53 protein-coding genes, 2 tRNA genes and 7 pseudogenes (2 of these 62 only partly in view) are annotated in these 57,671 nt (G+C 40.0%); 4 read left to right on the plus strand and 58 right to left on the minus strand.

Features of this window, described 5'->3' with window-relative positions; genetic code table 11:
* Positions 1-359, minus strand: partial view of an outer membrane protein assembly factor BamB gene (gene bamB / locus QUE24_RS04075; protein WP_286305377.1) — the 5' portion only. The gene continues 814 nt to the left of window position 1, outside the view; 359 of the gene's 1,173 nt are visible here — the first part of the coding sequence; the start codon lies at positions 357-359; its stop codon lies beyond the left edge, outside the window.
* Positions 349-990 carry a YfgM family protein gene (locus tag QUE24_RS04080; protein WP_286305378.1) on the minus strand — a complete coding sequence of 214 codons (642 nt, stop codon included), beginning with the start codon at positions 988-990 and terminating at the stop codon, positions 349-351. Before QUE24_RS04080 ends, bamB begins: the two co-directional genes overlap by 11 nt.
* A gap of 288 nt (positions 991-1,278) precedes the next feature.
* Between QUE24_RS04080 and QUE24_RS04085 the strand changes: the two genes are divergently transcribed.
* On the plus strand, positions 1,279-2,463 hold the full coding sequence (locus tag QUE24_RS04085; RefSeq protein WP_286305379.1) for an ammonium transporter: 1,185 nt from the start codon (positions 1,279-1,281) through the stop codon (positions 2,461-2,463).
* Positions 2,464-2,493: 30 nt separating this feature from the next.
* Here QUE24_RS04085 and lpxA read toward each other — a convergent pair whose 3' ends face one another.
* From lpxA to rpsB, 13 genes and pseudogenes are all read right to left on the minus strand, one after another.
* A complete protein-coding gene (gene lpxA, locus QUE24_RS04090; protein ID WP_286305380.1) occupies positions 2,494-3,264 on the minus strand; it encodes an acyl-ACP--UDP-N-acetylglucosamine O-acyltransferase in 771 nt (256 codons plus the stop codon).
* Positions 3,261-3,710, minus strand: coding sequence for a 3-hydroxyacyl-ACP dehydratase FabZ (gene fabZ / locus QUE24_RS04095; protein WP_286305381.1), 450 nt, complete (start codon positions 3,708-3,710; stop codon positions 3,261-3,263). The genes lpxA and fabZ overlap by 4 nt, the downstream gene beginning before the upstream one ends.
* 87 nt (positions 3,711-3,797) lie before the next feature.
* Complete coding sequence (lpxD, locus tag QUE24_RS04100; protein WP_286305382.1) at positions 3,798-4,814, minus strand: UDP-3-O-(3-hydroxymyristoyl)glucosamine N-acyltransferase; 1,017 nt, start codon at positions 4,812-4,814, stop codon at positions 3,798-3,800.
* A 9-nt stretch (positions 4,815-4,823) separates the two neighbouring features.
* Positions 4,824-5,330, minus strand: coding sequence for an OmpH/Skp family outer membrane protein (locus tag QUE24_RS04105; protein WP_286305383.1), 507 nt, complete (start codon positions 5,328-5,330; stop codon positions 4,824-4,826).
* Between the two features lie 19 nt (positions 5,331-5,349).
* Positions 5,350-7,626: an outer membrane protein assembly factor BamA gene (gene bamA, locus QUE24_RS04110; protein WP_286305384.1), complete on the minus strand. Its 2,277-nt coding sequence runs from the start codon at positions 7,624-7,626 to the stop codon at positions 5,350-5,352.
* A 58-nt stretch (positions 7,627-7,684) separates the two neighbouring features.
* Positions 7,685-9,022, minus strand: coding sequence for an RIP metalloprotease RseP (gene rseP, locus QUE24_RS04115; RefSeq protein WP_286305385.1), 1,338 nt, complete (start codon positions 9,020-9,022; stop codon positions 7,685-7,687).
* Positions 9,010-10,197, minus strand: coding sequence for a 1-deoxy-D-xylulose-5-phosphate reductoisomerase (ispC, locus tag QUE24_RS04120; protein WP_286305386.1), 1,188 nt, complete (start codon positions 10,195-10,197; stop codon positions 9,010-9,012). Before ispC ends, rseP begins: the two co-directional genes overlap by 13 nt.
* Positions 10,198-11,025 carry a phosphatidate cytidylyltransferase gene (locus QUE24_RS04125; protein ID WP_286305387.1) on the minus strand — a complete coding sequence of 276 codons (828 nt, stop codon included), beginning with the start codon at positions 11,023-11,025 and terminating at the stop codon, positions 10,198-10,200. It lies immediately after the preceding gene.
* Entirely contained in the window at positions 11,018-11,761 is a 744-nt protein-coding gene (uppS, locus tag QUE24_RS04130) for an undecaprenyl pyrophosphate synthase (protein ID WP_286305388.1), read from the minus strand. The genes QUE24_RS04125 and uppS overlap by 8 nt, the downstream gene beginning before the upstream one ends.
* Positions 11,762-11,794: 33 nt before the next feature.
* Positions 11,795-12,351, minus strand: a pseudogene (gene frr, locus QUE24_RS04135) (ribosome recycling factor).
* A gap of 8 nt (positions 12,352-12,359) precedes the next feature.
* Entirely contained in the window at positions 12,360-13,085 is a 726-nt protein-coding gene (pyrH, locus tag QUE24_RS04140; protein WP_286305389.1) for a UMP kinase, read from the minus strand.
* 3 nt (positions 13,086-13,088) lie between these two features.
* The gene (tsf, locus tag QUE24_RS04145; RefSeq protein ID WP_286305390.1) at positions 13,089-13,970 is read right to left on the minus strand and encodes a translation elongation factor Ts; all 882 of its coding nucleotides are present in this window, start codon (positions 13,968-13,970) and stop codon (positions 13,089-13,091) included.
* A gap of 105 nt (positions 13,971-14,075) precedes the next feature.
* A pseudogene (gene rpsB / locus QUE24_RS04150) lies at positions 14,076-14,827 on the minus strand (30S ribosomal protein S2).
* 271 nt (positions 14,828-15,098) lie between these two features.
* Between rpsB and map the strand changes: the two are divergent.
* Both map and glnD read left to right on the plus strand, forming a co-directional pair.
* Positions 15,099-15,866: a type I methionyl aminopeptidase gene (map, locus tag QUE24_RS04155; protein WP_286305391.1), complete on the plus strand. Its 768-nt coding sequence runs from the start codon at positions 15,099-15,101 to the stop codon at positions 15,864-15,866.
* 15 nt (positions 15,867-15,881) lie between these two features.
* Positions 15,882-18,500: a [protein-PII] uridylyltransferase gene (glnD, locus tag QUE24_RS04160; protein ID WP_286305392.1), complete on the plus strand. Its 2,619-nt coding sequence runs from the start codon at positions 15,882-15,884 to the stop codon at positions 18,498-18,500.
* Between the two features lie 42 nt (positions 18,501-18,542).
* On the opposite strand, the gene QUE24_RS04165 is transcribed toward glnD, so the two are convergent.
* The 41 genes and pseudogenes from QUE24_RS04165 to QUE24_RS04360 all read right to left on the minus strand — a co-directional run bounded on the left by QUE24_RS04165 (position 18,543) and on the right by QUE24_RS04360 (position 53,870).
* A complete protein-coding gene (locus QUE24_RS04165) occupies positions 18,543-18,812 on the minus strand; it encodes a ComEA family DNA-binding protein (RefSeq protein ID WP_286305393.1) in 270 nt (89 codons plus the stop codon).
* Between the two features lie 124 nt (positions 18,813-18,936).
* Entirely contained in the window at positions 18,937-19,488 is a 552-nt protein-coding gene (locus QUE24_RS04170) for a sugar transferase (RefSeq protein WP_286305394.1), read from the minus strand.
* Positions 19,485-20,435 carry an NAD-dependent epimerase/dehydratase family protein gene (locus QUE24_RS04175; protein ID WP_286305395.1) on the minus strand — a complete coding sequence of 317 codons (951 nt, stop codon included), beginning with the start codon at positions 20,433-20,435 and terminating at the stop codon, positions 19,485-19,487. Before QUE24_RS04175 ends, QUE24_RS04170 begins: the two co-directional genes overlap by 4 nt.
* 21 nt (positions 20,436-20,456) lie before the next feature.
* The gene (locus QUE24_RS04180) at positions 20,457-21,488 is read right to left on the minus strand and encodes an EpsG family protein (protein ID WP_286305396.1); all 1,032 of its coding nucleotides are present in this window, start codon (positions 21,486-21,488) and stop codon (positions 20,457-20,459) included.
* 1 nt (position 21,489) lies between these two features.
* On the minus strand, positions 21,490-22,752 hold the full coding sequence (locus QUE24_RS04185; protein WP_286305397.1) for an oligosaccharide flippase family protein: 1,263 nt from the start codon (positions 22,750-22,752) through the stop codon (positions 21,490-21,492).
* The gene (locus QUE24_RS04190; protein ID WP_286305398.1) at positions 22,752-23,672 is read right to left on the minus strand and encodes a glycosyltransferase; all 921 of its coding nucleotides are present in this window, start codon (positions 23,670-23,672) and stop codon (positions 22,752-22,754) included. Before QUE24_RS04190 ends, QUE24_RS04185 begins: the two co-directional genes overlap by 1 nt.
* Entirely contained in the window at positions 23,656-24,273 is a 618-nt protein-coding gene (locus QUE24_RS04195) for a DapH/DapD/GlmU-related protein (protein ID WP_286305399.1), read from the minus strand. The genes QUE24_RS04190 and QUE24_RS04195 overlap by 17 nt, the downstream gene beginning before the upstream one ends.
* A complete protein-coding gene (locus QUE24_RS04200; protein WP_286305400.1) occupies positions 24,270-25,019 on the minus strand; it encodes a glycosyltransferase family 2 protein in 750 nt (249 codons plus the stop codon). The genes QUE24_RS04195 and QUE24_RS04200 overlap by 4 nt, the downstream gene beginning before the upstream one ends.
* Positions 25,016-26,266, minus strand: a complete 1,251-nt coding sequence (locus QUE24_RS04205; RefSeq protein ID WP_286305401.1) for a glycosyltransferase — start codon at positions 26,264-26,266, stop codon at positions 25,016-25,018. The genes QUE24_RS04200 and QUE24_RS04205 overlap by 4 nt, the downstream gene beginning before the upstream one ends.
* A gap of 17 nt (positions 26,267-26,283) precedes the next feature.
* A complete protein-coding gene (locus QUE24_RS04210; RefSeq protein WP_286305402.1) occupies positions 26,284-27,330 on the minus strand; it encodes a glycosyltransferase in 1,047 nt (348 codons plus the stop codon).
* A gap of 104 nt (positions 27,331-27,434) precedes the next feature.
* Positions 27,435-28,250, minus strand: a complete 816-nt coding sequence (locus QUE24_RS04215; protein ID WP_286305403.1) for an acyltransferase family protein — start codon at positions 28,248-28,250, stop codon at positions 27,435-27,437.
* On the minus strand, positions 28,237-29,013 hold the full coding sequence (locus QUE24_RS04220; protein WP_286305404.1) for a glycosyltransferase family 2 protein: 777 nt from the start codon (positions 29,011-29,013) through the stop codon (positions 28,237-28,239). Before QUE24_RS04220 ends, QUE24_RS04215 begins: the two co-directional genes overlap by 14 nt.
* A gap of 3 nt (positions 29,014-29,016) precedes the next feature.
* The gene (locus QUE24_RS04225; RefSeq protein ID WP_286305405.1) at positions 29,017-30,099 is read right to left on the minus strand and encodes a DegT/DnrJ/EryC1/StrS family aminotransferase; all 1,083 of its coding nucleotides are present in this window, start codon (positions 30,097-30,099) and stop codon (positions 29,017-29,019) included.
* The gene (locus tag QUE24_RS04230; RefSeq protein ID WP_286305406.1) at positions 30,099-30,458 is read right to left on the minus strand and encodes a sugar 3,4-ketoisomerase; all 360 of its coding nucleotides are present in this window, start codon (positions 30,456-30,458) and stop codon (positions 30,099-30,101) included. Before QUE24_RS04230 ends, QUE24_RS04225 begins: the two co-directional genes overlap by 1 nt.
* A gap of 1 nt (position 30,459) precedes the next feature.
* Positions 30,460-31,356, minus strand: a complete 897-nt coding sequence (locus QUE24_RS04235) for a glycosyl transferase (protein ID WP_286305407.1) — start codon at positions 31,354-31,356, stop codon at positions 30,460-30,462.
* 74 nt (positions 31,357-31,430) lie between these two features.
* On the minus strand, positions 31,431-32,234 hold the full coding sequence (locus QUE24_RS04240) for a TIGR04325 family methyltransferase (protein ID WP_286305408.1): 804 nt from the start codon (positions 32,232-32,234) through the stop codon (positions 31,431-31,433).
* A complete protein-coding gene (locus QUE24_RS04245; protein WP_286305409.1) occupies positions 32,231-32,614 on the minus strand; it encodes a hypothetical protein in 384 nt (127 codons plus the stop codon). The genes QUE24_RS04240 and QUE24_RS04245 overlap by 4 nt, the downstream gene beginning before the upstream one ends.
* Entirely contained in the window at positions 32,602-33,126 is a 525-nt protein-coding gene (locus tag QUE24_RS04250) for a glycosyltransferase (protein ID WP_286305410.1), read from the minus strand. The genes QUE24_RS04245 and QUE24_RS04250 overlap by 13 nt, the downstream gene beginning before the upstream one ends.
* Before the next feature lie 112 nt (positions 33,127-33,238).
* Positions 33,239-33,991, minus strand: coding sequence for an alpha-1,2-fucosyltransferase (locus QUE24_RS04255; protein WP_286305411.1), 753 nt, complete (start codon positions 33,989-33,991; stop codon positions 33,239-33,241).
* 160 nt (positions 33,992-34,151) lie between these two features.
* A complete protein-coding gene (locus QUE24_RS04260; protein ID WP_350226609.1) occupies positions 34,152-34,568 on the minus strand; it encodes an FkbM family methyltransferase in 417 nt (138 codons plus the stop codon).
* Positions 34,535-34,780, minus strand: coding sequence for a hypothetical protein (locus QUE24_RS04265; RefSeq protein ID WP_286305412.1), 246 nt, complete (start codon positions 34,778-34,780; stop codon positions 34,535-34,537). The genes QUE24_RS04260 and QUE24_RS04265 overlap by 34 nt, the downstream gene beginning before the upstream one ends.
* Complete coding sequence (locus QUE24_RS04270) at positions 34,767-35,231, minus strand: DUF268 domain-containing protein (RefSeq protein WP_286305413.1); 465 nt, start codon at positions 35,229-35,231, stop codon at positions 34,767-34,769. The genes QUE24_RS04265 and QUE24_RS04270 overlap by 14 nt, the downstream gene beginning before the upstream one ends.
* 318 nt (positions 35,232-35,549) lie before the next feature.
* Complete coding sequence (locus QUE24_RS04275; RefSeq protein WP_286305414.1) at positions 35,550-36,185, minus strand: hypothetical protein; 636 nt, start codon at positions 36,183-36,185, stop codon at positions 35,550-35,552.
* Positions 36,186-36,187: 2 nt separating this feature from the next.
* Positions 36,188-37,507, minus strand: coding sequence for a flippase (locus QUE24_RS04280; protein ID WP_286305415.1), 1,320 nt, complete (start codon positions 37,505-37,507; stop codon positions 36,188-36,190).
* Between the two features lie 16 nt (positions 37,508-37,523).
* Positions 37,524-38,416: pseudogene (locus QUE24_RS04285) on the minus strand (GDP-L-fucose synthase family protein); the annotation flags it as partial.
* A 72-nt stretch (positions 38,417-38,488) separates the two neighbouring features.
* Positions 38,489-39,607, minus strand: coding sequence for a GDP-mannose 4,6-dehydratase (gmd, locus tag QUE24_RS04290; RefSeq protein WP_286305416.1), 1,119 nt, complete (start codon positions 39,605-39,607; stop codon positions 38,489-38,491).
* A gap of 462 nt (positions 39,608-40,069) precedes the next feature.
* Positions 40,070-41,238: pseudogene (locus tag QUE24_RS04295) on the minus strand (nucleotide sugar dehydrogenase).
* A gap of 4 nt (positions 41,239-41,242) precedes the next feature.
* Complete coding sequence (gene glmS, locus QUE24_RS04300) at positions 41,243-43,108, minus strand: glutamine--fructose-6-phosphate transaminase (isomerizing) (RefSeq protein ID WP_286305417.1); 1,866 nt, start codon at positions 43,106-43,108, stop codon at positions 41,243-41,245.
* Between the two features lie 72 nt (positions 43,109-43,180).
* Positions 43,181-44,710, minus strand: coding sequence for a polysaccharide biosynthesis protein (locus QUE24_RS04305; protein ID WP_286305418.1), 1,530 nt, complete (start codon positions 44,708-44,710; stop codon positions 43,181-43,183).
* A complete protein-coding gene (locus QUE24_RS04310; RefSeq protein ID WP_286305419.1) occupies positions 44,707-45,093 on the minus strand; it encodes a hypothetical protein in 387 nt (128 codons plus the stop codon). The genes QUE24_RS04305 and QUE24_RS04310 overlap by 4 nt, the downstream gene beginning before the upstream one ends.
* 80 nt (positions 45,094-45,173) lie before the next feature.
* A complete protein-coding gene (gene rfbD / locus QUE24_RS04315) occupies positions 45,174-46,052 on the minus strand; it encodes a dTDP-4-dehydrorhamnose reductase (protein WP_286305420.1) in 879 nt (292 codons plus the stop codon).
* Entirely contained in the window at positions 46,052-46,600 is a 549-nt protein-coding gene (gene rfbC / locus QUE24_RS04320; RefSeq protein WP_286305421.1) for a dTDP-4-dehydrorhamnose 3,5-epimerase, read from the minus strand. Before rfbC ends, rfbD begins: the two co-directional genes overlap by 1 nt.
* A pseudogene (rfbA, locus tag QUE24_RS04325) lies at positions 46,601-47,484 on the minus strand (glucose-1-phosphate thymidylyltransferase RfbA). It lies immediately after the preceding gene.
* On the minus strand, positions 47,481-48,500 hold the full coding sequence (gene rfbB, locus QUE24_RS04330; RefSeq protein WP_286305422.1) for a dTDP-glucose 4,6-dehydratase: 1,020 nt from the start codon (positions 48,498-48,500) through the stop codon (positions 47,481-47,483). Before rfbB ends, rfbA begins: the two are co-directional and overlap by 4 nt.
* A 257-nt stretch (positions 48,501-48,757) precedes the next feature.
* A complete protein-coding gene (locus tag QUE24_RS04335; RefSeq protein ID WP_286305423.1) occupies positions 48,758-49,864 on the minus strand; it encodes an alpha-hydroxy acid oxidase in 1,107 nt (368 codons plus the stop codon).
* 2 nt (positions 49,865-49,866) lie between these two features.
* Complete coding sequence (locus QUE24_RS04340; RefSeq protein ID WP_286305424.1) at positions 49,867-50,016, minus strand: 2OG-Fe(II) oxygenase family protein; 150 nt, start codon at positions 50,014-50,016, stop codon at positions 49,867-49,869.
* Between the two features lie 66 nt (positions 50,017-50,082).
* A pseudogene (locus QUE24_RS15770) lies at positions 50,083-50,151 on the minus strand (PKHD-type hydroxylase); the annotation flags it as partial.
* The gene (locus QUE24_RS04345) at positions 50,121-50,549 is read right to left on the minus strand and encodes a Fe2+-dependent dioxygenase (RefSeq protein ID WP_286305425.1); all 429 of its coding nucleotides are present in this window, start codon (positions 50,547-50,549) and stop codon (positions 50,121-50,123) included. The pseudogene QUE24_RS15770 and the gene QUE24_RS04345, both read right to left, overlap by 31 nt.
* A gap of 49 nt (positions 50,550-50,598) precedes the next feature.
* Complete coding sequence (locus tag QUE24_RS04350) at positions 50,599-52,830, minus strand: TonB-dependent receptor (RefSeq protein WP_286305426.1); 2,232 nt, start codon at positions 52,828-52,830, stop codon at positions 50,599-50,601.
* Positions 52,831-53,679: 849 nt separating this feature from the next.
* Positions 53,680-53,756, minus strand: a tRNA-Arg gene (locus tag QUE24_RS04355).
* Between the two features lie 37 nt (positions 53,757-53,793).
* A tRNA-Pro gene (locus QUE24_RS04360) sits at positions 53,794-53,870 on the minus strand.
* A 140-nt stretch (positions 53,871-54,010) separates the two neighbouring features.
* On the opposite strand from QUE24_RS04360, the gene folD reads away from it, so the two are divergent.
* Positions 54,011-54,868 (plus strand): bifunctional methylenetetrahydrofolate dehydrogenase/methenyltetrahydrofolate cyclohydrolase FolD, encoded by an 858-nt coding sequence (gene folD / locus QUE24_RS04365; protein ID WP_286305427.1) that lies wholly within the window; start codon positions 54,011-54,013, stop codon positions 54,866-54,868.
* 40 nt (positions 54,869-54,908) lie between these two features.
* On the opposite strand, the gene cysS is transcribed toward folD, so the two are convergent.
* Together cysS and QUE24_RS04375 are read right to left on the minus strand one after the other, a co-directional pair.
* Positions 54,909-56,300 (minus strand): cysteine--tRNA ligase, encoded by a 1,392-nt coding sequence (gene cysS / locus QUE24_RS04370; protein ID WP_286305428.1) that lies wholly within the window; start codon positions 56,298-56,300, stop codon positions 54,909-54,911.
* Between the two features lies 1 nt (position 56,301).
* Positions 56,302-57,671, minus strand: a pseudogene (locus QUE24_RS04375) (glutamine--tRNA ligase/YqeY domain fusion protein) (it continues 303 nt past the right edge of the window).

A 57,671-nucleotide genomic window follows, 5' to 3' on the forward strand; every position in this document is an offset into this window, starting at 1 on the left:
GAGCCGACATAGACTGCTTCCATACCACCACCAATGCCGGTCACAACATTAAAATCCAGATCGGCATCCCAGATTTCACGTCCCGTTTCAGCATTAAGTGCGCTCACCTCACCTTCATGATCAACAGCAAAAATTTTATTATTTTGCCACCATGATGCCAGATCGAGTTTCTTTTCACCTGCACCATCATTAACACCTTTATCCCATAGGACTTTGGCATTGAACTCACTGGCAAACTCAGTTAACGGCTCTGGTGGTTCCTCATAGGATTCTTCTGCGAACCAATCGCCTACGGTGCTACATGCAGTAAGTACGGTGAGTGAGAGACCAATGGTTAATAAGCGCAAATTAACTTTCATGTGCTACGGCCACATCATCTAATTTCATTTCAATCAGGGTATGTCTAGGTTCACCAGAATTGAGCCCTTTCAAGGCATTCTGATACGCTGTTTGCGCTTGTTGCTGCTCTCCCTGAGCAGATTTAATATCACCTTCCAGCTCAGCAAAAAGTGAGTCAAAGGCCTCCACATCATTGGATGCTACTTGCTCTAAAGCCTGTTCTAATTGCCCATGATCAAACTCAACTTTTGCTAAACGTAGTTTTGCTAACGCTTGGTGACTTGATAACTCTGCATTCGTTATCACCCAACGCAGGTAATCTTTCGCTTTCTCATACTCACCTGCTTCACTCGCTTTTTGTGCCATTTGGAGCGCGGCGAAAACGGCGTAAGCACTATTTTTGTTATCCTGCATCAATTTTTCTGTGCTGGCTTGAGCAGCTTCAGAATCTTGATTGCTTACTGAAACAATCGCTTGCTGGTAGATCATAGCCGCTTGCTGAGTTTGAACTTGCTGATAGTTCATCCAGTAACGTACACCAAAAATGCTTGCGATACCCAGTATCACACCAATAAAGACAGAGCGGCCATTTTCACGCCACCATTGTTTTATTGCTTCTGCTTTTTCTTCATCAGATGCATAGATATCCATGCGGTCTCCTCAACATCGGTTTACTGATCAACTTTATATAAAGCCGTTGATTATACGTTTTTATATGCTGCTTGTGGATCAACAATTCGTATAATCACATGCACCATGAGATATCGCGAAGCACCAATGTAGTGCCAAAGCTAACAATATTGCACCAATTTAAATCAATAAAACCCAACACTGGTAGATTTATTATAACCATCCAATTGATTTATATTGTTTTTTCTAATTTGGTGCGACTCTTGCTATTTCGGTGCTTTATATCTAAACCAACGAGGGGATAGGATAGTGAATAACGCAAATGATGTTTTGTTTATACTGCTTGGCGCCATAATGGTGCTAGCCATGCACGCTGGCTTTGCTTTTCTAGAAGTCGGGACAGTTAGAAAGAAAAATCAGGTCAACGCACTGGTAAAAATTATTGTCGATTTTGCCATATCCACTATCGCTTATTTCTTTATTGGTTACGGTATAGCCTACAATTTACATTTTTTTGATGCGGCTCCAACATTGAATGAAAATTATGGTTATGGGCTGGTTAAATTCTTTTTCCTACTTACCTTTGCTGCTGCGATACCGGCTATTGTGTCTGGTGGCATTGCCGAGCGTGCTAAGTTTTACCCTCAACTCATAGCGACATTTTTTATTGCTGGTTTTATTTATCCTTTCTTCGAAGGCATTTCATGGAACGGTGCATATGGTATTCAAGAGTGGTTGAGTAACACATATGGTGCCGGCTTTCATGATTTCGCTGGTTCAATTGTTGTTCATGCTGTGGGCGGCTGGATTGCATTAGCAGCAGTCTTGCACCTCGGTCCACGCCATGGACGCTATGGTAAAAAAGGTGAAATATTTGCACACCCACCTTCAAATATCCCTTTTCTGGCACTGGGTGCATGGATTCTTACTGTAGGCTGGTTTGGGTTTAATGTCATGTCAGCTCAGGCTATTGATGGAATAAGTGGATTGGTTGCTATCAATTCACTTATGGCAATGGTTGGCGGCATACTTGCTTCGTGCCTAGTGGGTAAAAACGACCCGGGCTTTGTGCACAATGGACCTCTTGCAGGTTTAGTAGCCATATGTGCAGGTTCAGATATCATGCATCCATTAGGAGCCCTGGTGACAGGTTTGGTTGCGGGTTCACTATTCGTCTTCACATTCACACTCACACAAAACAAATGGAAAATTGATGATGTCCTTGGGGTGTGGCCTTTACATGGTCTTTGTGGTGTTTGGGGTGGTATTGCAGCTGGTATCTTCGGTCAAGTCGCTTTAGGTGGTATGGGCGGCGTTAGTTTGATGTCACAGCTTATTGGCACTGGATTAGGTGTACTTATCGCATTTGTTGGTGGATTTACCGTTTATGGTGTGCTTAAACTCGTCTTGGGGTTAAGGCTATCTCAAGAACAAGAATATGAAGGTGCAGATTTAAGTATCCACAAAATCACAGCAACGCCGAATAATGACTAAGTAAGAATGGAATAAAGCATAATCCGATTGTTATCGGATTATGCCACCCTCCTGGTTCTTGAGAAAATCAGATAATAGAGAAATTTCATCTGATTCTTGTTTGATGTTTTCGATGCGTATCTCAGCTTCTTCTAACTTCAAGCCTGAACGATATAAAAATTTATACGCTTGTCGAATATTTTTAATTTGTAGATCAGTAAAATTACGTCTGCGTAATCCTTCAACATTAATGCCAAAGGGTTTCGCCATGTGACCAGAGACCAGCACATACGGGGGTACATGTCTTGAAATCACACTGCCCATAGCACTGAAGGAATGTGATCCCATGTAATTAAATTGACTGATTAAAGTAAAACCACCCAGAATCACAAAATCATCGATAATCACATGACCGGCAAGTGATGCATTATTCGCAAAGATATTATCGTTACCAATAATACAGTCATGAGCGATATGGACATAAGCCATAATCCAGTTGTTACTGCCAAGACGAGTTACGCCTCCGCCTTGCACAGTGCCACGGTTGATTGTGACGGACTCACGTATAAGATTGTTATCACCAATCTCTAATGTGGTGTCTTCACCATGAAATTTTTTATCTTGAGGTTCTTCACCAATAGAAGCAAATTGAAAGATGCGGTTATTCTTACCAATCTTCGTTGGTCCATTTATAACGACATGTGAAGCAATTTCAGTCCCTTCGCCAATCTCTACCTTTGGGCCGATAACAGAAAAAGGACCAATTTTGACGTTATCAGCGATAACGGCGCTTGGGTCAATGATAGCTGTTTGATGTATCACTTTGGCATTTCTTGGTTAACACACATGATATCGGCGCTGACAACAACTTCGCCATCAACACTCGCTTCGCCCGTAAATTTCCACAGGTTACGTTTATTCTTTTCTAACTTAACTTCAAGTCTAAGTTGATCACCGGGTTCAACAGGTCGTTTAAACCGAGCATTATCTATACCAGCCAGATAGTATAATGCTTCATCAGAACGGATTTGATCCGCTGTCTTGAACGCTAATAACCCTGTCGCTTGCGCAAGGGATTCAAGGATTAATACACCAGGCATAATGACGCGCTGAGGGAAATGACCTGTAAAATGCGGCTCATTAAATGTCACATTTTTAATGCCGACCAAACGCTCACCCGGGGTAAACTCTATAACCCTGTCAATCAACAAGAAAGGGTATCGATGAGGTAACAGGCGTTGAATTTCATGTATATCAATCGTGTTCAAGCTAATATCCCTTGACTATCATTGTATTTAAAAGACCGACAATGTTACTGTGAGAGCAGACTTTGGTAAAGCAAAACAACATTGCAATCAGTCTTTATCTTGCTCTTCAAGCTGTTTCACACGATCAAATAATTTATCCATCTGACGGTATCTAATCACGTTTTTATGCCATTGCTTCGTTGGCTCAACCGGTATACCTGACGAATAGACACCTGCTTCATTGATGGACTTTGTCACCATACTCATGCCAGTCAACTGCACTCCATTGGCGATATTGATATGTCCAGCCATGCCGGTGCCACCACCTATCGCACAATATTCACCAATAGATGTACTACCCGCTATTCCTGTACAGCCCGCTATGACCGAATGTTTTCCAATAGTCACGTTATGGCCAATTTGTATTTGATTATCGAGTTTTACACCGTCTGCTATTACGGTATCTTCGATAGCGCCTCTGTCAATCGTAGTGTTAGCGCCGATTTCAACGTCGCTGCCTATTTTAACTGACCCAACCTGAGGCACCTTAATCCAGTGCCCATTATCATTGGCAATACCAAAACCGTCTGCACCAATCACAACGCCTGGATGGATGATAGTACGTTCACCGATATCCACACCAAAACATAATGTCACATTAGGACGGAGTGTTACGCCTTTTCGAAGAATGACGTCATGCTCAATAACACAGCCTGGGCCTATAGTTACGTTATCCTTGATGATAACGCCTGGCTCAATGACAACATGTGCACCAATGCTGACATTGCTACCTATCTCGGCTGAAGGATCAATGGCTGCAGATGGATGGATGGCAGCAGAGTGCTTTTTTACCGGATGTAAAAGACTAGCTGCTTTGGCATAGGCAACATAAGGATCATCAACCTCAATGGCATTTGTCACGACATATTCGGACATGTCTTTTGAGACGATGATGGCCCCAGCCTGGGATTGTTTTAAAAACTTTTTATATTTCGAATTAGATAAAAAGCTTAGTTGAGATGATTCAGCATTTGATAGAGTACCGACGCTGCTAACTTCGTAAGTAGCATCGCCGATAACTCTACCATTGATTTCTTCTGCTATTTGAGCAAGTGTCAAACCCACAACTGTACTCTATTTTTTAGCTTTCAACATTTCCAAGACTTTATTTGTCAGGTCAACTTTATCACTGGCAAAAATGACACCTTGATACAACACCATGTCATACGATTCTTTTTTTGCCAGATCGACAATGGTTTCTGCAATGTCTTTTTCAAGCTTTCTTAACTCTTCATTACGACGGATCGATAAGTCTTCACTGTACTCATCTTGAAGGCGTTGCAGTTCACGTTGATCGCTTAATAAATCACGTTCTTTGTCACGACGTTGATCTGCACTGAGGATAGCCCCGTCTTTATTTAATTTTTCTTGTGCAGCACGAAGTGCTTTGTGTTTTGCTTCTAATGATTTACTTCTTGCGGAGAATTCTTTTTCCAAACGCGCGAGTGCTGCTGCTTTTTGTGGTGATTTATCAAGCACCACGCCTGCATTTACAACACCAATTTTTAAATCTGCTGCATAACTAGCAGGGGCGGCGATGAACAATGCAAATAATAGCCAAATAAACTTCAAATTCTTCACACTCAACTCCAATAATTAATTAAAACGTCGAACCCAATGAGAACTGGAATGCTTCAGTCTCATCACCGTCTTCTTTCTTCAACGGTGCCGCTATACTAAACGACATTGCACCAAATGGGGAAATCCAGATAGCGGACAAACCTGCTGAATACCTCAGTAAACCAGCATCAAAATCTTGATCCACATCATAAACGTTACCAAAGTCAGTAAAGGCGCTAAGACGGAAAGATTTTAACGTTTTTTTCATAAATGGCACGGGGAAAATAACTTCCGCACCACCGCTAACCAGTAAATTACCACCTAACGGTTCATCGTCCTCTTTGACACCCAAGGTATTAGCCTGGAAGCCGCGGACACTTCTGATACCACCAGCGTAGAAGTTCTGGAAGAAAGGAAACTCCTCAGTATCACCATAGGATTCACCATATCCGAACTCACCTCTTAACGCGAAAGTGAAGGTGTCGTTGATCGGATGGTAAGCATTCGCTTTGTATTTGAGCTTGTAGTACTGCAATGATGGTCCTGGTATAGCAAACTCACCTGTCAATGTTTGCGACACACCACTTGTTGGTAATAATGCGTTATTACGGTCATCACTGGACCAGCCAAGATTTAATGTAACGGTATCAAAGGTGTCACCTTCACGATCGATAAAATCAGAATAGCGCGAAATAGTGTTATCTGAAGGAAGATCAATTTGAGTACGTTCATAACCCACCCCAAGATTGATACGATTCTCTTCTGAAATTGGAATACCGAAAGTGATATCCCCACCGAATGCGTCAAGAGTATATGTTGCTATGTTTGCTTCATCAGCATCTGTTTCACGATAGAAAGCATTAAAGCCCTGACTAATACCATCGACTGTGACAAATGGATTGGTGTAACCAAAGCTATATATCGTGTTAATGCTACTATTATTGAAGCCAAATCGAATGTGCTTACCACTACCCAAGAAGTTTTTCTGCGTCACATTGGCATTGAAAATCAGACCATCTGATTGGGAGAAGCCGATACCGGCAGATAAACTACCTGATGGTGTTTCTGTGACTCCAAAATCTAAATCAACCTGATCCTGTACACCAGCCACCGGAATAGTTTCGACATTCACATTTTCAAAGTAACCAAGACGTGACACCCTGGCCTTAGACTGCTCTACCTTTTCTGTGGAGATCCATGCAGATTCTTGTTGGCGGAATTCACGACGTAAAACCTCGTCACGTGTTTTACTGTTACCTGAAATATTGATACGTCTGACGTAGGCTCTACGACCTGGATCGACGAAGAACGTCAAATCTACTTCACGCTTTTCACGGTCAATCTCAGGCACCGCGTTGACGTTTGCAAAGGCATAGCCATCATTACCTAAGCGATTAGTTAAATTTTCAGTACTCTTAGTGATGGCTTTACGTGAAAACACCGAGTTTTCTCGAATCGTAACCAGCTTAAATAATTCTTCTTCAGGTACGATCAAATTACCGGCTAATCGCACTTCGTTAATTTTATATTTCTCGCCTTCACTGATATTGATTGTGATGAACATGTGTTTCTTATCATCACTGATAGAGACTTGAGTTGACTCAACCGTAAAATCCACAAAACCACGATCTAAGTAAAAAGAACGTAAGGTTTCTAAATCCGCGGATAATTTTTGACGAGAATATTGATTGTCCTTCGTCAGGAATGAGAGTAATGAACCGGTTGTGGTCTGAAAATCTGTCATCAGCTCTTCATCATCAAAAGCATGATTACCAACAATGTTAATATCATTGATAGTCGCCACCACGCCTTCTGCCATCGTGATACGAATAGCTACACGATTTCGTGATAACGGTGTTACCTCAGAACTAATCGCCACACCGTATTTGCCTCGACTGAAATATTGACGCTCAAGTTCAAGCTCTACACGCTCTAGCATGGCTTGCTCAAAAACCTGGCCTTCACCAAAACCGATTTCCCGAAGCGACTTCAGCAACTCTGCTGAGTCCATGTCTTTATTGCCGACAAGTTCGATACTGGATATGGCTGGACGTTCTTTGACTTTGATAACTAATACACCGTCTTGTCTTTCTACTTCAACATCATTGAAATATTTAGACTTAAACAATGAGCGAATAATGCCTTTTGCATCATTATCCGTCATCGTATCCCCTACTTTCACAGGGAGATAGTTAAAGACTGTACCAGCAGAAATCCGCTGCAATCCTTCTATACGAATATCTTCGATGGTAAAGGACTCAGCCTTTGCGACTGAGATAAAAGACAAAAACAGGAGTATAGGCAGTAATTTATTCATTGTTATCAGCAATAACTATCCGTCGACGAAAGAGTAAGTGTACCTGCAATTAATCTGATTATCCAAACACTCTTGTGAGATCATTAAAAAAGGCAATAAACATCACCATAATCAAAATCAAAAAGCCCACTTTTTGTATCTGCATCTGAGTTATTTCAGAGATTGGTTTACCTCTGACAGCCTCCACTGCAAACATGGCGAGATGTCCACCATCAAGCATTGGGATAGGTAAAAGGTTCAATATGCCAAGTGTAATACTTATCATGGCAAGAAAACTGATAAATGAGGTCACACCCTGCTCGGCCGAGCTACCTGCAATTTGTGCAATACTAATCGGCCCGCCAAGATTATCGGTTGAGACTTTCCCGGTGATCATTCCCCATAAACTTTTCAGCGTCGAAGAAGAAAAATCCCAAGTTTGTATCACCGCTTGCCAAACCGCTTCAACAGGGCCATAACTTAATTCCGCTTGAAGCTCCTGAGGTATCGTGCTCTGACTTGCATCGACCGCGGCACCGATTCGTCCTTTTCCATCATCACCAGCTTGTGGTGTTAATGTGAGAGTTAAGCGTTGCTCATTACGTTGAATTTCAATATTCCACTCTTTACCAGCACTTGCTTGGATCAATTCAACCCATTTCGACCAGTTATCAATGGTTTGTTGCTGTGAGGACAGGAGAACATCCCCCACTTTTAACCCGGCTTTTTGGGCTGGTGAGTCAGGCACAATTTCACCCAGTACCGGTTTAATAGCTGGACGCAAAGGCTCAATACCTATTTTGTCCAAAATACTACTTGCTTGATCAATACTGACTTGAGGTATGACTAAAGCATATTGCTGCTCAATGCCTGACGTCAGTACTAAAATCTCAGTTCGTTCACCATATTCTGCTTTTTGAATGAGTGCCTTATAAACACTATTCCAGGTTGGAGTTCGTTTACCATCCACCTGTAAAATTTCATCACTCGGATTGAGACCCGCCTGAGCGGCGATTGAGGCTGGATGCACATCATCAATGATGGGTTTAATTCCAGATACACCAACGACAAACAACATCCAATAAGCCAGTATGGCAAAAATGAGGTTGGCTATAGGGCCAGCAGAGACGATAGCCACTCTTTTTGCCAAAGACTGACGGTTAAATGCAAATTGAGCTTGCTCTTCACTTACCGGCATTTCCCGTTCATCTAGCATTTTGACATAACCGCCCATCGGAATAGGCGCTAACACATACTCAGTGCCATCTTTACCCACTTTTTGCCAGATAGGTTTACCAAAGCCCACCGAAAACCGTAGCACTTTGACGCCGCAGCGTCTTGCTACCCAGAAATGACCATATTCATGAATGATAATCAGGATGGCTAAAGCGATTAAAAAGAAGATTAGTGAGTGCATAAACCTATCTTGCTCATAGCCAAGTCTCTTGCGGCAGCGTCATCTGCCAGGATTTGTTCGAGTGATGAAGCCTCATGAATAGGTAGCTCGGTTAAAACGTCTTCAATAATTTTCGCAATCTCAGTAAACCGTATCTGCTCATCCAAAAAGGCTTGCACTGCTACTTCATTGGCAGCATTCAAAATAGCTGTAGCCGTACCACCATCGTTTAATGCTTTATAGGCTAAACGTAAACAAGGAAAACGTGAAAAATCAGCTTCACTAAAATCAAGCCGGCCTACTTTCACTAAGTCTAATGGTGCCACACCAGAGGCGATTCGCTCTGGCCACGATAAGGTATTCGTAATAGGAGTCCGCATATCCGGATTGCCCATCTGAGCTAAAACCGAGCCATCCTCATAATCCACCATTGAGTGGATAACACTCTGTCTGTGTAACACGACTTCGATTTGTTGGCTTTGTAAGCCAAATAACCAATGGGCCTCAATCACCTCAAGACCTTTATTCATCATAGTCGCTGAGTCGACGGAAATTTTTTGCCCCATGGACCAATTAGGATGAGCAACAGCTTGTTCTGGTGTCACCTCTTCTAATTTATCCAGCTCATAGTCTCTGAAAGGCCCACCTGAAGCCGTAAGAATTATCTTCCTTACCCCTTTGCCGTTGAAATCATGATGCTGCGTGTTTGCTACGGGCAGGCATTGCCAGATGGCATTATGTTCACTATCAACGGGGAGAAGAGTTGCGCCGTTTTCTGCCACAGTTTTCATAAACAAGGCACCACTCATGACCAATGCTTCTTTGTTGGCCAGTAAGATTCGCTTGCCCGCTTTGGCAGCGGCAAGAGTGGGTAATAAGCCAGCAGCACCCACGATTGCCGCAACGACGATATCGGTTCTGGATGATGACGAAACATCTTCCAGTGACTGGGTGCCACTTTTTACAACTGTATTACAGCCTTCTTTACGAAGCGCTTCAGCCAGTTTGTCTGCAGCTTTGGCATCTAACATCACAGCAATTTCAGGTTGAAACTGCAGACATTGCTGCAACATAGTTTCAACAGATTGATTGGCTGTTAATGCATAGACTTTGAATTTTTCAGGATGAAGACTCAACACGTCCAATGTGCTCAAACCAATGGAACCAGTAGAACCAAGAATCGTCACTGATTTCATCTAGACACTACCCATGATTAATATCAGGAAAGTGAAGATAGGCACTGCAGCTAAAAGACTATCAATTCTGTCTAATATACCACCATGTCCTGGTAGTAAATTCCCGCTATCTTTAACAGAAAAGGCACGTTTGTAGAGGCTTTCAAATAAGTCACCGATAATGGATGAAGCCACCGTGGCGATAGAAATTAACATCCATTCAAACCACGTGATTGTCGAAGGTGATGTTACTGAATAAAAGGCAGCTGCCCATATTGAAGCAAGCACAATGGCACCCGCGACACCTTCCCATGTTTTGTTCGGACTAACGGATCGTGCCAACGCATGTTGACCAAAGCGTTTACCAGCAAAATAACCACCGGTATCTGCTAACCACACTGTCACCATGACAAAAAAGAAGAGAAAAGCACCGGTTTCACTAAAGGTTTTCAATGTGACAGCAGAGACAACAAATACAGTGAGTATCAGAATACTGCTAATCGCACCAAAAATTTTATTCTTGAATAAATAGGATAACCGTTCAGACAGAGAGTTATTTGAATAGGCGAGTATGGTTAATGTCGCTAAAAGCCAAATAATAATGCCAATGCTGATCACAAAATATGGATTAATTTGTGTAATGGCCAAATACAATACAACAATCAGGTCTATCACCAGCATCACACGCATTGTCGGGCTTTTTATCCCTATCATTTGATGCCACTCCCAAGCAGCCAGTATGGCTACGGCAGCGATAAGTGTAGTAAATGTCACTAAGGAACTGGCAAAAATAGCCCAAACGACCAGGGGAATTAAAATGGCTGCTGTGATTAAACGTTGTTTAAGCATCCGATTGACCTTGCAACTGTTCAGAAGTACGACCAAAACGTCTTTCACGCTGACTAAATGAGCTGATAGCCACATCTAATTGTTTTTTATCGAACTCGGGCCACAATACATCTGTGAAGAAAAACTCTGTATAGGCCATTTGCCATAACAGGAAATTACTGACGCGCTGTTCTCCGCCAGTGCGGATAAATAAATCTGGTTCGGGGAGTTCAGCGGTTGATAGTGATGAACTGATATCGTCTTCGTTAATATCGTCAGGGTCTAATTCACCAGCAGCCACCTTTTTTGCAAGCTGACGAACGGATTGTGTGATATCCCAACGCCCACCATAGTTTGCAGCGATGTTGACTATCAGTCCCGTATTATTTTGTGTGAGTGACTGTGCATCGACTATTTTCTGCTGTAATACGGGAGAAAATTTATCGACGTCGCCAATAATGCACAATCTAATATTATTCTCGTGTAACTTTTTGACTTGATTGTCGAGGGCGTGACTAAATAATTCCATAAGCAGTGACACTTCTTTACCTGGTCTACGCCAGTTTTCACTGCTAAAGGCAAATAAACTGAGCACTTCGACACCAAGTTCGGCACAGCGTTTCACTATTTCAGCCACCGTTTTCACACCTGCCCGGTGCCCCATAAAACGTGGTTGTAAACGGCGTTTTGCCCAACGACCATTACCATCCATGATAATGGCGATATGCTTAGGAATATTCTCTTTCTGAGGGTTCATTCAGAGGTGGTCAATGAGAGCATAACCAGCCGGTTACACTTCCATTAAGTCCGTTTCTTTTTCTGCAAGCACATCATCAATTTGCTTGATGGTTGCATCAGTGAGCTTCTGAATATCTTCTTCAGCGCCACGTTGCTCGTCTTCAGAAATCTCTTTTTCTTTCAGTAGATCTTTTAGCGTGCTGTTAGCATCACGGCGAATGTTACGAACAGCGATACGTGCATTTTCAGCTTCATTTTTTGCCACTTTAACTAGGTCACGACGGCGTTCTTCCGTTAAAGGAGGAATGGGAATCCTAATAGTCATGCCGGCACTGTTTGGATTAACACCCAGATCAGATGTCATGATGGCCTTTTCAACGACAGACACCATATCTTTCTCCCATGGAGTTACCGTTAATGTTCTTGAGTCTTCAACACCCACATTCGCCACTTGGCTCAATGGCACATCAGAACCATAATAAGAGACATGCAAATGGTCCAACAAGCTAGTGTGAGCACGTCCTGCACGAATTTTTGCCATTGCTGTATTCAGTGCAGCAACACTTTTTTCATACGATCAGCAGCATCTTTCTTGATATCTTCAATCATATTCAATCCTATTTGACTAATGTTCCAACTTCTTCGCCGTAGATAATTTTTGTCAGATTACCTTCTTTGTGTACGTCAAAAACACGTAAAGGTATTTTTTGCTCCTGACACATCACAACAGCTGTCGTATCCATCACAGCAAGACGGTTATTGATGACTTCATCATAACTGAGTTCATCATAACGAACGGCATTTGGGTCTTTATTCGGATCAGCATTATAAACACCATCAACCTGCGTCGCTTTTAACATCAGTTCAGCACCGATCTCCACAGCACGTAAACTCGCTGCTGAATCAGTCGTGAAAAAAGGATTGCCCGTTCCGGCAGCGAAAATAACTACACGCCCTTTCTCAAGATGTCTGATGGCACGACGGCGTAAATAATCTTCGCAGACCTCATGAATTCTGATAGCTGACATGACACGACAGAAAGTACCGTTTCGCTCCAAAGCATCTTGTAATGCCAAGGCATTCATCACTGTCGCTAACATGCCCATGTGATCGGCACTGACACGGTCCATACCACTAGCGGCGAGACCAGCACCACGGAATATATTTCCGCCACCGATGACGACACCGAGCTGAACGCCTTGCGCGCTCAGCTCAGATATCTCTTTGGCAAAACGGGAAATCACTTCTGGCTGGATGCCATACTCCGCATCCCCCATCAATGCCTCGCCACTCAGTTTGAGCAAGACACGCTTAAAAACTGGCTGACTTCCCGTTTGTGTCATAAATTACTTCCCTCTGGCTTGAGCCATAACTTCTTCAGCAAAATTATCTTCTGCTTTTTCAATACCTTCACCCACTTCAAAGAACTCAAAAGCATCAATTGAAGCGCCTGCTTGTTTGATCAGTTTTTCAACTGTCACGTCTGGATCTTTAACAAATGGTTGGCCAACCAGGCTAATTTCGTTAACAAACTTCGCCATACGGCCTTCAATCATTTTTTCTATGATGTTTTCAGGTTTACCGCTATCACGTGCTTGAGTTGCCACGATATCACGTTCTTTATCCAGCAGTTCTTGAGATAACTCATCTGGAGAAATGGCTTGTGGACGATTCGCTGCAACGTGCATAGCTAAATCTTTAGCTAATTCTTCGTTGCCACCAGTTAACTGAACCATAGTACCGATGCGGTCACCATGACGATAGAAACCAATGATGCCATCTTCAGTGTTTAATGCAGTGAAACGACGAACTTGAATGTTTTCGCCAATTTTAGCTACCAGTGCCTGACGCACAGTTTCAACAGTTTCACCAGAATCCAGTGTTAATTGTTTTAACGCGTCCAGATCGGCAGGTTGTGCTTCCAGCGCTTTTTTCGCTACTGCAGAAACGAAGTTAACAAAATCGTCTGCTTTGGCTACGAAGTCAGTTTCTGAATTCACTTCCAGCATAATGGCATGTTTGTTATCAGCACTTGTCTCGATAGCAATGATACCTTCAGCGGTAATGCGATCTGCTTTTTTATCCGCTTTTGCCAAACCTGATTTACGCATTTCTTCGATAGCGACTTCGATGTCACCGTTTGCTTCGACGAGTGCTTTTTTGCACTCCATCATGCCTGAGCCTGTACGCTCACGTAGTTCTTTTACTAAAGCTGCAGTAATTGCCATTGCTCTAACCCTTTTAATCTGATTGTTTTATGAATGCTCATCACTGAGCTCATATACAACACAGGCCCACCCACGGGCGAGCCTGCTGAATTAAACTAGTAGAAATTATTCGCTGGCTGATTCAGCACTTTCTTCAGCAACTTCTACGAATTCTTCTTTTGCATCTGCTGTTGTCACAGAAGCACGGCCTTCCAGAATGGCATCAGCAATGTTTGCAGTGTATAGACGGATTGCACGCATTGAGTCATCGTTACCAGGGATAACGTAATCAACGCCATCTGGATTACTGTTACTATCGACGATAGCGATAACAGGAATGCCTAATTTTTTGGCTTCTTGAATAGCAATACGTTCATGTTCAACGTCAATAACAAACATTGCATCAGGTAAACCACCCATTTTGCGGATACCACCAATGCTTTTTTCTAATTTTTCTTGTTCACGAGCCAGATCTAAGACTTCTTTTTCTTCAGACCTTCAGTTTTGCCAGACTCGATCATGTCCTGGATAGCATCCAGACGTTTAATTGATTGGCGAACGGTTTGGAAGTTAGTCAACATACCACCTAACCAACGGCGGTTGACGTATGGCATACCTGCACGTTCAGCATCTTCACGAATCGCATCTTGTGCAGCACGTTTGGTACCGACAAACATGATACGACCTTTTTTAGAAGCCAGTTTGCTGACAAAATTCAACGCATCGTTGAACATTGGCAAGCTATGTTCTAAGTTGATGATATGGATATTGTTACGTTTACCAAAGATGTATGGGCCCATTTTTGGGTTCCAGTAACGGGTTTGGTGCCCGAAATGTACGCCTGCTTCAAGCATTTGGCGCATTGTTGTTTTAGCCATGATTATACCTTTAATAGTATGGGGTTGAACCTCCACGTACCCCAGTTGTCGACTAATTAGGTCAGACCTAATAGCACCCCGACACCTGTGACGGCACATGTGTGATTTTGCCTTCTTTCGGCGCGCATATTATTCCACACTTAAGCAACAAAACAAAGCGAAAAGAACAATTACCAGCTTGGCCTAGAATGATCACTGGTGACCAAAGCCGATTTACGGCAAACTATGTCTGATATCTGAAACTTCATTTCAAAATTAGCAGGGAATTTAAATGGCTGTCAGTATAAAAACTGCCGAAGAAATTGAAAAAATGCGTGTAGCGGGAAAACTTGCCGCTGACGTTTTGACCATGATTGAACCGCATGTCCAAGCCGGTATCACTACTGAAGAACTCAATCAGATTTGTCATGACTACATTGTCAACGAACAACAAGCCATTCCTGCCCCGTTAAATTATCATGGTTTTCCTCGCTCCATCTGTACCTCTGTTAATCATGTCATCTGCCATGGCATACCCAGTGAGAAAAAACTCAAAGACGGCGACATTATCAACATCGACATCACCGTTATCAAAGATGGTTACCACGGTGATACCAGCAAAATGTTTCAGATTGGTAAGCCTTCTATCTTGGCCCAACGTCTTTGTCGTGTTGCCCGTGAATCCATGTTTGTCGGTATTGAAATGGTTAAACCAGGCATCCGTCTGGGTGATATTGGTCATGCCATTCAGACTTATGCCGAGAAAGAAAACTTTTCCGTTGTTCGTGAGTACTGTGGTCATGGTATCGGCCAGGTCTTTCACGAAGATCCTCAAGTCCTTCACTACGGTACTCCGGGCACAGGACTCGAACTCAAGGCAGGCATGACATTCACTATTGAGCCAATGATTAATGCAGGCAAACGTCATGTTCGGCAACTGCCTGATGGCTGGACCGTCGTAACCAAAGATCGTTCTTTATCAGCACAGTGGGAACACACCATTTTAGTGACTGATAGCGGATATGACATTCTGACCTTACGTGAAGAAGAAACCGTTTAATCTATAAGGTGTTGTATGCCTCAGCAGACTCTATCTATCTGGGAAGTTGGAAACTTAGTGATTCCTTCTGATGCAGAGGTCACCAATGAAATTTGTCGACAAGCTTTAAAGCAAGGCCAGCTATATCTCCAGCAACAATTCGATGCTGGGAGTTCTATTGAAGACTTGGTGTATCAACGCGCCTCGTTTGTTGATGAGATTCTGACGCAAATCTGGCAGCAACATATCAGTGATGACACACCTGTCAGTCTGATTGCCGTAGGTGGTTATGGACGCGGAGAGCTCCATCCTTATTCTGACATTGATGTATTAATTTTACTTGATGAATCCATCTCAGACACGCCACCAGATTCTTTATCCAGTTTTCTGACTCAACTCTGGGATGTGGGCTTGGAAATTGGTCACAGCGTCAGAACGATACAGGAATGTCGTCAGCAAGCAGAAGATGACATCACTATCGCCACTAACTTATTAGAGGCACGATTATTGTGTGGCCACAGTGCGTTGTTTGAATCACTGCAACAACTGACAGTCACCAATAAAACCTGGGACACTAGACGCTTTTTTGAATTAAAAAGACAAGAACAGTTAGATCGTCATCAACGCTATAACGATACGGCCAATAACCTCGAACCAAATATTAAAGAATCACCTGGAGGCCTAAGAGATATTCAGGTCGTCAACTGGGTAGCTCAACAGCATTTCGATGTTAAAAATCTGGAAGGACTTCGTCAAAAAGGGTTTCTGGCGAATAGCGAATATGAAACTTTACAAAAAGCGCAAAACTTTTTGTGGACAATCCGCTTTGTACTGCATCACCTTGCAGGTCGTAAACAAGAAAAGTTGATGATCGACTTTCAGCGAGAACTCGCTAAGAAATTGGGGTATAAAGACGACGACTCTCGACTCGCTGTAGAAAAATTCATGAAGGATTATTATCGTTGTGCCCGCTCTGTCAGGCAAATGAATAGTCTCTTACTACAGCTGTTTGAAGAGACAATTATCCTCGCCGATGAACCTCGTGAAGTCAGAGTAATTAATCGTCGCTTCCAATCACATAATGGCTATCTTGAAACAATCAACCCTGGCATCTTTGCTTACTATCCATATGCCTTATTAGAAGTCTTTCTTATTCTTCAACAAAACCCGGAACTCAAAGGAGTCAGAGCGTCGACTATTCGTCAGATTCATGCCCACTTACACTTAATTGATGATAATTTCCGCCGTGATATAAAAAACCGAACTTTATTTATGGAAATTATTCGTCAGCCTAAAGGTGTGACACATGAATTTCGACGTATGAATGAATTAGGGGTTTTAGGTGCTTACCTGCCTGAATTCGGACGCGTCGTCGGCCAAATGCAGCATGATTTATTTCATGCCTATACGGTTGATGAACACACTCTATTTTTAGTAGGTAATTTAAGACGCTTCTCCTGTGAAGAAAACAGAGAAGAGTTTCCTCTTTGCTCTGAAGTGTTTAATCAACTGCCTAAACCGGAAATACTCTATATCGCAGGTATTTACCACGATATAGCCAAAGGCCGAGGTGGAGATCACAGCGTCTTAGGTGTGGTTGATGCAAAAGCATTCTGTGAGCGACATAACCTCAGTGAATATGATACGAATATCGTCGCTTTTCTGATTAGATACCATCTTGCTATGTCGACGACGGCTCAGAAAAGTGATTTGGAAGATCCGACTGTCATCAAAAAATTTGCTGACTTGGTAGAGACAACAGAACGACTGAATTATCTCTATTTATTAACGGTTGCTGATATCAGAGCCACTAATAATAACTTGTGGAATGGTTGGCGAGATTCGTTATTGAAACAGCTTTACCACAGCACCCACCAGTGGATTGAACATACTGAGGCTCAAGCAAAAAGTACACGTGAAAAGAGCTACAAAAAATACCAGGAAGCGATGCAACAACTGCTATCTAACGGCCGTAGTCAAGAAGATATCAGTCAGCTCTGGCATGCCTATGATTTGGACTACTTCCTCAGGCATTCAATTGATGAACTCGTTTGGCAATCAGAGCAACGTTTAGATCATATGGATGACGATCCATTAATCGCACTGAGAAAACATAATGATCAACTGACGCTAGAAATTTTTATTGTCACTCATGATCGGGCTGGCATTTTTGCCGCCATAACGGCAGCGCTTGAGCAATGCCAACTCAATGTATTGGACGCAAAAATCAATGTCACCAATGAACATGACGCATTAAATACGTTTATCGTTAATGGTGACAGACTAGATACCAGACAAATTACCCGTTCGCTTGAAAAACAATTAGCGAACACGTCCCACGTCAAACCCTACAGTCCGACCATCACGCCAAGGACTATGAAGCTGTTTCAGACACAACCGAATATTGATTTTGAAACAAATCTGCAGCAAAACCATACTGTTATGTCTTTGCATACACATGACAGACCAGGACTGGTATCGGCTATCGCGCAAGTGTTTCTGGCATGCAAAGTTCAGCTGATCAACGCCAAAATTAATACATTAGGTGACCAAGTGGAAGACATCTTTTTTATCACCACTGCCAGTGAAAATGCACTTGATGAATTAGAAGAAAACGCACTTAGAGAGCAACTTTTGAGTAGCTTGTCCCAATAAAAAACGGCATGTAGGACATGCCGTTTTCTGCATCAAATACTCTTATTTTTTGGAGACCATCAGATCTTCAGAAAGCTGTTGTAGTTTCTTCTCGCCGATACCTTTGACATTGGTGAGTTCATCAACGGTTTTAAACTCACCATGAGCATCACGATACTGAATAATGGCATCCGCCGTTGACGCTCCAACACCATTTAACATCTGCAACTGTTCAGAGGTTGCCGTGTTGAGATCAATCTTGTCGGCAGCAAAAGCAAAAGAGCTGCTCAGAAAAAGAGATAATACTAATGCAAAAAGTGATTTTCGTAACATAATCCATACTCCGTGTTAAAACTAAATCCATAAACAGTTTCTCCTGAAACTGAAGCTTTAGATTAGATGAAAAAACAAACGGAAATCAAACAAACTTTTTGCATTGTGTGAGCTGGCTCACAAGTCATTTCCTGATGCGGTCCCCTGCTCCTTTGCCAGTTAAGGTTAGGAAGATTAAATAAAAATACTGTCTTACTGAAAATGAAGCAATCATCTTAGCATCTGTTTCAGCAAGCAACTCAGGTGTCGACATATCAATATCATTGACCTGAGCTAAGCCGGTAATACCGGGACGCACCGAAAATACATTCAGTTTGTTTCTTGCTTCAATCAACTCATGCTGGCTTTCCAGACAAGGCCTGGGCCCAACTAGACTCATATCGCCTTTCAATACATTCCAAAGTTGAGGCAGTTCATCCAACTTTGTTCTTCTGAGAAACCGCCCGAAAGGTGTGACTGAAGACTCCGCAGCCAAATGCGTTGCCACATGAGCGGTGTCTTTACGCATAGTTCTGAATTTAACCAGGGTAAAAAATACCTTATCTTTTCCCACTCTTTGCTGATAAAACAAAGGGCTCCCCGAGTCAAAAATCCCGATAAGGAACAATAAAATGAGCAAAGGAAAGAAAACAACAAGTCCAGTTAAAGCAAAAAAAACATCTAAAATTCTTATCATTTCTCTCTCTCTACCATTTTTTTCAATTGGCTAGGTAGATCAGATACCGGCTCCCAGCCAAGTATAGTTTTTGCCTTATCTTTTCTGACAATTAAACAACTATATAACTTCCGATATATATGTTTTTTTCCTAAACATGCTAATAACCATCTCAACGGTCTTTTTGGTATATAAAAAAGCTTCAGTGACTTCTCATAGGCTTCAGAAATGGCAATAACTAAATCAGAGGTAGCCACATCATTCTGATCGGCAATCAGGAAAGTTTCATTTTTAGCTTTTGGATGCTGAATACAAGTCCATATAAAGTTACTCAAATTATCAACTGCAAGTATTGAGCGCCAGTTCTTCATTTTTGCGAAAGGAAGTGGTGATCCTTTATTTACGAGTTTTATCAGTTTCTCAAAATTACCTTTAACACCGGGTCCATAAACCAGAGGAGGTCGTATTATCGTATATGTCATATTCGAGTTAAGACAGATATCTTTTAAGTGATTCTCAGCTGCTAATTTTGAATAAGCATATTCATCTTCAGGGGAAGGTATGTCAGTTTCACTGAAAGCCTGTCCCGTTTCCTTGGTTTCTTCTCCATTAACCTTGACTGAGCTTATAAAGATAAACTGTTTTACGCCGGCATTAGCAGCTTGACCCGCTAAGAACTGAGTTAACTTCTCATTCACTTTTTGATACCCAAGCTTTCTCTCATAATCGCTTTTATGAGGAGTCTCAATAGCGGCTAAGGTATGGATAATCACATCAATTGAATTCAAATCCATTGATGAAATAGTCTCTCGGTTTATTTCTGGATAAAGCCAATATTCAATTTCTGCTAGAGATTGATTTGGGTTTGTTCGTTGTAATGCGACCAACTCAACTTCTTTCTCTCTAGACAATGAAGCGAGAACATTATGTCCAATAAAACCATTTGCACCCGTAATTAAAATTCGCATTGATTTAATGTAACAACTTTTTTATTTGAGAAAAGGAATTAATGAAGGGTACAGATATACAAATCTTGCTAAAGCGTAAAGCACTGCAAAGGTGATTAGTAAATAACATACCCAATAATATTTATTTTTCTGCCACTCTAAAAAAACACTCGTCAAATAGAGTGGTAGCGTAATCATCATCAACTCCGCTAACCGCGTGGCAGGTGCGACATGAGTATACATCGTTGACATAAATATAATACCCATAAGTCCTGTTCCAACTAAAACTCTCACTTTAGGGTCAGAAAAAATAGAGTTTCTAAGTGTATAAACCACAAAAAGGTTTAATGCATAAAATATCGCTAAAAAGTAGAAGAATAGCCCAGTGCGGTTCTGCTCACTAACGATAGTAGGATCAGCATAAAATAAATATTTTTGATTAATATAAGCCGACAATAATTCTATTATCTGGAAGAGTGAAATATTAAAAAAAATAAATAAGGGTGATAGCACGAAGACTATTACCAAAGCAGTAAAAAAATGTTTGCTATAGAAAATTGGAAATATAATCAAGAAAACTAAGCAAGTGAAGTGAATTTGTGATGACAAGAGAATTAGGCAGAAGCTTAATACTGGCTTCTTATCGTACAAAGTATAAATCGCCATTATCACTAGAGCGGTAGCATAAGCAACTCTGAGAACAGTTCCTTCCAATAAAAAAAGGTAGAAACAGCAATAAAAGAAAATGGTTAGCCATGCTCTATCACTCATTTTCTGGTAGAAATTTAACTTTAGCGTTAACAGGGCGATCGTCGTCAATAAGATAAATGATTTAAAACCGATCAACTCACCCCAAAACTTACTGCTCCAGAAATATACAACTTCATGAGTTAATGAAAATGAGAGAATCAAGTCCATCCAGCTTTTTTCTTCAATAAGCAAAAATAACCATTTGTAATCTTTCCAGTCTTTTGACGCAGAGATCATTAATAAAAATGCAATAAAACCCAAGGTGAGATAGATGGTATTAGTTAGTACTTGATTTCGCTTTAATTGAAACTTTATAAATTCCACTTTATTTATTCCGGATATATCTATTTAGCATGCTACGCAAAAGCAAAGCTTCAAAAACGAGTCTCGCTGACCATACAAAGCTAGCACCTAGGACGCCATAAGTCTGAAATACATTAGGTGCGATCAACACATATAGAAAACTCTCAAACAAAAAAACGAACATGAGTGATTTAACTTTACCTTTCGCAAACAAACTGACTAAAGGTAACTGTGAATAGGCCGCAGCCATAACACCGACAGCTAAGACAAGTACAATAATACTAGCTGATTTATCAATCACTTCCATAGCAAAAACAGTGGTGATAATGAAAGAAAACAACAGTAATCCTAAAAGGTAAAATAAGTTGAGCAAGCTAACCTTTTTATACCAGTTAATAACTGCATACTCTTGTTCACGACTCTTATCAGGCTTAGCCATAATGGGCACTAAAACAATAGCGAGAGACCAGGGTAAAAGAAGGTAACGGCTCATAATGTCCTGACTTAATATATAAACAGATAATTCACTCGTTGAAAGATATCCTGCGACAAAGAATCTATCTAAGAAAATAAAACCTGATGATATAAATCCAGCTATGGCGGCATAAAAACTATAATTAATTATATTTTTTAACTTCTTAACACCTCCAACCCTAAATATTGAAGGTAAATAATTACTGGATAATAAATAATAAAAATAGAAAGAAAAGATTCGAGAGGTCACCAAGGCAACAGCTACTGCAGAAACCGAAGATGAGAGCGGATATACAAGAAGGGGAAATAAAAAAAGGCTACATCCAGACACCATTTTTGCAATATTAGCTACTCTGAATTCACCTTTTCCCTCTAAAGCTCCCCTATACACCGAAATTAAGATTGAAGGGATGAGGCCAAGAGCAACAATCTTGAATGAGTTAATCAACTCATTCTGAATTTTTTCGGCAGGTTTTAACCAGCCAGTTATAAAAGGCTCAGAGAAGAAATAAATTGTTGCCATTCCTACGAGTCCTACGAGCCCCCCGATAAACATCCCTGATTTGAGATACTCACTAATATCTTTCTCTGACTCTAATGAGGGTATAAAGTGATGAAGGCTTCTTGATAAACCAAAGTCATACACAACTAAGAACAAAAAAATGGAGCACAAAAGAGAAACATAAGAAAAAATCTCAGTTCCATGTAGAAGAGCTAATACAGGCAGACAAATAACAGCTGCGCATGCGGGTAAAACACCACCTAATAAACTCCACCATGAGTTTTTACTAAAAAAATCAAATAACTTCATCAGAATACATATGTAATTAGCATTAATGATAATACTAATTGATGAGAGCGCTCCCTCCTGAACTTACTGACATTAAATGCCAGTACAAACCTGTCAGAGAAGTTTAATCTAACCATACGATGCATAAGAGATTTAGATGTCTTTCTTTCCTGACAATAGCTTAAAAGTAAATATGAAAGTAGTTGAACCTGATTTCTATACCACCGCTGCTTTACTGTCACCAATCTCTTTATAGATGCTCGGAAGCCTTTATGTACACCCACCACATTGTGTAGATGCTGTCGATATTTTAAGAGTGGTCTTTGTTCTATATACCATTGATAATTAGCCGCTCTTGCATAAGCATAAATTAGCCAATCATGAAGATCTGGAAGGTTTTCATCGGTATGTTTCTGAACAAAGTCATGAAGCTCATCAAACAAAGCTCTATTTACACAGAAGGAACAGCCAGGTCCAGCTGACTCAAATAGATAATCTAATTGCTTGAGAGGTTGGGCTTTATTAATAAAAGCACGTTGTCCATCATCCCAGAAAGCGACCACATTTCCTGATGTCGCATCAACATCTCGTTTAATCAATGTATGAGTCTGGTATTCAAGTTTATTACTCAGCCATATGTCATCTTGATCAGCAAAAGCTACAAAATCAGCATCCAAAATATCAGCCTGCCTAATTAGCCGATAGAAATTTTTCCCGGCACCGTTTACGGCAGAATGATCTGATAACAGAGTCACTCTTGCATCAGTTTTTGCAAGTTGCTTTACAAGGGGATATGTCCCATCAGTTGAACCGTCATCAGATATGATCAGTCTGATATCAACATTCCTTTGCTCCAGTATTGAATGAACTTGCTCTTCAATCCAGTTTATTCCATTATGAGTAGCCAGAAGCACTGCTACTTTTTTATTTGGTAGATTCATCCTGATTTCTTACTTTGATCCATCGTTTTGTATTGAAACAGTATTTTTTGACTATTCTAGCTGGAGAACCTACTACAATAGTATTTTTATCAACATCCTTAGTAACAACTGAACCAGCCCCTATGACGGCACCTTGACCTATTGTTACTCCAGGCATGATTGACACAGACTCTCCAATCCAGACTTTATCCTCTATAATTACCGGGGCAGAATACAGTTCCCGGTCTGTTGGATTCTCACTTGGTGATGATTCAATATGTTCATTACTGTAGCAGCCGTGATTATGATCAGTAATGAAGACCTTACTTGCAATCAAAACATCATTACCAATCACCACTTGATCAACAGCACCAATGTGAACATAGTCATTAAGTTGCACTCGATTACCAATTACGATCTGATGTGGTTTTGTTCCAAGCGCATCAATTCGGACCCCAACACCCGTTGTAAAATGTTTCCCCCATTTAACGGCAGAGCGTCCGCGAATATAAAAAGGCAAGCGTATAAGGCGAGCAGGTTTATAAAAAATCTTGGTTACGACCAATGCACTCGCTAACCTAATAGAGCCAAAAAAACCATAACGCTTCAATAAATGTCTCATGGACGCTGCCAGAACTGAGGTAGTCGTGATGCTGTTTTTATTAAATTGAAATAAAAAGGAATTTTCAGGTTATTTTTTTTACATGCCTTAAAAGACTCGATATTCCCTTTAATAATATTTCTTAACGAGTTATTACTCGCTCCACCTATTCGCATCTTTATCATTATATTAGGAAGGTACACTGATGTAAGACGGTAAATTTCTAGAAACCGCATGGTGAGCTCAAAGTCAGACTGAATTTTATATTCAGTATCGTAATACCCAAGTTCATCAAAATAGTGTTTTCTGACAAAAAAAGTAGGATGTGCAGGCATCCAGCCGCGTTGAAAAAGACCAGGGACAAAGCATCGTGACTTCCAGTATCTTATGATCCTATCCGTATTTTCTTTATCAACATAAACAAGATCACCATACACAGTATCAATTAAAGGGTCTGAAAAAGCAGCAGCAACATTTCTCAGAACGTTTTCATTTGCATAAAAATCATCGGCATTGAGAATACCGACAATGTCACCAGAGGCGGCTTTTATTCCTTTATTCATTGCATCATAGATACCATCATCCGATTCAAAAATGTATTTCGAAACAGAGTCTGATGAAGCAATAATCTCACGTGTACCATCTTGAGAACCGCCATCCACAATGATGTGTTCAATATTCTGATAACTTTGAGAAGCGATAGAATCAATTGTGGATTTTATTGTTTCCGCGGCATTGAAGCAGACAGTGATGATAGATATTTTCATTTAGTATTCAAAGCTTTTATTTTTTCAGCATCACTGATAATTTCTGCATATTTCTGAGCAACTATAGAGTAAGAAAAATGAGTCAGAATATGTTCTCTAGCATTGCTTCGCATTTTTTGTTGCTCACTATCACTCATTGAAATAGCGCATTGTAATTTATTCATCAGTGATTTTGGTTTAAATCGTTCAGCAACAAAACCTGTTACATTATCTATGACAATATCTCTAAGGCCAGAGGTATCAAAACAGACAACAGGTACACCACATGAAGCAGCCTCAGCAGCTACTTGACCAAATGACTCAACTAGCGATGAAACGACAACACAGCTAGACGTTGAATAAACTAATGCTAATTCAGCCTGCTCATTGATCCTGCCTATCTCTACACATCTAAAACCACATAACATGGAAGATTGTTTTTTATTCCCACCAAAAACAATTAAAGTAATACGTTCTGATTCTTTATCAGAGAGAGCTCTCTTCCATTCTTGCAACGCGCTTATAAGCTGTGAATTACCCTTAAGTGTATTATTTTTACCGTTGAATATCGCAAAAGTAATCACTATCGACTCTTCAGAAATGCCAATCAACTTTCTGTAGTGTAATTGATGTTCTTTGTGGAGAGGCTTAAAAATCGATGTATCAATTGGGTTAGGCAATAGTCTTATATTGGAATGTTTGAGGATTAAACTTTTAGAAGCTCTGTTGAGCATCCATTTGGATGGCACAGTAAAGATGATATCTTGTCTACTACTGAGCTTTTTATATTTAATTTTCCATATAATAAAGTTCCAGTTAATGCCAAGTATGTTTCTTTTATTCAATGAATATCCATTGATAAAATCCAATGAATCATCATCTACTTTATAGACATGTTCGGCTCCACAGTAGAACCACTCATCATGCAGGGTAATGATTGAACCTGACGGTATTTTATCGAAATCAAAGATACTCAAGGTATCGTTATTTATCCAATGAATGTGGTGAAGCGTATGCTGATTTTGCCTAAACTCATTTAATAACGGTTTATAAGAAAACAAATTCAATGAATGTTTGATAGGATTACGATCATTTTGTAGTTTGACTAAGAGAAATGCCATAACTCTTTTCAGAAAATGAAATGTAAGCCCTTGTTTAACAGATATTAACTCGACCTCCCTATTCAGCACTTTCTCAGCAAGCTCAACAAACCTTTTTGCAGCGATCGCGGCTCCACCTTGTTGAAATGAATACGAAATAAATTTCATTCTAGGGACTTCTCAATTTAGTCAAAATTAAGTATTGCTGAGGTATACGCTGCGACTTGCTTATTATCTTTTTCATTAATAGAAAACTTTTCTACACCACTGAGTAGTTCTGAATATTTATCAACGTTAATTGATTGAATTATAGAAAGCAGTTGCTCTTTATCAAAAGGATCAAAGATGAAACCATTCAAACCGTCCATAATTAATTCACTAGCTCCACAATTTCTTGATGCAATAACCGGTACGCCAAAATACAGTGCTTCTTCAATTACCAGTCCCCAAGGCTCACTTAAGCTAGGTAAAATTAAAATATCATGACTCAGGAAACTATCTACAAGTACCTTATTATCTACTTTACTCAGAAAATGAATATTAGTCTTTACAGACATATTCAAAGAATTGTATAGAGGACCATCGCCAATAATAGTAAGCTCATAATCCGGCAGGCAATTAAAAACATCTACCAATAAATCAATATTTTTGACTTCTGAGAGTCGTCCAATAAATAGAAACTTTTTTTCATATTGTTTTTTTTGTCTATCAAAGAGAGGTTTATTGATTATTCCAACACCACCTGTAGTTATAATCTGGCCTTTAAATCTGAGATTATTTAAAAGATGAATATGCTCCTTACCACTAGCTAAAACACTTCCAACGCGGTTTAGAAAAAAACGTTTGATCCATCCTTTAATACCGTTATGGCAACTTTCAATAGCTGTAGATTCTAAAGCCAGAAAGTTTTGAGACTTTCGGTGAGAAAGAACCAAGTACCAAAATTCTGGTAAATCCCACCCAGGAATAAGTAACCTCTTATATTTAACTGAACCAAGCACACTCTTCAGCGCAGAAATACTAACTTTTAAATTTCGATTCTGGAAACTCCCTTTACTTAAAAAGGAATGAGGAAATTTAAGACCCTTGGTCACATTAAAATCATTAGCTCTTTGCTCAATAGTGTTTTCAGCAATAAAAATTACATAAATATTCAGCTTTTTGGAGAGTTCGTTGTATAAATTGACTTTATAAAAAGCAGGGATATGAGTGACAATCAGATAGTCATACATATCTAAATAGTCTCCAGTTTCTGTAACGACTCTTAAATAAGATCACGCACTGAAGTATCAATAAAGAAATAAATAGTTTGATAAACCAGAACCCACTCATATATTTATCTACAATCAAGGTTGCGATATTGTTTGTGTATGGGTGAATTATAAATAAAAGCATTGTATTCCCCCCAAATTAATATCAGATGAGGGTTAATATCTAGCTTTCTAATAGCTGTGATTATCAAAAAAGAAAAACTAACTGACCAGATAATATTGAGTAAAGGATTCTGATAACTCTTAGATGCCATATCTAATGATGGTATTCCGAAGAATAAATATAAGCAGCCTAGCATGATACAACCAAGTATTAAGAAGTTATTATCTTCTTTAAATAGACACCAACCTATATAAACAAAAAGCGCAGCATTTAAACCTTCATCTATAGCAAAAGGCAGCTCTATATAAGTGCCAATCAAAAATAGTAGAAAAAGAGTGAACCAACGAAACCAATTAAATTGGATATATCTTATTACTAAATAGACACTAAATCGTGCGAATAATAATGCTGGTAAAAACCACAGAACGAATGCATATGTGTCACTTAACGTATTTATATCCATCCAAAGCAATGTGCCCTGTAAAACATCATTCCAATTGAGCATATCCCTATTTAAAACAAGTCTCTTTATTGACTCAATAAAAATCGCCAATAGAGAAAAAATAAAATAAGGAATCATTAAACGATAAAATTCTTTTTTAAAGAAAAGAATTGGACTCAAATCAACCTTAAGAAAAAAGCCGGCAATTATGAAAAAGAAAGGCATATGCCATGAATAGATAAAGCTACTCAATGGCGATGAAATATGGCCAAGTATGACAACAACAATACCAATACACTTTAATGTCTCAACCCATTCGAGTCTATTTGTTGCCATACAGCGATACTTTTATACAGTACTTGGCCAAATTCAAATATTTGATAAAAACCAATGCGGGTAGGCAAGCGACTTTATTGGCTAATTTGATTTTATGATACTCAGCTAAGATCTCTTTTGTTCTACCATTACCTAAACCATCTGCTCGCCAGTTTGCTATAACATCAGATACCAAAAGAACATCTGGAAACGCTTTATAAGCTCTAAGTAAATGCTCATAATCCATACAGTAAGTATTATTGAGATCAAACAAGCCATATTGCTTAAAAAAGTCTCTGTGAACAAACAACCCTTGGTGAGGTAGTGACATCTTGAATAAAAGAGACGTTTTAGAAAACTTCTTTGGTTGTTTTGAAGTATAGAGAGTGTTGCCGTCCTCATCAATGCGACGTATTTTGGCACTAACTAATAATGGTCTCCTAGAGCCAATTTGTTTTGCTACTTTTTCAAGTGATATTTCATCCACAAAACCGTCGCCATCTCCCTGGAAGTTGACATATTCTCCACTTGCTAGTTTGATTCCTTTATTAAAGGCGTCACTAATCCCTTTATCTTGTTCACTAACCCAGCATGTAATCAAATGTTCATATTTTCTGATAACTTCTACTGTTCCATCAGTAGAGCCACCATCGATGATGATAAACTCTATCCTTTTGTAGGTTTGATTAATAATACTTAAGATGGTTTTTTCAATAAAATCTATACCATTATAGACAACAGTAATAACCGTAATTAATGGCATAGCATTGATATCTTTTACCATTTATCAGCACCATTTATTCATAATATCGATCACTTGATAAACATCATCTTCAGAATGAAAGTATGAGATAGGTAAACTTAGCGTTGTTTGATGGATTTTGTCACTTATTGGATAGTTCCCATGCAGAACATTCTTCATCGCTTTTTGTTTAATAGGAGGAACAGGATAATGAACTTCAGTTTTGATGTTGTTCTTCAATAGATATTCTTTTAACTCATCACGCCGATCAGTTCTAACATTAAAAATGTGATAAACATCGAAATAATCTTCATCAACAACAGGTTTGATGAACTTGTCATTTAGGTGTTCCAAATAAAGTTTTGCTAAAGAACGTTTATGATTGTTGATATCGTCCAAGACATTTAATTTTATAGACAGAAATGCTGCTTGAATTTCATCTAGCCTGGAGTTATAGCCAATAATATCGTTGTAGTACTTTTTCTGACTACCATAATTTCTCAGGGCTTGAATACGTTCTTGATAGTCTTTGTCGGAACATGTGATAGCACCGGCATCACCTAATGCACCAAGATTTTTAGTCGGATAAAAACTAAAGCAACCAACCCCAAAACTTCCAACTTTTTGGGCTTTATAAGTTGCCCCATGCGCCTGCGCACAGTCTTCAATGATTTTTAAATCATATTTTGTTGATAAAGCAGATATTGAATCCATATCACAGGCTTTACCATATAAATGCACGACAAGTATTGCTCTGGTTTTATCAGTAATATTTTCTTCTATTTTAGCCGGGTCGATATTATAGGTATTAATATCTGGTTCAACTAAAACAGGTTTAAACCCATTACGAACAATAGAAAGAATCGTCGCAATATATGTATTTGAAGGAACAATAATCTCACTGCCTTCAGGGAAGTTAAAGGCATCAATAGCAAGAATAAGTGCGTCTAAACCTGATGCTAGACCAACACAGTATTCAGAACGACAATAGTCGGCAAATGCATCTTCGAATAAAGAGACATTTTCACCTAATATGTACCAGCCACTATCGAGAAAATTCTGAAAACTTTCTTTGTAATCTCCAAATAATTTCTCATTCACCTTTCTTAAATTTTCATATTCGATCATTAATATGGCTCATCAATATAGTCATTCACATCGTAATACTCTGAGGCGAATACTAATAATGTGGAACCTGGAGTAAAGTTATCCATCGTGTGCCAATCCTCAGGTTCAACAATCAAACACTTATCAGATTCATCTAAAATGAACGTTTGTTCTTCTATGCCATTATTAATATATATTTCACAACTTCCGCCAAGTGAAACTAAAGCCTGGACCGTCTTGTGATGTCGATGTCCACCTCTTTTCCCTCTGACATCATAAACATAATAAAACCGTTTAATTTCGAAAGGAAGCACCTTTTCTATGATTGTCAGTTTGCCTCTTTCATCACCAAACGTTGGTAAATCAATCAAATATGCCATTCTATTCCTTTGTTATAAAATCGGTATCATAGACGTTATATATTCTCTTCATTTTTCTTTTTAGAACTCTAATCGGATCTTTCCAATGAAAAGGTTTCTTTCCTGAAATACCACTATAACAACTAGAGCTATCAAGAGACTGAATCATCTGGCTTATTTGCTGTAAGTGAATCACATAGGGTTTATAGAGAAGAGATATATTTTTTTTATTTAAAAAATAAAGACCTAATTCGACTTTGTCTTTAGTAATAAATTTGAAGTTATGGAAATGGTAAAAAATTAATTCAAATCGAGAGCTAGATAAGTCGTATTGCTGAACATTCCAAGGAGCTACTCCCCCACCTAAATGCTGGAGTACATGCACCCCCTCAAACCGGTCAGTCCAATCATCTAAATATTTTTGATCTCCAAACTTACCATCTTCAAAATGAGCAAAACACCAATCAATACATGCCTCACGCCACCAATTCAATGCTTTCATACCATCAAAAGTATTTTTGAAAGTCATAAACTGTACACAATATATGCCACTGGTGCTGCTTTGATCATACGCAGGAGTATAACGATGTTCTGTGAGCAAAATAGACTTATCGCCCATTTCTTCAATTAAGATTGCTGGGTCGCCAAAAAAATACAAATCGGCATCGAGGTAGGTGCATTCATCCAGCTTAAACGTTTCAATACAATATTTAATTGTCGAAGGTGTGCATGTCCAGCAATATTCTCCTGCTCCACGTGTATGCTTAATAGATAAAAGCTTCTCATCTTCGAACTGTTCGAGAGAGATGACAGTGACAAATTCGAGATTAAGTTTTGTTAGCAGCTTATAAGCTTTATCATCGAATGCGAAAATATATAGGTGAAAAGCTGTCGTTTGTAGCTTTAAGGATTCATACATCGCTAAGCCACGGCTTAAATAATTACTATCAAATAGAGTGCAGTAGTGATTCATTTCTTTAGCCAGTAATATTCTTAAGCAATGTGCTTTTTAAAAAGCATACCAATGAAACTAGCACCATCTACATCTCCTTCCAGCCCCTTAAAACTCTCAACGAGATAGTAGTTTCTGGATGACATGTACTCAATAAATTTACCATGACTAAAAAACCAGCAAGGATAACTAGCACTATATATCCAGGGAGGAACTATCTGAACTTTTATTTGATCGGTGTCTTCATATATAAATGGCATACGATCAATTGCTACAAACTCAATGTCAGAGGCTAATATCTTGTCAAGAAGCTTATAGGGCTCATCAATATACTGAAGAACACTGGAGAACAACAGAACATTAGGTTGCTGAAATGCCATACATTCCTCAATATTGGAAAAAAACTTAAGATGCTCATCCTCAAAAAGTTCTTTACCTACCGTTATAAAACCAGCTTGTTCAACTACAGACCAAGAGACATTCTCAATCAGACTCAAAAACTTTTTATATTGGAAGTAAGTACTGCCTAAACTACCTCCAAAATCAAGTACTCTTAACTCAGCATGATTGAAACCAGACACTAAAAGACTGCTTAATAAAGGCCATGAATACTGAATCTCGTCAAAAAGCACACTATCTCTCTCAAAAACCGCATCACCGTTCTTAACTTTTAATAAAGAGTTTTTGACTTTTTCAAGAACGACTGATGAGTCATATCCAGTAGAATCTGCTTGTGCACTTTCCCAGGAAGTATAATTCCCCACCCAGCCATACTCTCTTGTTCGAAAACGTTTTATTACGTTTAACAATATTGGTGGAATGAAAGACTTTATTAACTGATTCATTTAAAAACTCTGATAATCTTATTGTAGATACGGTAAAAAATATTTCTCTTCATTGATAAAAAGAATTCCTCTATCCGTGTCCGACAATGAGAGTTTTCAACTACGTTTATTTTTGTTAGTTCAGTAAAACAAGCATTAGGAATAGCTGAAAAGACTTTTGTTTCTTCACTATGTGTGCCACTACCATCATTACCGATATTTTCAACAAAGGATTTCCCAGGATATAGAGTTAACATATCTTCAAGAAATGCTGACATGTACCATCTGATAGCCCATGAGTTATTTTTTCCTATGATTTGATCTTCAAGCATTTTCGTATACTGATAACTACCATTGAAATCAGCCTCGTTTTGCAACCCTCTTGACGTTAACTTTTCCAACAAAACTTTTCCATCTGGCTCAAAAATATTCCAGGCTCGTTTCCATGTAGCCCATCCCCAACAATCAGCACCTTTAATAAAAAAGTCTCTGGAAGTCTATCGATTGGATAGACATATCCATGTATGGAAGCTACATTCTCATCATTTTCATACAAAGATAAACCATCATTCATGTAACTAAGAAAATATGGGCTTGTTACAAGATCATCCTCTAGCACAATGACCTTGCCAAATTCATTTACGATTTTTGTGACACCATCAATTATTGAATTTGCAAGACCCAAATTAGCATGACGCTCTATAACGGTTATCTTTTTAAAACCTTCGATTTCTTTTAGATACTTTCTTACAGCGTTTACCAACTCTCTTTGATTATCATTTTTTGCACCATCAGAATAAATGAAAATCTCACTTTGTGAAGCTAGCGTATTTTTCTGTAATGCTTGAACAGTGTGCTTTGTGTGTATAGGGCGGTTGTAAACAAATAATATTATTGGTGCTAACTTCTTCATTAATAATTGTCACTTGGCCTTTTAGGTTCTATCAAATGAGCCCAAGATGGTTGAATTGTGGGATGTGATTCGCATTTTGTCTTCCAACCATACCAATACATGGGAAATATAATTAATTTTTTTCCTTAGAGAAAAAGCTCCCCCACCAAGAAAAACTACTATTTGAGACAATGCCGTAATCACAAAGTCCCATTATTGCAAAATCTACTCCCAAACTTTCCCTGGATATATATTTATTTGAGATATAACCATAAACATCTTCTACATAGCCTGGATCATCAGTTAAGAAAACATAAAATGGATTAGCTACAGATCTTTCAATTTCTGTCATCGCTTCAAGATAATATTGTTTAGGCAATGCTAAACCTTTTTGACCATTATAAGTTTCATCTAAATAATCTCCTCTCCTAATGTGAACAAAAACTTTATTAGATTGAGGAAGGCTATTCAGAATTTTTAACGCTACTAAGTAATATTTATTTTTTATTACAAAGTCTATTTTGTCTTTTCTTAAAAGAAGTTCGGATTGAAAAAAACCTAGTTTAACAAAAGTAAAAGGAAGAACCCCTTTTGAAAAACTTACCTTGGGTAGTGGCTTACCAGATATTGTTTGTTGTTCGGCAGAACTAATCATCTTGAGTTTCACAAGCAGAGTTAGAACTCTCGATAACATTTTTCTGAAAAAGAAACTTAACAGTCTTGACTCGGGCAGAAAAGAAAAATTTTCATTTTTAAAGTCAAAATGCTCAAAAAATTGGGTCATATTCACGCATATAATCTTTTCATTTGATTTTGCAATACTATTTAAAAATGCGTATTGGAAAGCTTGATTACCAAGTCGACCATCAGAAATAAAAAAAATCATCTTAAAATATTTTTCGATATAGCTACGTAATTTGAGTACTCAAAATGCTCCATATATGGTCTATATTCTCTTAGTTCTATCCCATTACGCATTATCTTAGCTATAAGAAAATTTCTGGACTCAAGGTAAGCATATATATCCATCAGACTAATACAAGAATCTAAATTCGCACCACCATATTCAAACTGTATGTAATCAATATATCGACCATCAATATAATCCCCTCCCCCTCAAGAGCTCTTAATTCATGACCTTCAATATCTATTTTAATAAAATCAATATGCGCAATATCATGCTCATTTATGTAATTATCTAAACGCCTTAGTTGTATTTCTTCTTTCAGATCTAATTGCAAGTTATAGTGAGTTAAATTTCTTTGATAAATTGAAGCCATACCGCTTTGCTCTTGATCGTAAAAGATCACACTTTCACTATTGACGTCAGATACCCCAAAATTATTCAGTTTCAGATTATTGTTATTCTTTCTAAATCTTTTTTCTAACGTAGTAAAACAGCTCTTAGTAGGCTCGAAAAGATGTAGCTCTATATCAACCCTTTTTTTCTGGCAAGCTCTAATGCAAGTGCAGAGTAATCTCCAACATTAGCTCCGATGTCAAATATAACTTTCTTTGGCTCTGTTTTTGAAAAATGTTCTAATAAATCCATTAGAAACTTTTCTTCGCCGTTTTTATAAAAATCAGCACAGCCATTATTTTCAATAAAATTAAAAATCCTCAGTGACGCTGCTCTAATTTTTCTTCTAACAAATCCTGTATTAACAATCATCATATAATTTTTCTAACATAAATAAACCTGTTCCAAACCCTCTGGATGGTTCATATTCATCATACATAGCCATTCCGTAATGATATTTTTCATCCAAAACTTTGAAGTTCTGAAATAAACTCAATACGTAGTGTCTCGTAAATGCACGATGAGCATTGAAGTAAATTTTATTTTCATTATCAACAGGGACACTAAACAAGATTATCCCCCCGACTTTCAGAACTCTTTTTAATTCCTTTATAGCATCCTCACTACCAAATGAATTTATTTCATCGCCATATCTACCCAATCCAATATGTTCAATAACACACAGTGAGGAGAGTGTTTCAATTGAGTTATTCTGAAAGGGCAAGTTCAAAATAGAACCTTTTTTAAAATAAAGATTATTCAACTTTAGTTCTATAGGCCTTATATCAATCATTGTAACTGGTACATACTGGGAGAGTATAGACATCGTTTTTGCTGAGCTTCCTACATCATAATGATGATCAGGCTTTAATTGAAAGATATGTTTAGCAGCCCAACTATCTTGAAAAAAATAAGTTGGTTCTAGTGGTGTGTATCCAACGTTATCAGCAAGACAAGGAAACCATTCTATTTTTTTAAACTGTTTATTTTTTTCTGTTGACTTAACAAGTTGAAATCTTGTAGAAACCAGTAATATTGTTTGATTAACAATACTGGTCTAAACCTAAAAAAAGAGAAGGCTCCTCTTATAAAAAAATAAACAGACTTTAATTTCTCACTTCGTTTTAAATACTCCCTAACCAATTTACATCCCAACCTTCTGAAAAAGATATGATAATAAAGTAGATGAGCTCTTTGACTGATGAGTTATCAAATCTTGAAGTAGTTTTTTAAATCCTAAACTCACTGTGTGTGGAAAGATGTATATTACGTCTTCAAATACTGCCATCTCCCAATCCCTTGGTAATACATGCATAATATCAATAAGAGATGGCCAGTTATTGTAATTATGTGGCTTTGGAGGTGGTGAAAGAAAGCATCTAGCATCATCTACTAAAATAACATGATTTTTTTCATAACTAAAAATGATTTCTAACTCGGATATAAGTGGGCATTCGTCATTTTCACCGTATGTTTCTCCACCACTCCAATGAGCATCAAGCCAAAACAAAATATTGTCATTTTCTTTTAGAATATGATGTAAATGTTCTCTAGTGTCACCTTTGAGCATAGTTATATTTTCAATACTACTAAGTTTTTCTTTAGCCTGTTCATACATAGCATCAGACTTTTCAATCGTAATAACTTTATTAAAAGTGTGGCTCATCTTTTGAGCTGTACCGCCACGATAAGTACCACCTTCTACAAAGACATTTAGATTGAGAGCTGATTTTAAATATTCTGTCTCTCGATCAGGTATTCCAAAATTTACCAAGCCCACATTTAACTCCTAACATTAATTTTATAGAAAGTGAAAATACTTTTAATTTGCAAAACAACATTTCGTCTTGTTTTTGAATATATATAATCTAATAAATAAATTGTTATAAAAAAAGAAATAATAGTTGCGATTACTGCTCCTATCGCTTGATATTTCATAATTAGAAAATAATTTAATGTAATATTAACAACTGTTCCGGTAATCATCGTAAGTAAAGAAAACTTAAATAAGTTCTCTGCAGTGATGAAAGCACCTCTGGCCACCCCCATATTCGCAAAAAAGAGTCTAATGGCCATTAGAGCAAGTAATATTCCAGCTGGCCGATAAGCCTCCCCAAAGAGAAATACAACTAAAAATTCAGAAAACAGATATATAGGAACAGCTGTAATGATAAAAAGAATAAAATTTAACCGATAAAAATTTAAAAGACGGTGTGTATATAAATCGACTGAATATGCTTTTGCATTTTGAATAGATGGATAGAGCGTATCTTTTAAAATAATAGGTATAAATGCAAATAACTCAATAAGCCTCATTGCAACTGAATAATAGCCTACCTCCGTATTCCCTACCATCTGTTTAATCATCACTTGATCTATCCTCGCTTGAATAGTTAAAACTATTCCGCTAAGTATCATTGGCCAAGAATATTTTAGGAGTGATTTTGCTACTTGAAAATCAAAAGACCAAGACTGTAGGCTAAGCTTCAACCTTTTCTGGTAAAAAAATAATAACCCTATTGAAACAACAACTGCATCAAAGACAACCAGCGCTGCAAAAGCTATTAATGGGAATTGATAAATTATGAAAATAACTTTTGCTATGCTAGAGAAGAATAAGCTGATGCTATTTGCATAGGCTACATATTTTGACATTACTGTAGATTGACAGAAATAATCAATCACATTCACACTTTGAAATAAAGTTGAAGAAAAAATAATAAGTATTAATAAGTTAGTCTCAAAATCATTATCTGAAAATGAAACTGTAACGACTAGAATAGGTAAGACTAGAATAGTCGCAACCAACTTCAAATAAAAACCCGTACCAAGTATCAAGTCTCTTCTGGAGTCATCTTTAATCAACTCTCTAACAATAATACTATCTAAGCCTAGTGTACTTAATGCAGAAAAGATAAAAACAAAGCTTTGTGCATAACTCAATAAACCATATTGTTCAGGACCTAAGTATCTTGCTACCCAAACACCAACTGTGAGTCCGACAAACATCCGTAAGATTTTCTCTGCCATCAACCAAGAAAAATTCTTCCAATAACGCAGAAAACCTTTATGCAGATGCAAAGATAATATTTTTTTTAACACAATTATCTAGATACTTTTACTGTCTGAGATGTAGATGACCACTTATATACCAGTCGTAAGTTTTCTTTAACCCCACTTTTAAAGATGTTTGATATCTCCACCCCATCATTTCTAACTTAGAAACGTCCATCAATTTTCTTGGAGTTCCATCTGGTTTAGACGTATCAAACACAATCTCCCCTTGGTATCCTATAACTTCTGCTATTGTTTCAACCAATTCACGAATAGTACAGTCGACACCTGTTCCAACATTGATGTGCGAAAGCATGGGTTGAGTTTGTTTCTTATACTCATTGATACCTAAATTCATTACAAATACTGATGCTTCAGCCATATCATCAACATGTAAAAATTCACGCATTGGTTTACCACTGCCCCAGGCAATAACTTGCTTGTCGCCATTGGTTTTTGCTTCATGAAAACGTCGGATCAAGGCAGGGATGACATGGGAGTTTTCTGGATGGAAATTGTCATTTTCTCCATAAAGATTGGTCGGCATCACACTACGGTAGTCTCGCCCATATTGTCGGTTATAGCTTTCACATAATTTAATACCGGCAATTTTTGCTATTGCATAAGGTTCATTAGTGCTCTCTAAAATTCCAGTGAGCAATGCATCTTCTTTCATAGGTTGCTCTGCATTTTTGGGATATATGCATGATGACCCTAAAAACAATAACTTTTGAATATCATTCTGATAAGCAGCATGGATAATGTTGGCTTCAATCATCAGATTTTGATAAATAAACTCAGCAGGATATTCATTATTGGCATGAATACCCCCACTTTTGCAGCAGCGAGATAGACTTGGTCAATCTGATTAGATTGAAAAAAATGATTAACTGCTTGCTGATTCGTTAAATCTAAATCACGACGTTCTGCAGTGATAATGCGATTGCTTTTGTCTTTTTCTAACTGACGAATGATTGCTGATCCCACCATACCATTGTGACCAGCGACAAAAATATTCAGGCTCATAATTTATTCAACACTCACAGGTACTTCATGGCCATGTAATTTCAGTAAGGCATGACGTTTTGCAATATTAAGATCTTCAGCAACCATTTCAGCACACATTTCTTGCACGGTAATTTCTGGTTCCCACCCTAATTCATGTTTAGCCTTAGCAGGATCACCCAGTAAAGTTTCCACCTCAGCAGGTCGGAAATAACGTTCATCAACTTCGACAATGACATCACCAATACTCAGAGCAGGAGCGTTTTCACCCTCGATTGAGACAACAATAGCTTTTTCTGTAGTACCTTCGCCTTCAAACTCTAGCGTGATGCCCAACTCCTGTGCTGACCAGCTAATAAATTGTCGAACTGAATATTGCACACCGGTGGCTATAACAAAATCTTCTGGCTTGTCTTGTTGCAACATCATCCATTGCATACGCACATAATCTTTTGCATGCCCCCAGTCACGCAATGCATCCATATTGCCCATGTATAACTTCTTTTCCAGTCCTTGAGCAATATTCGCTAAACCACGGGTAATTTTACGTGTGACAAAGGTTTCACCACGGCGGGGAGATTCGTGATTAAACAAAATGCCATTGCAGGCATACATGCCATAAGACTCGCGGTAGTTGACCGTGATCCAGTAAGCATAGAGTTTAGCAACAGCATAAGGGGATCGAGGATAGAAAGGTGTTGTTTCTTTCTGGGGAATTTCTTGCACTAAACCATAAAGTTCAGAAGTAGATGCTTGATAAAAGCGTGTTTTCTTTTCAAGACCTAACAATCGAATAGCCTCTAAAAGTCTAAGCGTACCCATCGCATCAACATCAGCTGTGTATTCAGGTGACTCGAAAGAGACTGCGACGTGAGACTGCGCACCTAGGTTATATACTTCGTCAGGTTTAACTTGTTGTAAAATGCGAGTCAGGTTGGATGAGTCCGTTAAATCGCCGTAGTGCAATATAAAGTTTTTATTATCGACATGAGGATCTTGATAGATATGATCGACGCGTTGTGTGTTAAAACTTGACGCACGTCGTTTTATCCCGTGAACGATATAGCCTTTTTCAAGTAAAAACTCGGCTAAATAAGATCCATCTTGCCCTGTAATGCCAGTGATTAATGCAACTTTACTCATTGACTATCCTGATTGTTCTTCTTAAATATTTGTTTAAAATTGCGGCTAAGTATAAACGGAATGACGTTATCATTCAGAACTAGTATTAATAATACCTCTGAACAATCAAAGTTTATTTTATATTTTTATAGAAAATAAATAGTTATAAGCTGTTTAAACTTAAAGTTAAACTTACCCTGCCATAGAGATTCATGACATTAGTATTCTTTTGCGAAACCAGATATAAGTTTTATGAATAGGAGAAGATGAGCATAGACATGACTTGATAGGAAATTTTATAAGAAAGTGAAAACTCATCCCAATAGCTATGCGTTTAGCTCGGCTTACTTGGGTGGCACAGATGCCAGAAATAAAATTTCCCCGCCATCCATGGCAGTCTACTCAGATATTTCATATTGGCATCCATGCCACTTCTTTATCTTATAACTAATAAAACGTTTACTCAGTGATCAATTTCTCATTCTAAGCATCACCACCGAATAAATCTCGTGTATAGATTTTATCTTTCACATCGATAATATCTTCAGTGACGCGATTAGCTAAAATTACATCCGCCTGAGATTTAAACTGATTGAGATCATTCACAACTTTTGATCTGAAAAACTCAGCATCCTCAAGTACAGGCTCATAAACGATAACCTCGATACCTTTGGCTTTAATACGTTTCATTACACCTTGAATAGCTGAAGCTCTAAAATTATCAGAACCTGACTTCATCACTAAACGGTAAATGCCGACAACTTTGGGATTTCTGTTGATAATCGAGTTGGCAATAAAGTCTTTTCTAGTAGTATTGGCATCAACAATTGCTTTGATGATGTTATTCGGTACATTTTCATAGTTTGCCAATAACTGTTTAGTATCTTTAGGCAAACAATAACCACCATAGCCAAATGAAGGATTGTTATAGTGACTACCAATGCGTGGATCTAAACCGACACCTTCGATAATCTGACGTGAGTCCAAACCGTGTGCTTCTGCGTAACTATCAAGCTCATTAAAGTACGCCACCCGCATAGCAAGGTAAGTATTCGAGAATAACTTAATCGCTTCGGCTTCTGTGCTGTCAGTCACCAAAACGGAGACATCCGGTTTAAGCGAGCCTTCAACCAGTAACTTAGCAAAGGTTTCTGCACGCTCACTTTTCTCTCCAACAACAATCCGTGAAGGATATAAATTATCGTAAAGCGCTTTGCCTTCTCTTAAAACTCTGGTGAGAAGAAAATATTATCAACACCAAAACGTTGCTTAATTTCTGCAGTATACCCAACTGGTACAGTAGACTTAATTATCATCACAGCATCAGGATTGATACTTTTTACATCCTGAATAACCGCTTCTACAGACTTTGTATTGAAATAGTTGGTATCCGGGTCGTAATCGGTTGGTGTGGCAATGACGACGTAATCAGCATCGTTATAGGCATCCGCTTTATCCAGTGTCGCCCGAAAATCTAGTGTTTTATTTTGCAAAAAATCTTCAATTTCAGCATCAACGATTGGCGATTTTTTGTTATTGAGCAGGTTTACCTTCTCCTCAATAATATCTAAAGCCACGACTTGATGCTTTTGAGCTAATAAGACGGCCAGTGAAAGGCCAACATACCCTGTCCCTGCGATTGCTATTTTCATATTTTTACTCAACTGTAACGGATTTCGCTAAATTTCTCGGTTGATCCACATCAGTGCCTTTGATTAAGGCAACGTGGTAACACAATAACTGCAATAAGATATTGTAAGTAATAGGTGCGGTAATTCGACCGACATTGGTCGTTGCTTTCACTACTTTGAAACTGGTCTCTGAACTGATATCGCTGCGTTCATCTTCAAACACAATCATCTGCCCGCCTCGAGCTTTGACTTCCTGTAAATTGGATTTTAACTTTTCCAATAAATCATCAAGAGGGGCGATAGCAATAACTGGCATGGTTTCATCGATTAAAGCCAAAGGACCATGTTTCAGTTCACCTGCAGGATACGCCTCTGCATGAATATAACTGATTTCTTTTAACTTTAAAGCCCCTTCCAGAGCAATCGGAAACATCGTGCCACGTCCTAGAAATAAAGCATGTTGTTTATCTGCGAATAACTGGGAGATATCACGAATCTCCTCTTCATGTTCGAGGGCCATACGAATCAAATTAGGTAGTTTCTGCAAACCACCTGCGATCATAGATTCACGCTCTTTACTTAATCTTTTTTGGACTTTACCTAAGCTTGTGAGCAGTAAAGCCAGTACAACAAGCTGAGTAGTAAATGATTTGGTTGACGCCACACCAATTTCGGGCCCGGCATGCGTCAGATAAGTCATATCAGCATCACGTGTCAGACTGCTCTCTGCTACATTACAAATACTTAAGGAAGTAATGCCATCTAAATCATGGACTTTTCTATAGTGATTAATCTGATGCAGTGCAGCCAGTGTATCAGCGGTTTCGCCTGATTGACTTATCATTACAAACAACGTGTTATTCAGAATCACCGGATTGCGATAACGGAACTCACTGGCCACTTCAACCTGACATGGCAAACCGATAATGTCTTCCATCCAATATTTAGTGACCATACCCGCGTGATAACTGGTACCACAAGCGATGATGTGAATTTGCTCAACCGTTTTAAAGATTTGCTCAGCTTTGGGGCCAAAACTCGATACCAAAACCTGATCCTGTGTGATACGCCCTTCTAACGTGTCAATCACGGCTTGGGGCTGTTCAAAGATCTCTTTGTGCATGTAATGGCGATGCTCACCCAGCTCAACCGACGTAATATTCAGGCTTGACTGTTTTACAGGGCGTTCAACTACTTCACCTGTTGCCGCACTATAAATTTCGACCTTGTCCCGGGTTAACTTGGCAACATCACCGTCTTCTAGAAAAATAAAATTCTGTGTAACGGGAAGCAACGCCGAGACGTCCGAAGCAATGAAGTGCTCACCAATTCCAATACCTATAACCAGTGGACTTCCCTTTCTGGCAGCCACCAGCATATCTGGATGAGACTTATCCATTACGCCTAGAGCGTAGGCCCCATCAAAGACTTTCAGAGAACGCAAAACCGCCTGTAAAAGATCATTATCCTGTTGGAGCTCTGCGTGAATTTCATGTGCAACCACTTCAGTATCGGTTTCAGAAGTAAAGCGATAGCCTTGAGCAAGTTGTTTTTGTTTTAATGATTGGTAATTCTCAATAATACCATTATGTACGACCGCCACTTGATTGTTACAAATGTGTGGATGAGCATTATTTTCAGAAGGTATTCCGTGTGTCGCCCAACGTGTGTGAGCAATACCGATTCGACCAGTAAACGGGGCATTTAATTGATCAACTTTATCCTGAAGTTGTTGTATTTTTCCCAAAGATCGAACACGATGCATTGCGTTGACATCATCAAGCAGCGCCATTCCAGACGAATCATAACCGCGATATTCCAGTCTTCGTAACCCTTCCATCAAGATGGGGCTAACATTCCTTTCAGCGATTCCGCCGACTATTCCACACACTAAATTAAATCCTCTTGAAATACAGCACCAGTATAGTTTAACTGAGACTCTGGCAATATAAAGAATGCACTTCTAGACATCGTTCCCCAGCCAATCACTTAACTCACATTGAGGAATAAATCCATCAATCGTGTCTAGCAATATAGCTCGTGCTTTTTGACAGTCATCATGTTTGTTAGCGAGTTCCAGTTCTCGAATGATTGTGACCAAAGCTGGCCACTCAATCACACATTCTTCTGCCCGCATTATTTTCTCATGTTCGGTCGCCGATACATTATCACCGATGAGCAATTCTTCATAAAGCTTTTCACCGGGTCTGAGACCAGTATAGGCAATTTCAATATCACCATTTGGGTTCTCGTTGTCACGTATGGTGAACCCACTTAAATGGATCATGCGTCTGGCTAAATCAACAATCTTGACCGGTTCGCCCATATCGAGCACAAAGACATCACCACCTTTGCCCATGGCACCAGCCTGGATAACTAAGGCTGCAGCTTCAGGAATTGTCATAAAATAGCGGATGATCTCAGGGTCAGTCACCGTTACCGGTCCGCCTTTGGCAATCTGGTCTCGGAATAATGGCACCACAGATCCCGATGACCCCAAGACATTACCAAACCTGACCATGGTAAAGCGTGTTTTGTTATACAACGTTTTTGATTCGGCAAAGGCCTGAAGCACTAACTCTGCAAAGCGCTTTGTTGCCCCCATGGTATTGGTTGGACGAACAGCCTTATCGGTTGAGATAAGTACAAAAGTCTCCACCTCGGCATCAATCGCAGCCTGCGCGCAATGCAGTGTGCCAAACACATTATTACGGATACCTTCATTGGTATTTCTCTCGACAATTGGCACATGTTTATAGGCCGCTGCATGATAAATCGTATTCACGCCAAAACGCCGACATACCATCTCAACACGCTGCTGATTGAGCACTGTTCCCAGCATAGAGTAAACAGGAATATCTAAAGCTAATGACGCCAGTTCACGCTCAATTTGATAAAGATTAATTTCACTGGCTTCATAAAGAACCAGACAGGATGGCGATAAATGGATAACTTGCCGACAAAGCTCTGAACCAATAGAACCACCAGCACCGGTCACCATCACCGCTTTATCCGTGATATTTTTGCTTAACAAATTATTAATCGGTGCTACAGGTTCACGACCTAATAAATCAGCGATATCCACTTCCTGAATATCAGAAACTTCCAGGCGTCCTTCTGCAATATCCATCAAATCAGGTAATGTTCTGACGTGGACAGGATAATGCTCCAGCAGTTTTAATATCTCACTTCTGCGACGACGACCCGCCGATGGCATTGCCAGTAAAATGTCTCTGACCTTAAAACGTTCAATCAGCCTGGCAAGCTGGTCAACACCATAAACCGTCATGCCATTAATTTGTTGTCGACACAATGTTGCGTTATCGTCAATAAACGCCACGGGACGCATCTGATTACTTAATTTCATCAATGCTGCGGCTTGTGCACCAGCTCGCCCAGCCCCATAAATTAAGACAGGTGGAATATAACGAACTGCATTGAGCTCTTTCCAGAGATGATGATCGCTTTTCACTATCAACCATCTCGCCATCATGCGACTCCCCCTACAAACAACATCAAAATGATTGCTTGAATGGCATAAACCGTTCTGGGCACTAACCCGGCCAAGTCATCAGCGGTCAACACGATGACAGAAAAAATCAAGGTAAACAGCAATACCGTCCTAGCAATAGTCCAGATAGCATCCATGCCGATGTAACGAATAATCGCCCGATATAAACCTGATTTTATAAAAATGGGGATGGCAATAACGGGGGCAAGAACAAAGATCCACAACTGCTTGTTCGGCGGAATATAAAACTCACCTAAGCGTAGAGAAAAAGCTAACCATAATGAGAATGGGATGGCTAAAAAATCCAGTATGACACTGATCGTTCTTTTTATTGGCCGAGGTCTGTTCAAAAACCATAGGCCCATTTTTTTTACAATTGATGGGTATGTCAACGTAATACACTCAGCAAGTTTTGGCTAATACACTTCAAGAAGACAGAAGATTATCACTCTTCTCCGCTCATTACCCACTCCAGTGTGGTTTGCCAGTCTGGCAAAGCAAGGTCAAAATGTTGTTTTAACTTTGTATTATCGAGTAAAGAATTAGCTGGACGATTTGCCGGCGTTGGATAATCACGCGTAGTGATAGGATGAAGCTTCGGCACTGAGTGTCCTTGTGCAGCCATTAAATTAAATATTTGCTGGGCAAAATCAAACCAACTGGCACGACCGGCACCAGATAGATGGTATACACCGCTATGGTTCTGCCAGAAGTCTGTTTGTTGGTGACTTTGCGAAATGACTTGCGCCGTTACATCAGCGATGTGACGAGCCCATGTTGGTGTACCGACCTGGTCGTGAACAATGGATAACTGCACTTTATCAATCGCTAACCTTTTCATCGTATTGAGAAAGTTAGCCCCTCTTGCACCATAGACCCAACTGGTTCTGAAGATCAGATATTTATCTGTGGCATTACTAATAGCCAATTCACCCGCCAATTTTGTTCTGCCATACACATTGAGCGGCTGAGTTTCCGCGTCTTCGGTCCAGGCTCTATCACTACAGCCATTAAATACATAATCGGTTGAGTAATGAATAAGCGGGATATCACGATTTTTGGCTACTTCAGCTAATATCTGTGGGGCAAGAGCATTGACCTTATATGCCAGTTCTTGTTCGGTCTCAGCTTTATCAACAGCTGTATAGGCTGCCGCATTGACAATTAAATCAGGTGCCAATTTTTCTACTTTTTCAGCTAACTCTTCTGTCTTGCTTAGATCGAGTGTTTTACTGTCTGTGGTAACAACATCACCAAGACAAGACAGGCTTCTTGTTAACTCATGCCCTACCTGACCATACTTTCCCGTTATTAAAATACGCATTAATCGTAGAATTCCGCTTCGTTAAAATGTGCTCCCTGCTGATCTTTCGCAGATAGAGATGGCGATTTACCTAACAAAGGCCAATCGATATCCAAGGCGGGATCATTCCATAACAAACAGCGTTCATGTTCCGGCGCATAATAATCTGTGGTTTTATATAAAAAATCGGCAGATTCACTTAATACAAAAAAGCCATGGGCAAAGCCTGGCGGCACCCACAACATATCATGATTTTCTGCTTTGAGATGAACCCCTACCCATTGACCAAACGTCGATGATGACTGTCTCAAATCCACAGCCACATCATACACTTCGCCTGAAATCACTCGTACTAATTTACCTTGCGCATGTTGGATTTGATAATGCAGACCACGTAAAACATTTTGTGAAGATCTTGAGTGATTGTCTTGGACAAATTCGGTGTCCACGCCAGTGAGTGCTTCAAATTGTTTTTTATTGAAGCTTTCCATAAAAAACCCTCGTTCATCGCCAAAAACTCTGGGTTTAAGAATTTTCACATCCGGCAGTGTCGTTTCAATAACTTGCATTTAATAAATCTTTTCGTGAATTAAGTTCATCAGATAATCGCCATAGCCACTTTTTACTAATGGTTTAGCTAATGCTAGAAGCTGATCCGCATCAATGTAACCTTGACGATAAGCAATTTCTTCAGGACACATCACTTTCAACCCCTGACGTTTTTCTATGGTTTGAATAAATTGTGATGCTTCAAGTAACGAATCATGTGTGCCTGTATCCAGCCAAGCCATGCCCCGGCCCATGACTTCCACGTGCAACTCACCCTTGTCTAAATAGTGTTGGTTCACATCCGTTATCTCATACTCCCCACGCGCTGAAGGTTTGAGACTTTCTGCAATATCGACAACCTGGTTATCGTAAAAATACAGCCCAGTGATAGCATAGCGGGATTTGGGTTTTGTCGGTTTTTCTTCGATACTTAATGCCTTTCCTGCATCATCAAACTCGACCACACCATAACGTTCTGGATCAAACACCGGATAGGCAAACACCGTTGCCCCTTTTTGTCTGTCATCCGCTTCCGACATTAAATCCGCTAAATCATGGCCATAATAAACGTTATCGCCCAGCACTAAAGCCGTGCTACTGTCACCAATAAAAGATTTTGTTAGGGTAAATGCCTGAGCAATCCCTTCTGGTTTTTCCTGTACCACATAACTTAACTCCAGTCCCCACTGGCTTCCATCCCCTAATAATTGCTGGAGTCGTGGCGTATCTTGGGGGTTGAAATAATGCAGATTTCCCTCATGCCTGCCAGCATCAGTGTCGATAATGGATAATAAATCATCGGTTTATCATACACAGGCAGTAACTGTTTACTAATAGACTGTGTGACGGGATGAAGTCGTGTACCACTGCCACCGGCAAGAATAATCCCTTTTCGTTGACTCATGATGCCTGTTCTCCCAACCCTAAGCGCTCTTGTTGATAACTACCATCCATGACACGCTCATTCCACTCACGGTTGTCGATATACCATTCCACTGTTTTACGTAGGCCAGTAGTAAATGTTTCTTTTGGTGTCCAACCTAATTCACGATTGATTTTAGTGGCATCAATCGCATAACGTTGATCATGACCAGGGCGATCCGTGACAAAAGTAATCAAATCTCGATGAGGACAATGTTCAGATTCGGGTAATAACTCATCCAGAATGTCACAAACACGATGCACAACATCAAGATTGGTATGTTCGTTAAAGCCGCCAATATTATAGCTTTCGCCCAGCTTCCCTTGTTCCAAAACAAGCTGTAAGGCATCCGCGTGATCATCCACATACAACCAATCACGGATATTATCGCCTTTGCCATAGACTGGTAAGGGTTTGCCCACCAATGCATTATTGATAATCAGTGGAATCAATTTTTCAGGAAACTGATAGGGACCGTAATTATTAGAGCAGTTGGTCATGACAACGGGTAGACCATAGGTGTGATGCCATGCACGAACCAAGTGATCACTCCCTGCTTTGGTCGCTGAATAGGGTGAATTTGGTTGATAAGGTGTTGTCTCTTCAAACAAGCCTGTTTCACCTAAGGTGCCGTATACCTCATCGGTGGAGATATGATGGAAACGAAATTGTGCCGCAGCGTCTTTATCAAGCGTTTTCCAGTACTGTCTGGCCGCTTCTAATAAAACGTAGGTACCCACTAAATTGGTTTGCACAAAATCAGCGGGTCCGTCTATCGAGCGATCGACATGTGATTCTGCCGCTAGATGCATGATTGCAGTAGGCTGATACTCCTTGAACAAAGCATTCATCTTTTCCGCATCACAGATATCGGCTTGTTCAAAATGATAACGCGGATTGTCAGCAACAGGTAGAAGTGACTCCAGATTACCTGCGTAGGTCAGTTTATCAATATTGATAATGTGGTAATCACTAACTTCGATAAGACGACGAATCAAGGCTGAACCAATAAATCCAGCCCCCCGGTAACAAAAAGTGTTTTCCTTGACACAGATAGCTCTTCTATATTGAGTGAATTGAATATTTGCCAGCTAAAAGTAGCATTAGTGAGAACTGGAAGCAACGCAGAAGCTGTGTTTTTTACGAATGTCGACACATCATTTCAATGAATGCAAAGCTACGTAAAAGCTATCTACATTAAGAACGATATTTTGTTAGTCACTATTTATTACAGTAAGAACTTGTTTAGGCCAGTTTAATATTGAAGTGAATGAGAAGTAATACTCTCGATTGTTGGGGTACCAGCCAAGCTCATCGTCACTTCCAACTCTTCGCGTAGAATCCTCAATAAATGGGCAACGCCTAGTGCCCCCGCTACTGCCAAAGCGTAAAATTGCGGCCGCCCGAGACAAACTAAATCAGCTCCCAAAGCCAGCGCTTTAAAAGTATCCGTACCACGTTCTACAGCGCCATCATAAAGAACCACAAAATCAGTACCCACCGCTTCTCTTATGACAGGCAACATCTCAATGGATGATGGCACGCAATCCAGCGTGCGACCACCATGGTTTGACACCACTACGCCAGCTAGTCCCAACTCTCGGGCTTGCACGGCATCGATGGGTGACAGAATGCCTTTCAGGATAATGGGAAGCGTCGTCTGTTTTTGCAGCCAACGAATATCCTCCCAAACTGGTGCTTCACTCATCATGCCCTGAAAAACAACACTCTGACTGGGTTCAAAGCTTTGTCTTGGCAGAGGAGGCCGATCTTTAAGATTCACTGCCTCCACACCTTCAGGCAAGACAAAGCCAGCACGCTGAGCACGATTACGGATGCCATGCAGAGAAGCATCGACAGTGACAACTAAAGCACTATAACCAGCCTGCTCTGCACGTCTGACCAAACTCAGCGTAAACTCTTTATCTTGCTGAAAATAGAGCTGAAACCATTTCGTTTGGGATCTACTTGCAGCAATATCTTCGAGAGAACGTGTCGCTAGTGTACTGACTATCATGCCTGTCTCTAAGTGATTGGCAGCTTCTGCTGTCGCTAACTCAGCTTGTGGATGAGCAAGCTGTTGAAATGCGACAGGGGCTAACATCAAAGGGTGACGAAAAGGCTGTCCAAGCACGGTGGTATGTGTTCCCCCTTTTGTACAATCCTTTAACACGGAAGGTAGAATGAAATACTCATCTAATTTCTGGCGATTACGTCTCAAGGTGATTTCATCAGCTCCGCCACCGACAACGTATTCATACACAGCATGACTTAAATGTTGTTTCGCATAGCGAGCATAGTCAGCAGCACACACTAAGTCCTGTGGTATCGAGTTTAGCGGCGTCTTTAATGATTTTTCCATACTTACGTCTCAGCCCATTGTCTTAACAGGTTTTGATAGATGTTGGTTAAACGCATAATATCCTGATGTTGGTGCTCATGTTGTGTCGTTAATGATTGGATACTCTGATCCAGATCAAACAAGATCTGACGTTGCTCATTGTCACGAACCATACTTTGCATCCACATAACGCAAGCAAGGCGTTCGCCATCAATGACAGGCTTAACTTGATGCAGACTACTTGAAGGATACAGAATGAGATCCCCTGCATTAAGTTTTATGTTCTGCTCACCAAATTGCTCCTGAATAACCAGTTCCCCCCTTTATAATCGTCAGGTTCACTCAGAAATAAGGTAGCAGAAAGATCGCTACGTACACGCGTTGGTGTGCCTGGTACAAAACGGATGGCATTATCGACATGGTTACCATAGGTTTGTTTACCTTGGTATCGATTAAACATCGGAGGAAAGATTTTAAGTGGCAAGGCAGCCGACATAAATAGAGGTTGTTGAGCTAGTGCATCCAACACAATATCGCCGAGGTGATGTGCGAGTGTTGAGCTTTCATCCAACTGCTGATTCTGTTTAACAGCGCTGGCTTGCGCTCCAGCAGTTATCTTACCATCAAGCCATTCTCCTTTTGCTAAGTGTTCATTGAGTTTACTGAGATCAGTTTTTGAGAACACCTCAGGTATAACCATTAGCATGTCATTAGCTCCAAAAAAACGGGCCCGAAGGCCCGTTATCATAACCTGATCAGAACTTATAGGTCAGATTGACATTGGCGCTTCTTGCATCACCTTTATAGACGATGCTGCCACCTCGATATAACGCAGTATAGTAATCCTTATCAAACAAATTAAGAATATTGGCACGGACTGTCATGTTGTCGTTGATTTCATAAGAAGCAAAGGCATCATAAACAATATATCCAGGAATACTGATATCAGTATTAGCGGCCGCATCTGGCTGTCCGCCAAACATGCCACTGGAATAGGTCACCACCCCACCAAAGGCGAATTTTTGCGTGGCCTGATATTTTAATTGACCATTAAAGCTACGTTTCGCGAAGTTAGCTTTTGGTTTACCTTCATCAGCAGGATCAAAGGCTTTCAGTGTTTCTGAATGCATCAAAGCAAGCCCCATTTGACCACTCAACCTATCTGTGATGTTACCCGATAGACCAAGTTCGATACCACGAACACGGTTTTCACCCGTGTTAAGACTACCACCACCTGAATATGAGTCATTCCCACCTTCAATAACGTCATCTTTAGTGATTTGAAACACCGCAGCTGTTAACAACAAGTTGTTCTCAAGCAGGTTCCATTTGGTACCAATTTCTAAATTGGTAGACTGCTCAGGATCCGCACTCTTGTAGTTGCCATCAGAGTCTGAACACAAACCACCATAACCACAACTGCCACCAGCATCAGCTTCACCACCATTGATATTGGAAGAAGTGCTCCAGCTGGCATAGATATTACCGTTTTTCCAGGGCGAGAATACAACGCCGGTGTGACCATTCCAGAAACCATCGCTGTAGCTACGATCCATTTCAGCTTGAGGTCCTCCGCGACCATTCCTAGCAGCTGTCCACAGATCATAATCGAAATAATCGTAACGAATCCCAGCGAAGACTTCCCAATCTTCATTCAGGGTGATTGTATCCATCAAATAAGCAGAGACTGTCTTCAGCTCTAACTGAGTCGATGCATCGTTTCTACTAGCCGTACCCGACCAAGCATTATTGTTGGGATTGTATGGGTCAACCGCTACGCTCGATGGGTTAACATCATAATTCCCGGCATCCATTTCTTCTTTAGCAAATTCAATACCTGTAACTATCGTATGGCGCTTGCCCCAAAGATTCTGATCGATAATTAAGTTTGTCTGGTTGCCAAGGTAATCATTTTCCTGCCAACCGGTGAATGATCGCGTACCTGCTGAGCGAGCACTATAGGCAGTCACGATATACTCGTTTTCAGTTTTACCAACACGAGATTTATTTTCTAATCGCATGCCCTCTGTTAACTCAACATCAAAACCAAATGTAAAAATATCTGCCTTGGAATGTTGGAAGTCTAGTCCGTCCTGGCCAACATAATCATACTTAAGTATTTTGTTGGTATCTCGATCCAGAGCAACACCCGGATCCGTTCGATCATCGGCACGAAAGTGATAATAATCTGCTGTCAGGCTAAGTTCATCGGTCGGCTGATAAATTGCAGACAACAAAGCACCTTGGCGTCGTTTTTCTGCTGGATCTCGATCAGGGACATCTGCCTCACTGTATAAAGCATTAAAGCGAACAGCGAAGTCATCGCTTAGCACTTTATTCGTATCCAAGGTATAGCGCTGATATTCATCCGTACCCAGTCCACCCGATAGCGTTGTAAAGTCATCATCCAGGCTCGCCTTTTTAGTCACGCTATTTACGGCACCACCCGTAGACCCACGCCCTGCAAAAGTTGAACTAGGACCTTTTGTAATTTCAACTTGCTCAAGCGCAAAAGTTTCACGGGTGATAAGGCCTGGGTCACGCAAACCGTCGGTGAATACATCATTACGTGCTTCGTAGCCTCGAATAATATAACGGTCACCGAAAGAATTACCGCCCTCACCCGTACCCAATGTAATGCCAGGCTGTGCGCTCAGAATATCTTTTAATTCTGTCTTACCTGAGTCGATAATCGACTCTTTTGTCAAAACAGTCATGGTTTGTGGCGTTTCGGCAATGTCGCGCGTACGCTTGTTATCAGATAAACGGTTGGCTTTATAAGGCGCATCAGGCTCTGCGTAAGGACTACTTTCTGCAGTAGATTTGTCTCCCTCGATAACAACAGTATCGAGATCGACTTCTTCAGCAAAGGCTGGTGTTGTCATTGCTGATGATAGTGCCATAGCCAATGTCGACATCACCCATTTTTGACTATTGGCTCGACGAGTAAAGCCACTACGCCCCAATTTTGTCTCTTTCTTTGCCATTAAGATTCCTTCACCCTATAAATTAAGATACGAACAATTAGTATTCAATATAATATTAAAAATGATTCATCGCTTTCCCTGACAGGGAATCAAGTCTAGTAATTGCAGATTGAGTCGGACTATAACTTAGCGCAAAGTTACTTAAGCTTAAGGCAGAAGAACAAAGCCTTAGTTTTAGATCAAAAGTGGCTTCTGACCAACTAGAAAACGCTATTGATGAGATGCTCAAACTCATACTTAGGACTTTATCAACCTAATCAGTACCGCCAGAAAATTAATTCCTACTTTTACTGCATTGACAAGCTACATAAGCAGAATTGAGCTCAGCTACACCACTATGACTGACTTTTCTCCATTAATCAGCCAGGCTCAATACCTTCATAACCCTGACATATCAATCTATTTAAATTAAATATCAGTGTTCCTACTAGCAAACTTGTAGACCTTAATGACGCACGCGACAAATCGAAGGCGGTAATAATAATGATTATCCTTTAGAGTTGCAAGCAAAGATAATGCTAATTTCATGACTTACTTTTTTATACAACCAGATCTTGGATAAGGAATATCGTGTTAATAAGGACTATTCAGTGCAAAATATTAGCAGATGATATTATTTGCTTTGCAGATTTTCATTATGCAATAGAGAGAATGAGGGCTAGAGCAGAGTCCTCACAGGAATAGAAGTAAAGAGATTCACCCAAACATCTAAAGTGAGAAATATTAAAAACCATAAACGATAGAGTGATGTGCAAATAGCAATGATTAATTGAATAAGAATGAGAGCTTAGGCTATCGGCTATGGCGAAAGTGATGAGATTACGAAATCGCTGGGAATGGCTTGTAAGATGGTACGCCCGGCAGGACTCGAACCTGCTACCCTCGGCTTAGAAGGCCGATGCTCTATCCAGATGAGCTACGGGCGCATATGATTTATACTAAGCGAGGACATAAGTTAAGAAGTGGTCGGGGCAGAGAGATTCGAACTCCCGACCCTCTGGTCCCAAACCAGATGCGCTACCAGACTGCGCTATGCCCCGACTTAATTCGAGAAGTCATCCCCGAAGAAGGCGAAATAATACGTGGTTAGAATTTAAGAGTCAATCACTGTTTTGATATTTTTTGCTGTTCAGCTCACATCATGCGATCATAGCCGCTTTTGCATAAGCGGGAATGATGAATGAGCGCAAAGATTATCGATGGCAAGGCAGTTGCAGCTGACCTGAAACAACAATTGAAATTAGCGACGGCAGAACGATTAGCAGAAGGAAAACGTCGTCCAGGTCTTGCGGTCATATTGATAGGCGCTAATCCGGCATCGCAGGTCTATGTAGGTAGCAAACGAAAAAGCTGTGAAGAAATTGGATTCAAATCTGAAGCCTATGATCTTCCAGAAACAGCGACCGAAGAAGAGTTACTCTCTCTAATTGATAAATTAAATCAAGATGACGATATAGATGGCATTCTGGTGCAGTTACCTTTGCCTCAACACATTTCTGCGGAAACGGTGATTGAACGAATCGCCCCACATAAAGACGTCGATGGCTTCCATCCATATAATATCGGCCGTCTTGCTCAACGTAATCCACAACTCAGACCTTGTACACCAAAGGGAGTGATTACCCTACTGCGCACCACTGGAGTCGATCTCAAAGGTCTCGAAGCTGTGGTAGTAGGTGCCTCTAATATAGTTGGTAGGCCTATGGCACTGGAATTATTATTGGCTGGCTGCACTACCACCGTTTGTCATCGCTGGACAAATAATCTGGAAGAACAAGTGCGTCGTGCTGACTTATTAGTGGTCGCCGTAGGTATAGCGGGTTTCATTCCTGGTGAATGGATAAAACAAGGTGCCATCGTCATTGATGTCGGTATTAATCGCTTGGAAAATGGCAAACTCACGGGTGACGTAGAGTTTGAAAAAGCCAAAGAAAAAGCCAGTTGGATAACACCCGTACCGGGTGGTGTCGGTCCTATGACCGTGGCGACACTTCTGGAAAATACCTTATTTGCTGCAGAAACTTTGCACAAAGACTAGCTCTGTAAGCGCCTGCTAAAAAAGCAGGCGCTTATATTCACTACACACGACGCCAGCTGGTTTTACCTGCCGCATCTTCAAGCACGATACCCATTTCCGTCAACTCATCACGAATCTCATCAGCACGAGCCCAGTTTTTATCCGCTCTGGCCTGATTACGTTCAACCACTAAGTTATCGATATAATCAGCTTGTTGATCAGAGTCGCCATCTCCGGTCAGGAATTTGTCTGCATCTTGCTGAAACAAACCAAGTACATCACCAAATGATGACAACAGGCCAGCAAGATAAGCCACATTATCTGATTGACCTTGCTCTCTTGCCTTGTTTATCGCTTGTCTGACATCAGCCATCACTGACAGCGCTAATGCGGTATTGAAATCATCATCCATAGCCGATTTGAATCGTTGACCGTATTCCTCATCATCCTGCCAACGAACACTTTCTGCCGTATCCACTTCACGCAAAGTCGTGTAAAAGCGGGTTAATGCAGATTTGGCTTGATCCAGTTGATCTTCGGCATAATTCAAAGGACTACGATAATGACTCGAGAGAATAAAATAACGAATCACCTCGGCCGGATACAGCTCTAACACTTCACGCACCGTGAAGAAATTGCCCAGAGACTTAGACATTTTTTCATCGTCTATACGAACAAAGCCATTATGCATCCAGTAATTGACTGACTGACAATCGTGAGCGCCTTCAGATTGTGCTATTTCATTTTCGTGATGAGGGAATTGTAAATCCTGTCCACCACCATGAATATCAAACCGCTCACCCAAGCAGTGTGCTGACATCGCTGAGCATTCAATATGCCAACCTGGTCGTCCTGCCCCCCAAGGTGATTCCCAGGCAGGTTCATCAGCTTTGGCCGCTTTCCACAAAACAAAATCGAGAGGATCTGTTTTTGCTTCATTGACTGCAATTCGTTCACCAGCGCGTAAGTCTTCAATATTACGACCAGATAATTTGCCATAACTGTCGAATTCGCTGACGTCATAATACACATCGCCATTATCGGCTTTGTAGGCCAGCCCTTTGTCCATCAAGGTCTCAATCATCGCCAGAATTTCTGCCATTGATTCAGTTGCCTTAGGCTCAAGATCAGGTCTGAGAACACCCAAAGCATCTGCATCCTTATGCATTTCTTCAATATAACGCTCAGTCAAAGATTGAATAGATTCGCCATTCTCTGCTGCACGTTTAATGATTTTGTCGTCAATATCCGTAATATTTCTCACGTAGGTCACGTTATAACCCAGTGCACGTAAGTATCGGGTCACAACATCAAAAACAACCATTACCCTTGCATGACCAACGTGACATAAATCGTAGACCGTCATACCGCAGACATACATGTTGACTTTTGCTTCATGTATGGGAGTGAAAACATCTTTCTGTCTGGTAAGGGTGTTATAGATTTTTAGCATATTAGTTATTCTTCGACGTATCTTCTTTTAAACTGATAGTGAGATTAAATACCGGCGAGTCAGCGGTGTGATCATAACGGTCGCTAACAAAATAGCCTTCTCGCTCAAACTGAAAAACCGTTTCTGGTTTACAATCCACTATAGCAGGCTCTGCAAGTGCTTTAATCACCTTCAATGACTCAGGGTTCACATCATCCAGATAATTACCCGTTTCTTTGCCAGGTGCTTCGGCCAAAAACAATCTATCATACAAACGTAGTTCGACTTCTTTGCCTTCTGTTGCTGACACCCAATGAATGACGCCTCGAGGCTTCATTTCAGGTGGTGGATTCTGCCCCACGGTATCAGGCACTAATGAGGCAATCACTTCTATCACGTCACCGCTATCATTTTTAATAACGTCATCCGCTTTGATTACATAGGCACCACGCAAACGCACATAGTCCCCTATCACTAAGCGTTTGAATTTTTTCGGCTCAGACTGGTGTCTTCAGTAAAATCGGAGGCATCAATATAAATCGTTTGGGTAAATGGTATTGAGCGGTGACCCATAGACTCTTGCTGCGGATGATTCGCGACTTCAAGCCATTCAGTGTTGTCAGCGGCATTAGTGATCGAGACTTTTAATGGGTTGAGCACGCACATGGCCCGTGCTGCGTTTTCATTCAAGTCATTACGAATTTCAAATTCTAACTGTGCAATATCCACCACACCGTCTGTTTTGGCTACAGCAAGCCCATTACAAAAAGCGCGAAGAGCTGCGGCGGTGTAGCCCCGTCTTCTCATACCTGAGATGGTTGGCATTCTCGGATCATTCCAACCAGCAACAATTTGATCATCCACGAGCTGTTTCAAATTACGCTTACTGGTCACTGTGTAGTTCAGATTCAAGCGTCCAAACTCATACTGCTTTGGTTTGGAAGGCACTGGCAGATTTTCAATAAACCATTCATATAAAGGACGATGGTCCTGAAACTCCAGTGTACAGATACTGTGCGTCACCCCTTCAATCGCATCGCCCTGACCATGAGCAAAGTCATAGCTAGGATAAATACACCATTTGTCACCGGTTTGGTGATGTGCTTTTTTGCGAATGCGATACAAAATCGGATCACGCATATTCATATTGGGCGAGGCCATATCAATCTTCGCCCGCAGCACACAAAATCCTTCCTCAAACTCACCCTGTTTCATTTTCTCAAACAAAGTCAGGTTTTCTTCAACACTACGGTTACGGAAAGGTGACTCTTTACCTGGCTTGGTTGCCCAGCCGCGATATTCGCTGGCTTGTTCAGCGGTCAGATCGCAGACATACGCTTTACCCTGTTTGATGAGGTGAATAGCCCAAGCGTAAAACTGTTCGAAATAATT

Source organism: Methylophaga marina, from assembly GCF_030296755.1.
Taxonomy (GTDB): domain Bacteria; phylum Pseudomonadota; class Gammaproteobacteria; order Nitrosococcales; family Methylophagaceae; genus Methylophaga; species Methylophaga marina.

Excerpts from the sequence above, each read along its gene's own strand:
- QUE24_RS04345 (WP_286305425.1), bottom strand. The coding sequence starts at position 50,549 with ATGCTAATGGTTATACCTGAGGTGTTCTCAAAAACTGATCTCAGTAAA.
- QUE24_RS04225 (WP_286305405.1), bottom strand. The coding sequence starts at position 30,099 with ATGATCGAATATGAAAATTTAAGAAAGGTGAATGAGAAATTATTTGGA.
- QUE24_RS04080 (WP_286305378.1), bottom strand. The coding sequence starts at position 990 with ATGGATATCTATGCATCTGATGAAGAAAAAGCAGAAGCAATAAAACAA.
- bamA (WP_286305384.1), bottom strand. The coding sequence starts at position 7,626 with ATGAATAAATTACTGCCTATACTCCTGTTTTTGTCTTTTATCTCAGTC.
- QUE24_RS04235 (WP_286305407.1), bottom strand. The coding sequence starts at position 31,356 with ATGTATGAATCCTTAAAGCTACAAACGACAGCTTTTCACCTATATATT.
- QUE24_RS04210 (WP_286305402.1), bottom strand. The coding sequence starts at position 27,330 with ATGTATGACTATCTGATTGTCACTCATATCCCTGCTTTTTATAAAGTC.
- QUE24_RS04270 (WP_286305413.1), bottom strand. The coding sequence starts at position 35,231 with ATGTCTATACTCTCCCAGTATGTACCAGTTACAATGATTGATATAAGG.
- rfbD (WP_286305420.1), bottom strand. The coding sequence starts at position 46,052 with ATGCGTATTTTAATAACGGGAAAGTATGGTCAGGTAGGGCATGAGTTA.
- map (WP_286305391.1), top strand. The coding sequence starts at position 15,099 with ATGGCTGTCAGTATAAAAACTGCCGAAGAAATTGAAAAAATGCGTGTA.
- QUE24_RS04350 (WP_286305426.1), bottom strand. The coding sequence starts at position 52,830 with ATGGCAAAGAAAGAGACAAAATTGGGGCGTAGTGGCTTTACTCGTCGA.
- QUE24_RS04310 (WP_286305419.1), bottom strand. The coding sequence starts at position 45,093 with ATGGGCCTATGGTTTTTGAACAGACCTCGGCCAATAAAAAGAACGATC.
- QUE24_RS04185 (WP_286305397.1), bottom strand. The coding sequence starts at position 22,752 with ATGAAGTTATTTGATTTTTTTAGTAAAAACTCATGGTGGAGTTTATTA.
- glnD (WP_286305392.1), top strand. The coding sequence starts at position 15,882 with ATGCCTCAGCAGACTCTATCTATCTGGGAAGTTGGAAACTTAGTGATT.
- ispC (WP_286305386.1), bottom strand. The coding sequence starts at position 10,197 with ATGAAATCAGTGACGATTCTTGGTTCTACTGGTTCCATTGGTTTGAGC.
- QUE24_RS04250 (WP_286305410.1), bottom strand. The coding sequence starts at position 33,126 with ATGAAGAAGTTAGCACCAATAATATTATTTGTTTACAACCGCCCTATA.
- QUE24_RS04195 (WP_286305399.1), bottom strand. The coding sequence starts at position 24,273 with ATGAGACATTTATTGAAGCGTTATGGTTTTTTTGGCTCTATTAGGTTA.
- QUE24_RS04240 (WP_286305408.1), bottom strand. The coding sequence starts at position 32,234 with ATGAATCAGTTAATAAAGTCTTTCATTCCACCAATATTGTTAAACGTA.
- QUE24_RS04165 (WP_286305393.1), bottom strand. The coding sequence starts at position 18,812 with ATGTTACGAAAATCACTTTTTGCATTAGTATTATCTCTTTTTCTGAGC.
- uppS (WP_286305388.1), bottom strand. The coding sequence starts at position 11,761 with ATGAACCCTCAGAAAGAGAATATTCCTAAGCATATCGCCATTATCATG.
- QUE24_RS04335 (WP_286305423.1), bottom strand. The coding sequence starts at position 49,864 with ATGGAAAAATCATTAAAGACGCCGCTAAACTCGATACCACAGGACTTA.
- QUE24_RS04265 (WP_286305412.1), bottom strand. The coding sequence starts at position 34,780 with ATGATGATTGTTAATACAGGATTTGTTAGAAGAAAAATTAGAGCAGCG.
- gmd (WP_286305416.1), bottom strand. The coding sequence starts at position 39,607 with ATGAGTAAAGTTGCATTAATCACTGGCATTACAGGGCAAGATGGATCT.
- rfbC (WP_286305421.1), bottom strand. The coding sequence starts at position 46,600 with ATGCAAGTTATTGAAACGACACTGCCGGATGTGAAAATTCTTAAACCC.
- folD (WP_286305427.1), top strand. The coding sequence starts at position 54,011 with ATGAGCGCAAAGATTATCGATGGCAAGGCAGTTGCAGCTGACCTGAAA.
- pyrH (WP_286305389.1), bottom strand. The coding sequence starts at position 13,085 with ATGACACAAACGGGAAGTCAGCCAGTTTTTAAGCGTGTCTTGCTCAAA.
- QUE24_RS04175 (WP_286305395.1), bottom strand. The coding sequence starts at position 20,435 with ATGCGAATTTTAATTACGGGTGCAAATGGTTTTATTGGACATAATGTT.
- QUE24_RS04215 (WP_286305403.1), bottom strand. The coding sequence starts at position 28,250 with ATGGCAACAAATAGACTCGAATGGGTTGAGACATTAAAGTGTATTGGT.
- cysS (WP_286305428.1), bottom strand. The coding sequence starts at position 56,300 with ATGCTAAAAATCTATAACACCCTTACCAGACAGAAAGATGTTTTCACT.
- QUE24_RS04125 (WP_286305387.1), bottom strand. The coding sequence starts at position 11,025 with ATGCTTAAACAACGTTTAATCACAGCAGCCATTTTAATTCCCCTGGTC.
- QUE24_RS04205 (WP_286305401.1), bottom strand. The coding sequence starts at position 26,266 with ATGAAATTTATTTCGTATTCATTTCAACAAGGTGGAGCCGCGATCGCT.
- QUE24_RS04200 (WP_286305400.1), bottom strand. The coding sequence starts at position 25,019 with ATGAAAATATCTATCATCACTGTCTGCTTCAATGCCGCGGAAACAATA.
- QUE24_RS04220 (WP_286305404.1), bottom strand. The coding sequence starts at position 29,013 with ATGGTAAAAGATATCAATGCTATGCCATTAATTACGGTTATTACTGTT.
- tsf (WP_286305390.1), bottom strand. The coding sequence starts at position 13,970 with ATGGCAATTACTGCAGCTTTAGTAAAAGAACTACGTGAGCGTACAGGC.
- QUE24_RS04230 (WP_286305406.1), bottom strand. The coding sequence starts at position 30,458 with ATGGCATATTTGATTGATTTACCAACGTTTGGTGATGAAAGAGGCAAA.
- QUE24_RS04170 (WP_286305394.1), bottom strand. The coding sequence starts at position 19,488 with ATGATAAGAATTTTAGATGTTTTTTTTGCTTTAACTGGACTTGTTGTT.
- QUE24_RS04255 (WP_286305411.1), bottom strand. The coding sequence starts at position 33,991 with ATGATTTTTTTTATTTCTGATGGTCGACTTGGTAATCAAGCTTTCCAA.
- QUE24_RS04190 (WP_286305398.1), bottom strand. The coding sequence starts at position 23,672 with ATGAATCTACCAAATAAAAAAGTAGCAGTGCTTCTGGCTACTCATAAT.
- rseP (WP_286305385.1), bottom strand. The coding sequence starts at position 9,022 with ATGCACTCACTAATCTTCTTTTTAATCGCTTTAGCCATCCTGATTATC.
- QUE24_RS04340 (WP_286305424.1), bottom strand. The coding sequence starts at position 50,016 with ATGGTTCGTGACAATGAGCAACGTCAGATCTTGTTTGATCTGGATCAG.
- QUE24_RS04305 (WP_286305418.1), bottom strand. The coding sequence starts at position 44,710 with ATGATGGCGAGATGGTTGATAGTGAAAAGCGATCATCATCTCTGGAAA.